Consider the following 57,671-nt stretch of genomic DNA (forward strand, 5'->3'; position numbering starts at 1 on the left):
GATGAATGACGACGGACACCCGAGCAAGCGTGCAGACCCGACTGCGGTCCGCAGGTCTACGAGTGACCGGACCTCGTGTCGCCGTGCTCCACGAGCTCGAGTCTCTGTCGCATGCCGATGTCGACTCGATCGCGAGCGCCGTCCGCGAGCGGCACCACACGGTGTCGACCCAGGCCGTCTACGACGTCCTTCGCGTCCTGACCCAGCACGGCCTGACCCGCCGGATCGAGCCCTCTGGCTCCCCCGCCCGTTTCGAGAACCGCGTCGGCGACAACCACCACCACGTCGTCTGCCGCGCGTGCGGCGCGATCGGCGACGTCGACTGCGTCGTCGGCGAGGCACCCTGCCTGGAGCCCAGCGACACCCATGGCTTCGTCGTCGAAGAGGCCGAGGTCGTCTTCTGGGGCATCTGCTCCGACTGCCGGTCCGTAGCCGGCGACCGTACGCATACCGAGGTCGAGACCGAGCACCTTGTCAACCCGAGAACGTCCGAGAACCCCGAGGAGAACTGATGACGGACACCACGGTCCGCAGCGAGTCAATCCAGACCGCACCCAGCACGGAAGCCGAGCTCGGCTCCACCACCGACACCGGGGCGCCCGCGGTCAGCGACCGCAACTCGCTCACCCTCGGCGCCGACGGGCCGATCCTGCTGCACGACGTGCACTTCCTCAACCAGATGGCGCACTTCAACCGCGAGCGGATCCCGGAGCGCAACGTGCACGCCAAGGGATCCGGTGCGTTCGGCACCTTCGCGACGACCGAGGACGTGTCGGCGTACACCAAGGCCGCGCTCTTCCAGCAGGGCGTGACCACCGAGATGCTCGCCCGGTTCAGCACCGTCGCGGGTGAGCAGGGCTCCCCCGATACCTGGCGCGACCCACGCGGCTTCGCGCTGAAGTTCTACACGACCGAGGGCAACTACGACCTGGTCGGCAACAACACCCCGGTCTTCTTCATCCGCGACACCATGAAGTTCCCCCACTTCATCCGCAGCCAGAAGCGTCTCGGCGGCTCCGGTCTGCGCGACAACCACATGCAGTGGGACTTCTGGTCCCTCAACCCCGAGTCGGCCCACCAGGTGACCTACCTGATGGGTGACCGGGGGATCCCGAAAACCTTCCGGCACATGAACGGCTATGGCTCGCACACCTTCCTCTGGGTCAACGAGTCCGGTCAGAAGCACTGGGTCAAGTACCACTTCCACAGCAACCAGGGCGTCGAGGGGCTGACGGGCGCCGAGGCGATGCGGATCGCCGGTGAGGACGCTGACCACCACCGCCGCGACCTCCACGACGCCATCGACGCGGGCGACTTCCCGACCTGGACGCTGTCCATCCAGGTGATGCCCTACGAGGACGCGAAAACCTACCGCTACAACCCCTTCGACGTGACGAAGATCTGGTCGCACAGCGACTACCCGCTCATCAAGGTCGGGACGATGACCTTGAACAAGAACCCGGACAACTTCTTTGCCCAGATCGAGCAGGCGGCGTTCGAACCATCGGCGGTCGTTCCCGGGATCGGGTTCTCCCCCGACAAGATGCTCTTGGGGCGGGCGTTCGCCTACTCGGACACCCACCGCTACCGGATCGGCACCAACTACCTGCAGCTGCCGGTCAACCGACCCCGCGTGGAGCTGAACACCTATACGCAAGACGGCCCGATGGCCTTCGACCACAACGGCAACGAGCCGGTGTATGCGCCGAACAGCCAGGGCCGCGGCTACGCCGACATCGTCGGTGAGGTTGAGGACGGCTGGGAGGCCGACGGCTCGATGGTGCGCCAGGCATACACGCTGCGTGCCGAGGACGACGACTTCGGCCAGGCCGGTCTGCTGGTGCGCGAGGTGTGGGACGACGCGCAGCGGGAGATGTTCGTCGAGAACGTCGCCGGACATCTGCTCGGCGGCGTCAAGAGCCCGGTCTTGGAGCGGGCCTTCGACTACTGGAAGAGCGTCGACCCGGACACCGGCAAGGCGATCGAGGAAATGGTTCGCGTCGGGCTCGGCGGAGCCAACCCCGGAGGCGAGGCCGACGACGCGAAGGTGATCCACGACCCGATCGTCGAGACGGTGACGAACGCAGCCCACTGACGCTCAGGTGACGAGCACGACCACGGCGTGGATGATAAGCCCGACCAGACCGCCGACGATCGTGCCGTTGATCCGGATGAACTGCAGGTCGCGGCCCACGAAGAGCTCGATTCGCTCGGCGGTCTCGTCGCCGTCCCAGCGGTTGATCGTGGAGCCGATGACCGCGGTCAGCTCCTGCCCGTAACGGTCGACGGCGAACGCGGCCAGGTCTGCGACGTAGCCGTCCAGGCGACCGCGCAGCTCCGGCTCCTGCCGGACCCGGGTGGCAAACCGCTCGAGCTCGGTCTGGATCCGGATCCGTAGCGGCCCGTCACCGTCCCCGAGGGCCTCGACGAGCGCGGTGCGGAAGGCCCGCCACAGTGAGACGACGCTGGTCAGCAGCTGCGGGTGGTCGAGGATGCGCACTTTGAGGCGCTCGGCACGCTCCATGGTCGCCTCGTCGTGGAGCAGGTCCTCGGCCAGGTCGGTCAGGAAGTCGTCGAGCGCCAGCCGCGCGGAGTGGTTCGGCGTGTCCCTGATTTCCTGCAGCCAACGCACCGACTCGACGTGCAACCGGGCAATGACCACCTCGTTGACGCGGGTGGGCGCCCACCACGGGGCGCGCTCACCGACGACCCGCATGAACGTCTCGCCGTTCTCGCTGAGCCATCGGTGTACCTCGCCGAGCGCCAGGTCGACCAGTCCATGATGGGCCTTGTCGCGGACGACCTCCCCGAGGAGACTGCCGGCGATGGGGCTGATCGGCTCTTCGCGCAGCCGTGGGATCACGGAGTCCTGGACGACTTCGGCGACGGTCTCGTCGCGCAGGCGCTCGAGACCGATCGTGACGACGTGGGACGCCTCGTCGACCACCCGGCGGGCGTTGGCGGGCTCGAGGACCCAGCCCGCGACCCGGTTGCTCACCTCGGCCGTCAGGACCCGCTCGCGGATGATGTCCTCGCGCAGGAAGTTCTCGCCGATGAAGTCCTGCAGGCTCTGGGCCAGCATGTCCTTGCGCCGCGGGATCAACGCCGTGTGGGGGACGGGTATGCCGAGCGGGTGCCGGAACAGCGCGGTGACCGCGAACCAGTCCGCCATCGCGCCCACCATCGAGGCCTCGGCCCCCGCGTGGACGAACCCCCAGAACGGGTGGTCCGCAACGCGCAGGGTGGCGAGGAAGACCGCGGCGGCCAGCACCAGCAAGGACAGGGCGACGAGACGCATCTGGCGCAACCCACGCCGACGCTCGGCGTCGAGAGCGGGGTCCGCCGCGAGGGACAAGCCGGGCGCTGACTGCGACACCTGGTCCCCTCTCGTCCTCACCGGCAGTGGGCGATGGTGGCCTGCGCTGCGTGCGGGCTCGACCCTAACCCGCCCCTGCTGAACGCCGGACAGCACCGGCCGGGTTCCGGGTGCTGGCTCTCACGCGTACAGGACCCGAACACGACCTTGACCGTCTCGACACCCCACGTGCATCGGGCGGTCGTAGAGTCGCCCGGTGATGCCGGACTCGAGCCGACCGCTGGTCATGGTCGTGGAGGACGACCCGTCGATCGCCCAGATGATCAGCCTGCAGCTGGAGCTGTCCGGCTACCGGACCCACGTCGAACGAGACGGGCGTGGTGGCCTCGCGGCCGTCCGACGGGACCGTCCGGACGTCGTCCTGCTCGACATCGGGCTGCCGGGACTCGACGGCATCCAGGTGTGCCGGGCGTTGCGCGCGGAGCAGGACTGGACGCCGATCCTGTTCGTCACGGCGCGCGACGACGAGGTCGACCGGGTCGTCGGGCTGGAGCTCGGCGCCGACGACTACGTGACCAAGCCGTTCTCGCCGCGCGAAGTGATCGCCCGGATCAACAGCGTCCTTCGCCGGGCCCGGGTCACCGAGGCGGCGGACTCGTCCGGTGCGGCTCGAAGCCTGGTGTGCGGGGACGTGCGGCTACTGCCCGACGAGCGACGCGTCTTCGCCGGGGACGACGAGGTTGCCTTCACCGCAACGGAGTTCGACCTCCTCGCACACCTGATGGCAGCACCCGGTCGGGTTTACACCCGGGACCAGCTGATGCGGGACGTGTGGGGATATGACACCTCGGCCGGCCAGCGGACGGTCGACGTCCACGTCGCACAGGTCCGGGCCAAGCTCGGCGAGCACGACGTCATCCGCACCGTCCGTGGCGTCGGGTACTCCGCCCAGCAGCCGGCCGCCGGCCGCCGTGGCTGAGGCTCAGGCGGGGTGGTTCAGGCGGCGGTTCGATCGCCGGCTCCGGTGGCGTCGGTCCTCCCTCGCGGCGCGGATCGCGGTCCTGACCGCCTCCATCGCCATCCTCACCTGTGTCGCAGCCGGGATCATCGGGGTCAACCTGGTCCAGCGAGCCAGTGAGGAGACGGCCCGCTCGGCGCTCGTGGCTCTCGCCGACCAGGCCCAGGCGACGGTTCAGACCGGGACCAGCCCGGACTCGGCGCAGGCCAGGGCCCGCAAGGCGCTGCAGTCGATCAGCGTCCAGATCGCGGTGGTGCGGACACGTGGCGACGGCCCCACCTTGGTCGGCGACCTGCTGGCCAAGAACGCCCTTACCAACGAGCAGGTACGCCAGCTGGCCGCCGGTCAGTCGCTGTCGCTGCGGCTGCCTCGCGACGACGGCGCGGTGCTCGTCGAGGCCCGTCCGACGCCGGCCGGGGGGATCGTGCTGGCCCAGCGGCGGGGGGATGCCGTGGCCCTGACCCAGCAGGCCCTCCGTCAGATCAGCTGGCTGCTCGTGCTGACCGCGCTGGCCGCCGTGGTCATCGGCCTGCTCGTCGCCTGGCGGCTGTCGCTGCCGCTGCGGCGCACTGCCGCAGCCACCACGGCCCTCGCCACGGGGTCGCGCGACGTCGCGATCCCCGAAACCGGTCCGCGGGAGGTCGCCGAGGTCGCCGCCTCCGTCAACCGTCTCGCGGGCGCGCTCTCTCACTCCGAGGCCCGGCAGCGCGAGTTCCTCCTCTCCGTCTCGCACGACCTGAGGACTCCGCTCACGGCCATCACCGGCTACGCCGAGTCGCTCGCCGACGGCGTGGTCCCGGCCGACCGTCTCGCCGGAGTCGGTGTCGTCATCGGCGACGAGGCGCGGCGTCTCGAGAGGCTCGTTGCCGACCTGCTCGACCTCGCTCGCCTGGACGGCGCGGAGATGTCGATGCATCCCACTCGGGTGGACCTCGTCGACCTCGTCACCGTGGCCGGCGAAACCTGGTCACGCCGCTGCGCGCCGATGGACGTGCCATTCTCGGTCGAGACCGACCGGATCCCGGTGCCCGTGGTGGCTGACCCCCAGCGGTTGCGGCAGGCCCTCGACGGGCTGCTCGAGAACGCGCTGCGCGTCACGCCGGCAGGCGCCCCGATCATCGTCGCCACGCATACCGAGGTGGTTTCGGCGGCGGCCTTCGGAGTGCTCGAGATCCGGGACGGAGGCCCCGGACTGACCGACGACGACCTGCCGGTGGCGTTCGAACGGTCGGTCCTCTACGAGCGGTACCGCGGGGTTCGGCAGGTCGGCACCGGGCTCGGACTGGCGATCGTCCAACGCCTCGTCGGGCGGCTCGGCGGCACGGTCGAGGCCGGGCACGCCGCCGAGGGTGGGGCCAGGTTCACGATCCGCCTGCCGCTCGCGGGGGCGCCGACCACCGCCGAGCCGACCGTCCCGCCGACGAGCCACCCGACGAGTCACCCGACGAGCCACCTGCCTGGCCCCCAGCCCGCTCAGTCGGCGGAGCCGGACCGAATGCGCACCCAGCCCTGACATTGCTCGAATGTCCGAGGTGCACCCTGAGGTCATGAGCACCTCAGAAACCTGGGCCGAGGCCGCGCACCTCGTGCGTAGCGTGGGCTTCGGCGCCTCCGGAGCGCTGGTCGACGCGGTGGCGGCCGCGGGGCCGGCGGCATGGCTGGACGCGGCCCTGGCTGCGCAGGTGGCCGCTGACCCAGGCGTCGCAGCCACGCCGACGCCGTCGTTCGAGGTGGTGCCGCCGCTCGGCAAGGACGCCTCGATGACCGACCGGCAGAAGCGGCGGCAACAGGAGAAGGACCAGATCAGCCAGGTGGTCGGGTGGTGGGTCACCCGGATGGTCACCGCGCAGAACCCGCTCGTCGAGAAGCTGACCTTCGGCTGGCACAACCACTTCGCCACCTCGGCGACGAAGGTCAAGTCCGCGCCCATGCTGCTCGCCCAGAACCAGAGCTTGCGCTCCCTGGGTCGTGGCAGCTTCTCGGATCTCGCGCAGGCCATGATCGTCGACCCGGCGATGCTCTACTGGCTCGATGCGCAGCAGAACACGCTGAAAGCGCCGAACGAGAACCTGTCGCGCGAGTTCATGGAGCTGTTCACCCTCGGCCATGGTGGCGGGTACACCGAGCAGGACGTACGCGAAGGCGCCCGGTCGCTTACCGGCTGGACGATCTCGCGACAGAACGACACCGCAAGCTTCGTGGCCAAACGGCATGACACCCAGCCGAAGACCGTCCTCGGCACCACGGCGAACCTCGACGCACCCGGATTCGTCCGCGTGGTGCTGGACCAGAAAGCCTCCGCTGCCTTCGTCGCGACTCGCTGGTGGCAGCTGCTGGTGAGTCCCGATGCGCCGACCGCGGACACCCTCGCCAGGATCGTGGCGGCATACGGGTCCTCGCGTGACCTCTCGAGGATGTTCCGGGCCATGTTGACCGACCCGACGTATGCCGCCACGGCTGGTTCGCGGGTCGCCTCACCCGTCGAGTGGGTGGTGGGTGCGATGCGTTCGCTCGCCGTGCCGACCGACGACGCCACCGTGAAGAAGATGACGGCAGCCATGCGCGACCTCGGCCAGCTGCCGCTCTACCCACCCAACGTGAGCGGTTGGCCGTCCGGGCAGGCGTGGCTCTCCACAGCGTCGGCGACTACCCGGGTCCAGACCGCCAACCTGCTGGCCGCCGCGGGCGACCTGCACGCCGTGGCGGACGTAGGCCCCGCCGCACGCGTCGACGCGGTGGCGCACCTACTCGGCATACCGGCTCTCTCGGCGCGCACGTCGGCCGCCCTCACCCCCCTCACGAACGACCCGAAGCGGCTGGTCTCGGCTGCCCTCGTCTGCCCAGAGAACTTGGTGATCTGATGACGAACCTCCCGCCCCTCGACCCGAAGAAGCCCATGGACGGGCTGACCCGCCGCAGCTTCCTGCGCGCCTCCGGCGTGACCGGTGCCGTCGCGCTGTTGGCCGGTGCCGGCGGTGTCACGCTCGAACGAGTCTTGGCCCGTGGCCACGAGACTCCGCTCGCGTCGAACACGCCGATCCTGGTCCTGCTGACCATGTACGGCGGCAACGACGGCCTCAACACGGTGATCCCGTTTGCCGACCCGGCCTACCACGACTCGCGGCCAGACCTCGCGTACAAGCCGGAGGAGGTGCTGCACCTCGACGGCGCGCTGGGCCTCAACCCAGGGCTGAAGGGGATGTCTGACCTGTGGACCCAGAAGAAGCTGGCCATCGTTCGCGGCGTGGGGTACCCGAAGCCGGACCACAGCCACTTCCGGTCGATGGACATCTGGCAGACCGCGTCCCCCGAGGCACCGGTGCCAAGCGGCTGGATCGGGCGCTGGCTCGACACCGCGGGCGACGACCCGCTGCTGGCGTTGAACATCGGTGAGGTGCTGCCGCCGCTGGCGGTCGGGACCAAGGCCACCGCCGCCGCGTTGGCGGTCAGCGGGAGCTCGAGCAAAGCCGCCATGGCGACGTCCACCCTCAAGGCCTTCTCGTCGGCCGACGTGCGCGATGGGCCGGCCGCGAAGCTGGTCGTCGCGTCCTACGCGGCGCAGCAGCGGTGTCAGCAGACGTTCGGCGACATCGTGGCCCAGTCGGGTGACGAGGCGGGTGGTGACGCCGCCGGCAACGGCAACCGGGCCGGCCTGGCTGCCCAGCTCGACGTGGTCTCGCGATGCATCAAGGCCAACGTGCCGACCCGGGTCTACGCCGTGTCGGTGTCCGGATTCGACACCCACGCCGACGAGAAGGTGGCGCAGACCTCGCAGCTGACCCAGATGGACAAGGCGATCACGGCGTTCCGGGCCTCGCTCGCCGGGCAGGCCCGTGAGAAGGATGTGGTGATGATGGCGTACTCGGAGTTCGGGCGCCGGGTCAAGGCGAACGCCTCCGAAGGCACCGACCACGGCACGGCAGGACCGGTCTTCCTGATCGGCGACGCGGTGGCGCCGGGGTTCCACGGCGACGAGCCGTCGCTCACCGACCTCGACAACGGTGACCTCAAGACGACCACGGACTTCCGGGCCGTCTACGGCGAGGTCCTCGACAAGGTGCTGGGAGCCGACCCCACGAAGGTGCTGGACAAGACGCCTGACGCGCTAGGCCTGATCGCCTGACTCGTCGCCGTCAGCCGCCAGGTCAGGCGATCGGGGCGGCCTCGATCGTGAAGGTGAGCTCGTCCACGCGGGCGCGGAACTCCCCGTCGGTGGCCAGCTGCTCGGCGACCCGGGTGGCGACCTGTTCGACCTGGGTCGCATCCAGCCCGGGGCGCAGGCCCAGGACGAGTCGCAGGATGCCGGACCCGACGGGTTCGCCCTCCTCGACGCGGTGCGAGCCGATGTCCGCTTCGTCGGACGCGGCACGCGAGACAGCCTGTGCAACAATGGGATCCAGATGAGCAGGCTGCCATTCACCGCCTTGGGCGAGCGCCCAGACCATACTGGGCCGCAGCTCCGTCACCTCGTCTGCGGCGACGTCGACCACGACCACCTGGCAGCCCTCGGCCACGGCTGCCTGCGCCATCCGGTCGGCAGACACCGGCACCGGCCGAGCGGCGGGGTCCCAGGCCGCGAGCGACTGGACGGAGGTGAACGCCGGCAGGGCTCGACGGCCGTCCGGTCCGGTCAAGGTCACCACGGCCATGTCGACGGACTTCTCGACACGAAGGCCGTGACCCGACCCGTCGCGGGGGGCCTCACCCATCTCGCCCAGCATCGCGACGACCGGCACCAGCCACCGGGCCGTGCGGACCGCCCGGAACAGCGTGCCGTCCGCCTCCGCAGAGGGGCATGCCGCCCGCGCCCGCACGGCGGCGACGAGCACCGGGTCGGCCGTGCCGGCATCGTTCTCGAACCCTGTCGAGCCGAGCGCCCTGCCGGCCCACGGTATTCCGGCGCTGTCGGCGCGAGGGTGGTCGCTCACGCCGAGGTGTCCTGTGCCAGCACCGCGTCGACCTCGATCTCCACACGCATGTCGGGATGGAGCAGCCCCGACACGATGACCATCGTGGCGACGGGAGGGGTGGCCCCGAAGTACTCGGCATGCACCCGACCGACCGCGTCACAGTCGCGCCGGTGGGTGACGTACATCCGGGTCCGTACGACGTCGTCGGGGCCAGCGCCGAGCGCGGCCAACGCGTCGAGTACCGTCTCGATCGCGACCCTCAGCTGGGCCGCGGGATCGGAAGGGTAGTGCACTCGACCGTCGACCATGGAGGTGCAGCCGGCGACCAATACCTGGCGGCCGACCCGGATGGCGCGGGAGTAGCCGTACTCCTGCTCCCAGAGCCCGCCGGACGAATGGCGTTCGCGGTAGGCACGACCACCGATGGTCCCGGAGTCGCTCATCGGGGCGGGCGTCCCGCCGCCTCGAGCGCCTCCGACAGGGTGAACGCCGCACGGTAAAGCGCCGAGCCGACGATCACCCCCTCGACGCCGGCGGGGACGAGCGTCCGCAACGCCGCGACGTCCTGAAGTGTCGACACGCCCCCTGAGGCCACGACCGGCCGGTCCGTGCGGTCACAGACCTGCCGCAGCAGGTCGATGTTCGGGCCGGCCAGCATGCCGTCCTTGTTGACGTCCGTGACGACGTAACGCGCGCACCCTTCTCGGTCCAGCCGTTCCAACGTCGCCCAGAGGTCGCCGCCGTCCCTGGTCCACCCACGCGCCGCGAGTGTCGTCCCGCGTACGTCGAGCCCGACGGCCACGCGGTCACCGTGCTCGGCGATCACCTGGGCCGTCCACTGCGGATGCTCCAGGGCCGCGGTGCCGAGGTTGACCCGGCGACAACCCGTCGCGAGCGCAGCCGCCAACGAGTCGTCGTCGCGGATGCCACCGGACAGCTCGACCCGGATGTCCAGGCGACCGACGATCCTCTCGACGACTTCCCGGTTGCTTCCCCGTCCGAACGCCGCGTCGAGGTCGACGAGGTGCAGCCACTCGGCGCCCTGCTCCTGCCAGGCGAGCGCCGCCTCCCAGGGGTCGCCGAACTCACCCCCCGAACCCGCTACCCCTTGGACGAGCTGGACCGCCCGCCCACCCGCGATGTCGACGGCGGGAAGCAGCTCGAGTCGCTCTGGGCGCCCTGCCTCGTTCACAGCGAGCCCACCCAGCTCTCCAGCAGGTGAGCGCCCGCGTCGCCGGACTTCTCCGGGTGTAACTGGGTCGCCGACAACGGCCCGTTCTCGACCGCGGCGACGAACTCGTTCCCATGCGTCGCCCACGTGACGACGGGTGCAACCACGGCGAACGACCCTTCGGGGTGGAGGGTCCAGCGTTGAGCGGCGTAGGAGTGGACGAAGTAGAACCGCTCGTCCTCCACCCCTGAGAACAGTGAAGATCCCTCTCCGACAACGACTTTGGACCACCCCATGTGTGGCACGACGTCGGCGACGAGCCGGTCGACCGTGCCGGGCCACTCTCCCAGCCCCTCCACCGGGAGACCCGTCGAGGGTTCACTGGAGCCCTCGAAGAGCACCTGCATGCCGACACAGACCCCGAGGACCGGTCGGCCTCCGGCGAGCCGACGGTCGATGATGCGCGGACCGTCGGCCTCGCGCAACCCGCGCATACAGGCATGGAAGTTGCCCACACCCGGCACGAACAACCCGTCGCAGCCGAGGGCCTCGGTGGCGTCGCTGGTCAGTGACACCTGGGCGCCCACGCGCTCGAGTGCGCGCAGAGCCGAGTGGACGTTTCCACTTCCGTAGTCGAGGACCACCACACGGGCGCTCATCGTCCGGAGCCCTCCATCTCGTCGCGCCACATCACGTTCTCGCGGGTGGCCTTAGCGAAGCGGCGGACCGCAACCGCGCCCGGCTGCACGACCGTCGCACCGGGCAGCCGTCCCACCGCCGGTCCGCCGTCGAGCAGGGCGGCGCCCGGGAGGTCGAGTGCCACCAGCACGTCAGCGACCATCAGGCGGGCGTCGCCCGCCGGATCGTGCAGCACGTCGGCCAGACCGCCCACCGCCGAAGGGTCGGCGACGCCGGCGGCGCGAACGAGGTCGGCCAGCCGGGCCACAGCGAGGCCGCCCGGGTGCACGACACCCCTTCCGGGTTGCCAGACCAGCCACCGGCGCACCGCGCGCCAGCCCGCCGGCGTGACGCAGACCACGCCCCGACGCCCGACGACCCCGAGCCCGATCGCGGGGCGCAGCCGATGCGGGAGCGAGCGGTTGAGCAGCAGCGGCAGGGCGTCCTCGTAGGGCGCCCCGACGGCGCTGACCCCAGTCGTCGGTACGACACCGACCCAGCCGCGCTCGAGCGGCACCACCGTCAGCCCGACGACGCCGGACTCAGCCCAGCGCTCGACAGTGGCGATGGGCCCGGGTGCAGAGCTCGGCCCTCCGGCGTGCACGAGAAGCAGGCCTCGCGAGGTCTCGCGGGACTGCGCAGCGCCCCTCACCATGTCGTGCCGTGCCGATCCATGCCGGTCCACGCCTAAAGGCTGCCCTTGGCACTCGGGATGCCCGTCACGCGCGGGTCGAACGCGACTGCGGCGCGTAGCGCGCGGGCGACCGCCTTGAACTGGGCCTCGACGATGTGGTGCGGGTCGCGGCCGGACAGGACCCGGACGTGCAGCGCGATCCCGGCGTGGTAGGCGAGGGTCTCCAGGACGTGCCGGGTGAGGGAGCCGGTGTAGGTGCCACCGATGACGACGTACTCCTGGCCCGCGGGCTCCCCGGTGTGCACGACATAGGGGCGGCCCGCGACGTCGACGACAGCCTGGACGAGCGCCTCGTCCAGGGGCACGGTCGCGTCGCCGAACCGCGAGATGCCTGACTTGTCGCCCAGCGCCTCGCGCAGCGCGTCCCCGAGGACGATCGCGACGTCCTCGACGGTATGGTGCGCGTCGACGTCGACGTCGCCCTCGGCGACGACCGTGAGGTCGATCAGGGAGTGCTTCGCGAACGAGGCGAGCATGTGGTCGTAGAACCGCACCCCGGTCGCGACGTCGGACTCTCCGGTGCCGTCGAGGTCGAGGGTCAGCTCGACCTTGGACTCGCTGGTGGCCCTGGTCAGGTGCGCGCGACGGTGCGGGGCAACCGTCGTGCTGCTCGTGTCGCTCATGCCGGTGCTCCCTCCCGCGCCTGCTCGTTCCCGGCCGGTGCCGGGAGCTGACGGTGTGAGTCTGGCAGATCGCCCAGCGCGAGCAGGAACGCCTCGCTCTCGTCAGGGGTACCGGCAGTCACGCGCAGGTGGTGCCGGATCCCGACGTCGCGCACGAGCACCCCGCGCTCGAGCAGGGCCTGCCAGGTGGTCCGTTCGTCGGCCAACCCGCCGAACAGCACAAAGTTCGCGTCGCTCGGCACCGGCGGGAATCCCAGTGCACCGAGCTTGTCGACGAGGTCGTCGCGTTGCCGCTTGACTGCCTCGACGGTGGCGAGCAGGCTCGCGTCATGCCGGATCGCGGCCAGGGCGACCGCCTGAGTGGGGTCGCTCAGGTGGTAGGGCATGCGCACGAGGCGCAGCGCGTCCACGAGGTCGGGGTCCGCCGCGAGGTAGCCCACCCGGGCGCCGGCGAGGGCGAACGCCTTGCTCATCGTGCGGGTGACGACGAGCAGGGGGTGGCCGGCCAGCAGGGTCATCGCGCTGGGTGTGCCGGGACGGGCGAACTCGGCGTATGCCTCGTCGACGACGACCAAGGACTCCGGAGCCTGCTGCAGGACTGCGCGGACGACGTCGAGGTCGAGCGCCGTGCCCGTCGGGTTGTTCGGCGAGCAGAGGAAGATGATCTGCGGTCGGTGCCGCCGCACCTGGGCTACCGCAAGGTCTGAGTCGAGGTCGAACACGCCTGTCGGGGTGCCCCGCAGTCCGTCGACCCACGTCGTGCCGGTGGTGCGCGTGATGATCGGGTGCATCGAGTACGCGGGGGTAAAGCCGAGCGCTGTGCGACCGACGCCGCCGAACGCCTGGACCAGGTGCAGCAGCACCTCGTTGGAACCGTTGCCCGCCCAGACCTGGTCCGCCTCGACGGCGACACCGGTCTGTGCCCGCAGGTATGCCGCGAGCGCCTCACGCAGCGTGGTGAACTCGCGGTCGGGGTAGCGGTTCAGGTGGGCGGCCACCGCGCGCACCTCTTCGACGATCGCCGCGACGACGTCCTCGGGGACGGCATACGAGTTCTCGTTGGTGTTGAGGCGGACCGGGACATCGAGCTGGGGCGCGCCGTAGGGCTGCCGTCCCCGCAGGTCCTCGCGGAGCAGGCCGGCGATCTCGGGCCTCATCGTGGCGCTTCGGTGTCGGTATCGATATCGGCGTGGCGCGGCTCGGGGACGGCGTCGCCGAAGCGGGCGGTGACCGCCTCACCATGGGCGGGGAGGTTCTCCGACTCCGCCAAGGTCACGACGTGGTGCGCGACGTCACGCAGCGCGGGCTCGTCATACGTGACGACGTGGATCCCCCGCAGGAACGACTGCACCGACAGTCCACTGCTGTGGCACGCGCACCCGGCTGTGGGTAGGACATGGTTGGAGCCCGCGGCGTAGTCGCCGAGGCTCACCGGCGCCCAGGGCCCGACGAACACGGCTCCGGCGTTGCGGACCCCAGCCGCGACAGCCGCCGCGTCGCGGGTCTGTATCTCGAGGTGCTCGGCGGCGTAGGCGTTGCAGACCGCCAGGCCCGTTGCGACGTCGTCCACGAGGACGATGCGCGACTGCGTGCCGGACAGCGCGGTGGCGATGCGCTCACCATGCTTGGTTCCCGCGACCCGCCGGGTCAGGGCCGCACCGACGGACGCGGCCAGCGCCGGGCTGTCCGTGACGAGCACGGCCGCGGCGAGCGGGTCGTGCTCGGCCTGGCTGACCAGGTCGGCCGCCACGTGCTCGGCGTCAGCGGAGTCGTCGGCGAGGACGGCGATCTCGGTGGGACCGGCCTCGGCGTCGATGCCGATGAGACCCTTCAGCAGCCGCTTCGCCGCGACGACCCAGATGTTGCCCGGGCCGGTGACCAGTGAGACCGGGTCGCAGACGACCGGGTCAGACGCGAGCTTGCCGCCGACCTCGCTGACCTCGCCGAGCTCGTCGGGTGTGTCACGGAAGCCGAACGCAAACATGGCGACCGCCTGGGCGCCCCCGACGGCATACACCTCGTCGACGCCGAGCAGGGCGCACGTCGCGAGGATCGTGGGGTTGGGATATCCCGTGAACACGCCCGTGTTCTCGCGCTGCGGCGGGCTGGAGACCGCCAGGGACGCCACCCCGGCCAGCTGGGCGGGGACGACGTTCATCACGACGCTGCTGGGGTAGACGGCCAGACCCCCGGGGACGTAGAGGCCGACCCGGTCGACGGGCACCCACCGCTGCGTGACCGTCCCGCCGGGGACGACCTGCGTGGTGACATCGGTGCGTCGCTGGTCGGCGTGCACGAGCCGGGCTCGCCGGATCGACTCCTCGAGGGCGGCGCGCAACGACGGCTCGAGCTGGTCGAGGGCGGCGGCAAGGACCTCGGCGGGAACGCGCAGCCGGGTGGGCCGCACCCCGTCGAACCGCTCACCGAGGTCTCGCAGTGCCGCCGCGCCGCGGTGTCGGACGTCCTCGACGATCGGCCGGACCTCGTGCAGGGCCGCCTCGACGTCGAACTCGGCCCGCGGCAGTGCAGCGCGCAGGGCCAGCACCTCGAGCGGGCGACCCCGCAGGTCGAGCGTGGACATCATGAGGACGATTTTAGGCTCCGGATGCCTGACACTCCCGCCCGTCTCACGGGCGCCCCCGGCAAGCGTGAAAGTTCTGTCCCCTCCTGGGGGGCCCCTTGTTTCACGAAACAGTCCAGGACCGTCAGGACCGTGAGGGCAGGCGCGGGGCGAGGAGGTGGAGCAGGACGGCCAGCTCCCACGCGGTTTCGTGCCAGGCGTCGTAGCGACCGGAGCTGCCGAGGTGGCCGCCACGCATCTCGGTGCGGAACAGGATCGGCGCCGTCGCGGGGTCGTTGGTCGCGAGATCTCGCAACCGGGCCACCCACTTGGCCGGTTCGGTGACATAAACGCGCGTGTCGTTGATGTTCGTCGTGACGAGGATGGCGGGGTAGTCGCGAGCCGCGATGTTGTCGTACGGCGCGTACGCCTTCATCCACTGGTATGCCTGAGCGCTGCCGACCGGGTCGCCCCACTCCTCCCACTCCCCCGCCGTCAGAGGGAGGGTCTCGTCGAGCATCGTGGTCAGCGAGTCGACGAACGGGACCTGCAGGTGTAACGCCCGGAACAGCTCAGGGGCCTGGTTGGCGACCGCTCCGATGAGGAGGCCTCCCGCCGAACCTCCTTTGCCGGCAAGACGGTCCGGGTCTACGAACCCGACTGCACCAAGATGCCGTGCGCAGGTCACGAAGTCGTCGAAGGTGTGCTGCTTGCGCTCGAGCTTGCCGTCGTCGTACCAGGCGCGACCCAGCTCCGACCCGCCACGGACCAAGGCCTCGGCGAAGACAACACCGCGCTGCAGCCACGACAGTCGGGCCACCGAGAAGGACGGGTCCAGCGGGATGCCGTAGGAGCCGTAGGCGTAGAGCACCCCGGGCGCGGTCGCGTCGAGCGGGGTGGACTGATGGCGGACCACGGCGATCGGAATGCGGGTGCCGTCCTCGGCCGCAGCCCACTCGAGGCTCTCGACGTAGTCGCCCGGCTCGTACCCTCCGAGGACCTCGCGCTGTTTGAGCAAGGTCAGCTCCCGGGTGTCGACGTCGAAGTCGTAGACCGTCGGGGGCGTGACCATCGACGTCAGATGCACCTGCAGGGTGCCCGTCGCCGGGTCGGGGTTGTCGCCGACATAGACGGTCCGGACCTCCTGGTCGAACCCGACGTCCCAGGACGTGCCGATCCCGTTGTCCGAGAACGGGTCCAGCGGCACGATGCGTACGCCCGTCTGGCCGCCAGATCGCAGTGAGAGGGCGAGGAACCCGTCGAACGCGTCGACGCCGGTGAGGTACTCGTCGGGGGCCGTGACGTCGAGAAGCTGCCACTCACCCGTCTCGCCACCGGCGACCAGGGCGCGGGCCAGCTCGAAGTTGACACGGCCGCGGTTGTGGACGAGATAGGCCCAATGACCGTGGATCTCGAGCTCGTACTCGACGTCCCGCTGACGCGGGGAGACGACGCGCGCTGGGCCGGTGGGCTCGTGCGCGTCAATGAGGTGGTACTCGGAGCTGGTTTTCGACCCGATGCCGACGATCACCCAGTTGTCGTCCCGCGAGCTCCCGACGCCGAGCGAGAACCGTTCGTCCTCCTCACGCAGAACGAGCACGTCATCCTCCGAGGGCCGCCCGACCTCGTGCCGCCACACCTCGAACGGGCGCCAGGCCTGGTCGACCCGCGTATAGAACAGGTAGTCCCCGGCCAGGGACCAAGCGATCCCGGCGCCGATCTGTCGCACCGAGTCGTCGACCACCTCGCCGGTTGTGACGACCCGGACCCGTAGGTCGAACCGCTCGTCGCCCGCGAGGTCCACAGCGTAGGCGAGCAGCAGCCCGTCCGGGGAGACGTCGCTCGCACCGAGCCCGAAGAACTCGTGACCGGCGGCCTCGGCGTTCTCGTCGAGCAGGACCTGCTCGAACGCCGGCGGCCCATCGGCCTCGAGGACCGGACGGGTGGGGCTCTCGTGCACGCTCACTCGCGCCTGCACGGAGTACTGCTCGCCCTCGATCGTCCGCGAGTAGTACCACCAGTCCTGGTGCCGGACGGGAACGCTCAGATCCGTCTCTTTGGTCCGGGCCTTGATCTCACCAAAGATCTCGGCTTCGAGCGGCTGGACGTCGGCGGTCATCGCCCCGGCGTAGGCATTCTCGGCCTCGAGGTAGCGACGCAGCCGCGGGTCCTCCCGATCGGCCATCCAGGCGTACTCGTCGGTCACCGCGTCGCCGTGCAGCGTTCGTACGACGGGTTCGCGCGGTGCGTGCGGAGGTGGGGGCACGGGGGAAGGCACCTCAGCACCCTATGCACGAGCGGCCCCGCACGCTCACTCGTCGAACCTCACCTCTACCTCCCGCCCGACAAAGCGCCCGTATGCCGCGCCGGCGCGCTTGACCTCACCGCGCCGAGTCGCGCTCATCGTGGCGAACGGCAGGATCGTCAGGACCAGGCGACGCGTGCCCGGCTGCCGCCGCCAGAGCCCGACGACGATGCCGCCGACCACGACGGTGGACAGGAACATGCCGTTCTTGCCGGGGACCACCAGGAGCTCCTCGTCGGGAGTGAGCATCGCCGACCGGTCCTTGTAGCCGAGCAGGAGCTCGTCGAAACCGGGCAGCAGGCATACCCGGGCGCGTGAGGGCACCTCGTGCCGGGTCGTCGACACCAGGTAGGTCACCCCACCGATCTCCTGCGTGGTCAGCGCATCCCCGGCGAGCGCGACGGCCTCACGCGTGAACGTCAGCCCCTGCCCGCTCCAGCCGGCCAGGTCCCGGACGGTGACCGGCCCATGGCTGGCGACGTAGCGGCTGGCGAGCGCCGCCATGGCCTCCTCACGTCCGGGGTCCCAGGAGGACGGGACCCAGTCGTCGAGCAGCACGAACGTCGGCTGCCGCCCGGCGGCCGGCCCCTGGCAGAGCAGACCCTCCTGACAGAACCGGCCGAGCAGGTGGTAGCCACGCTGATCGGTGGTGTCGATGCCGGCGCGGCCCAGGACCGTCATGGCATCCGGCCGGCTCAGGATGCCCACGTCCGAGAGCGCGGCGACGAGCAGGTCGCGGGCGGTTCCGACGATCGTCTCGGTCAGCCCGGAGCGTTCGAAGACCAGCCGTCGGGCCGCCACGATCGCGGGGTTGAGCAGGCGGCACATCCAGCGCACGTCCCGGGTCGCCATCAGGTGCAGGGTGCCGCGCATCGGCCAGGACCGGGTGATCCTGCGGTCGGCGATCGCCGCCTCGACGTCGGTCAGTGTTGCGCCCGCCGCGCCTGCCGCGCCCGTCCGGACGCCGACCGACCACATCCCGCCCGCGGCGTCCTGCGCCTGCATCGCCAGGTGGTGGGCGACCGTGCGCTCGATGAGGTCGCCCATCGGTTCGGCGCCACCGCCCGGACCGGTCCGCCGGGACGCCGGGGGGTCGAGCCACATGGCCGCGAACCGCTCGCCCGCGATCCGCCGCCGGTCACCTGCGCGCATCAGGCCAGGCAGGCCGGACCGAGGAGCGCCTTGAGATCGCCGAACAGCGACGGTGACGCGGTGACGCGAAGTCCGTCGTCCACTCGCAGGAGCACCGAGCGTCCCGGCTGGGTCAGCTTGAGGTGCACCTCTGTCACGCCGGGGTGCTCGCCCAGGACCTTCTTGATCTCCTGCGCGACCGCATCGGTCGCCCGAGCCAGCGGCAGGGTCAGGACGATCGGTCCGCGCGGCCCCTCCTTGACGTCGGGCAGCGTCAGCTCCTGGGCGAAGACCGAGACCGCGTCGTCGCGGCTGCTGACCCGGCCCTTCACCACGCAGACGACGTCGGTGCGCAGCAGCGGTCCGACACTCTGGTAGGCGCTGGGGAAGAACAGGCACTCGATGGCGCCTTCGAGGTCCTCGACGGTGGCGATCGCCCAGAGGTCGCCCTTCTTGGTCCGTTTGATCTGCAGGCCGGTGATCAGTCCGGCGATGGTCACCGGAGTGCCGTCGGGCTTCGGCTCGTCGCCCGTGAGGGAGGCGATCGAGGTGTCGGCGTGCTGGGTCAGGACATGCTCGATCCCGAAGAGCGGGTGGTCGGAGACGTAGAGACCGAGCATCTCCCGCTCGAAGGTGAGCAGCGTCTGCTTGTCCCACTCCTGCCGCGGCACCGGCGGCAGGCCGTCGAACGCGTCGCCACCCCCTGGAATACCGGCCTCGTCTCCTGCTCCGCCGGCGTCTCCGAACCCGCCGAAGGAGCCGAACAGGCTGTCCTGGCCGATCGCCTCCTGTCGCTTGACGTCGGCGAGCGCGTCGACGAACAGCACGTGCACCTCGAGCATGCCGCGCCGGCTCTCCCCGAGGGAGTCGAAGGCGCCGGCCTTGATGAGGGACTCGATGGTGCGCTTGTTGCAGACGACAGCCGGGACCTTGCCCAGGAAGTCCTTGAACGAGGAGAACGCGCCCTTCTCCGCGCGGGTGCGCACGACCGCCTCGACGACGTTATGGCCGACGTTGCGGATCGCCGCCATGCCGAACCGGATGTCGGTGCCGACCGCTGCGAAGCCCGCGACCGACTCGTTGACGTCGGGCGGCAACACCTTGATGCCCATCCGGCGGCACTCGTTGAGATAGAGCGCCGACTTGTCCTTGTCGTCGCGCACGCTCGTGAGCAGGGCGGCCATGTACTCGGCGGGGTAGTTGCCCTTGAGGTAGGCCGTCCAGTAGGAGATCAGCGCGTAGGCCTTGGCGTGCGCCTTGTTGAAGCCGTAGTCCGCGAACGGCATGAGGGCGTCCCACAGCGTCGTGATGGCCCCGGCGCTGTAGCCCTGCTCCTGCATCCCCGCCTGGAAGCCCGCGAACTCAGCGTCGAGGACCTCCTTCTTCTTCTTGCCCATCGCCTTGCGCAGCAGGTCGGCCCGGCCGAGGGTGTAGCCCGCGACCTTCTGGGCGATCTGGATGACGTGCTCCTGGTAGACGATCAACCCGTAGGTCGCGTCGAGGACCTCGGCGAGCGGCTCGGCCAGCTCGGGGTGGATGGGCGTGCTCGGCTGCCGGCCGTTCTTGCGCATCGCGTAGTTGGTGTGGCTGTTGATGGCCATCGGCCCTGGACGGTAGAGCGCGATGGTCGCCGAGATGTCCTCGAAGCGGGTGGGCTGCATCTGGCGCAGCAGGGTGCGGGTGCCGCCGCCGTCGAGCTGGAAGACCCCGAGGGTGTCTCCGCGCTGGAGGAGCTTGTAGGCCTCCGGGTCGGTCATGTCCTTGGACAGGACGTCGAGGTCGACCTCCTCGCCGCGGTTGGCGCGCACGTTCTCGATGGCGTCGTCGAGGATGGTGAGGTTGCGCAGGCCGAGGAAGTCCATCTTGACCAGCCCGAGCGTCTCGCAGCTGGGGTAGTCGAACTGGGTGATGATCTGGCCGTCCTGCTCGCGGCGCATGATCGGGATGAGGTCGATGAGCGGCTCGCTGCTCATGATGACCCCGGCGGCGTGGACGCCCCACTGCCGCTTCAGGCCTTCGAGACCGAGTGCAGTCACGACGACCTCCTTGGCCTGCGGGTCCTCATCCGCGATCGCCCGGAAGTCCGAACCTTCGTGGTAACGCGGGTGCGCCTGGTCGAACACGCCGGTGAGCGGCATGTCCTTACCCATGACCGGCGGCGGCATCGTCTTGGTGAGCTTCTCCCCCATCGCGAAGGGGTGACCGAGGACCCGGGCGGCGTCCTTGACGGCCTGCTTGGCCTTGATGGTGCCGTAGGTGACGATCTGCGCGACCCGCTCCTCGCCATATTTGTGCGTGACGTAGCGGATCACCTCGCCGCGACGACGCTCGTCGAAGTCGACGTCGAAGTCGGGCATCGACGGACGTTCGGGGTTGAGGAACCGTTCGAATACGAGGTCGTGCTCGACCGGGTCGAGGTCGGTGATCCGCAGCGCGTAGGCGCACATGGAACCCGCACCCGAACCGCGGCCCGGACCGACCCGGATGCCGTTGTCCTTGGCCCAGTTGATGAAGTCGGCGACGACGAGGAAGTAACCGGCATAGCCCTTGCCGAGGATGATCCCGGTCTCGTAGTGCGCCCGCTTCGTGGCGTAGTCGGGCACCCCGTCGGGGTAGCGCAGCCGAAGCCCGCGTTCGACCTCCTTGATGAACCAGGACTCCTCGTTCTCGCCCTCGGGGCAGTGGAACTCGGGCATGTAGCGGCCCTCCCCCTCGACGAAGGAGACGTCGCATCGCTCGGCGACGAGCAAGGTGTTGTCGCACGCCTCGGGCAGCTCGCGCCACAGGTGACGCATCTGCTCGGGGCTCTTGAGGTAGAACTCCTCGGCATCGAACTTGAGCCGGTTGGGGTCCATCATCGTCGAGCCGGACTGCACGCAGAGCAACGCCGCGTGCGCCTTGGCGTCGGCGGCGTTGGTGTAGTGCAGGTCGTTGGTAGCGAGCAGCGGCAGCTGCAGGTCCTTGGCCAGCCGGATCAGCTCGCGCTGGGTCTGCCGCTCGATCGGGATGCCGTGGTCCATCACCTCGGCGTAGAAGTTCTCCTTGCCGAAGATGTCCTGGAACTCGCCCGCCGCGGCGCGGGCCTTGTCGTACTGGCCGACCCGCAACCGGGTCTGGATCTCGCCGCCGACGCAGCCCGTGGTCGCGATGAGACCGGTGCCGTGGCGGGACAGCAGCTCGCGGTCGATCCGCGGCTTGAAGTACTGCCCCTCGAGCGAGGACAGCGAGCTCAGCCGGAACAGGTTGTGCATGCCCTGCGTCGTCTGCGCGAGCAGCGTCATGTGGGTGTATGCGCCGCCACCCCCGACGTCGTCGCGTGAGGTCGAGTCCGACCCGAACTTCACCCGGGTCTTGTCCCCGCGGTGGGTGCCGGGCGTGAGGTATGCCTCGACGCCGATAATCGGCTTGATGCCGTACTTGCGGGCTTTTGACCAGAACTCGTAAGCCCCGAAGACGTAACCGTGGTCGGTCGTGGCGATGGCCGGCATACCCATCTCCGCCGCGGACTGGAGCAGCTCGTCGATCCGGGCCGCACCGTCGAGCATGGAGTACTCGGTGTGCACGTGCAGGTGAACGAAGCTCGCGTCGCGGGCGGCTGGCTGCTGGGTCGGCGGCGGGCGGGTCGGAGTCGGACTCAGGGAGGCGGTCTGGTCGGGCATCGGGGACGAGTCTAGGTCGGCCGGACGACACCCCTCGGCGTGTCGGGAGCGCATGTCGCCGGATGTCGGCGGGATGCCTTGGGCCGGCCGGTGATGACGTCGACAGCGGTGCGGGACGTGCCGACCGATACGGCCGGGAACGCCACGGTCAGGGCGCTGAGGGGTCGGGCGGTCGAACGGGCGGGGACACCGGGGAGCCGGGGGCGCGAGACGGCATACCGACCAGGCGTTCAGCCGGCGGAGACGACGTCGAGGGCGTGCTGCAGGTCCGGGGGAAACGGGCTGGAGTAGGTGACCCACGCGCCGGTGCCCGGGTGGTCGAAGCCCAGCCCGCTCGCGTGCAGCCACTGCCGCTCCAGACCCAGGCGGGCGGCCAGCCGCGGGTCGGCGCCATAGGTGAGGTCACCGCAGCACGGATGGTGCAGGGCGGCGAAGTGCACCCGGATCTGGTGGGTACGGCCGGTCTCCAGGTGGATCTGCAGGAGAGAGGCGTGGCGGAACGCCTCGACCACCTCGTAGTGGGTGACCGCGTGCTTTCCGGACTCCTTCACCGCGAACTTGTAGTCGTGGCCGGGGTGCCGCCCGATGGGGGCGTCGACCGTCCCGACCAGCGGGTCCGGGAGCCCTTGCACGAGGGCGTGGTAGGTCTTGTCCACCGTGCGCGCCTTGAAGGCCCGTTTGAGCAGGGAGTAGGCACGTTCGCTCTTGCAGACGACCATCAGGCCGGACGTGCCCACGTCGAGCCGGCTGACGATGCCCTGCCGCTCGCTGGCCCCCGACGTCGAGATCCGGTAGCCGGCCGCGGCGAGGCCCCCGAGCACCGTGGGTCCCGTCCAGCCGACGCTCGGGTGGGCGGCCACTCCTACCGGCTTGTCGACCACGACGATATCGTCGTCGTCGTGCACGATCGCCATGCCGGGGACGGGTTCGGCGACGATCGCGAGGGTCGCGCTGGCCGCTGGGTCCGGCAGCGTGACCTCGAGGAGGTCACCCGCGCTGACCCGGTCCGACTTGCCCGCTGCCTTGTGGTTGAGACTCACCTCGCCACCGGCCGCGAGGTCAGCCGCGCGGGTCCGGGACAGCCCGAACAGCCGGGCGATGGCGGCGTCGACCCGTTCGCCTTCCAGCCCCTGCGGAACCAGGAGGGTACGTGTGTCAGTCATCGGCTGCCTGCGCGGCGCCCTGACGGCCGCCATCCCGGGTCCCGTCGACGCCACGGCCGGTCACGGCCAGCAGCCCGATGAGGACTGCCGCACTCACGATGGCGATGTCGGCGACGTTGCCGATGAACAGCCCGGTGTAGTTGATGAAGTCGACGACGTGGCCCTGCCCGAAACCGGGGTCACGCACGAGCCGGTCGGTCAGGTTGCCCAGGGCTCCACCCAGCAGCAGCCCCAGAGCCCAGGCCCAGCCTGCGGACCCGAGGCGACGGCTGGTGCGGATGACGACGACGAGCACGACCAGGGCGATGAGCGTGAGGACCCAGGTGTTGCCGGTGCCGAGCGAGAACGCGGCGCCGGCGTTGCGGACGAGCTCCAGGCGCAGGAAGGAGCCCACGAGGTCGGTCGGCGGCTGGTCGGTCAGGGTGCGGACGGCCCACGCCTTGCTGAGCTGGTCGGCGACGTAGCAGACGACGGCGACCACACCGAGCAGGACGAACAACCGCCGCCGGCGAGCCGGTGGTGCGGGAACCGGGTCAGAGATCAGCGATGCTCCTGCCGGGTCTTGCAGGTCAGGCAGAGCGTGGCCCGGGGGGCGGCCTGCAGCCGGATCTTGCCGATGGGGTTGCCGCAGGACTCGCAGACACCGTAGCTGCCGTCGTCGAGCCGCTCGAGGGCGTGCTCGATCTGGTTCAGCTTGTCGCGGGAGTTGGCGGCGAGGGTCATCTCGTACTCCCGACCGAAGATGCTCGCGCCCGCATCGGCCTGGTCGTCGCCGGTGCCCTCCCCCGCGTCGCGGAGCAGACCCTGCAGGTCCGCCTCGGTGATCTCGAGGTCGGCCATGGCTCGAGCCCGCTCGCTCTGGAGCTCGTCGCGGATCTCCCGCAGCTCGGTGGCAGTCCACGGGGCGTCGGTGCTGGCCACGCGCAGCACCGTGGTGGTCGTGGTGGTCGCGGTGGTCGCAGCTGCCGTCGAGGCGGCCGCCTTGGTGGTGTGTGCGGAACGAACCGGAGTATGCGTGGCGGTGGCCCGCTTGGTCGGTGCAGCCTTGGTCGGTGCAGCCTTCGCCGGTGCAGCCTTGGTCTCCGCGGGCGCAGCCTTTGTCCGGGCCGCAGCCTTCGTCCCGGTCACAGCCTTCGTCCCGGTCACAGCCTTCGTCCCGGCCGCAGCCTTTGTCCCGGCCGCAGCCTTCGTCCCGGCCGCAGCCTTGGAAGTCGCCGTCGCGGCCTTGGTGGTCGCGGCCTTGGTGGTCGCGCGCTTCGTTGCTGGTGGAGCCTTGGTGGTCGTGGCCTTCGTTGCTGGTGGAGCCTTGGAGGTCGTGGCCTTGGTGGCCGCTTTCGTCGCGGGTGCCGCCTTGGCCGCCTTCGTCGCGGGTGCCGCCTTGACCGTGGTCTTCTTCGGCGCGGACTTCGTCACCACCGTCTTTTGCGCCGCGGCCTTGCTGACGCGCGGCGCGGTTTTCGTAGACCGGGGGGACGCGGTTCGTCCAGTCCCGCTCGGTGTAACCCTCGTGCCTGCCATGACGTTCCGGCCCCTCCTGCTGGGTTGACCACCCCTGAAGTCTCCGGGTCTGGGGTGGCGAGTGGGGTGAGGATATGGCCCGCGGGAGGCCGGCTCCAAACCGGCTCACCGGGATACCGGTGCGTTGTCGGTCGCCAGAGCGCCGATGGGGTGCAGACCCGTCGGTCCGCACCCCATCCACGGTCGAGACGGCGTTGGCCGCCGCCATCCGGGCAACGCGGCTGCGGGCTTCGCGCGCCCTCGCCCACGCCCGTCTAGGTCGCGTCTAGGTCGTGTCTAGGTCGTGTCTAGGTCTCGTCTAGGTCGTGGTCTGGCCCGCGTCGGCGGGCTCGGTGTCCGCGGCGGTCGCCTCTTGCGGCGCCGAGTCTGCGCCAGTGTGGTCGAGGTCGTCGAGCTGGCCCTGCAGGTAGGACTTGAGCTGACCGCGGTAGGTGCGCTCGAATCCGCGCAGCTGGTCGATCTTCTGCTCCAGCAAGCCCTTCTCCTCCTCGAGCTCGCCGAGGACCTCGGCCTTTTTGTTCTGTGCCTCGGCCACCATCCCGGTCGACCGCTCGCGCCCTTCGGTGATCATCTGGTCGTGGCGGTCCGTCGCCTCGGCGATGAGGGTGTCGTGTTGGGCCTGAGCGGTCGAGAGCAGCTCGTCGTGGCGTGACTGGCCGGTGATGAGCAGCTCGTCGTGCTTGGCCTGCGCCGTGCCTATCAGCTCGTCGTGGGTTGCCTGCGCGGCGCCGACCAGCTCGTCGTGCTTGCTCTGGCCGGTGTTCACCAGGTCGTCGTGGGTGGCCTGACCGGTGGAGATCAGCTCGTCGCGCTGCGCTGCACCCTTGCCCACGTGCTCGTCGTGCAACCGCTGTGCCAGCTCGATGAGCGCCGCTGCACTCGCACCACCGGCGGCACCCCCCGCGACCGCACGCATGACGCCGGTGTTGGTGTCGGCAGACTGGCCCTCGGTGGGCGCCATGGCCGGAGCCTCCGTGACGGCTGTCTGGTCGGCGCGCTCCTGCGCCTCCTGGGCGCGCTGCTCGGCGGCCTGCACCTTCTCGTGCGCCTCGGCTGCGGCTGCGGAGGAGGCTTCCGCGCGCTGCTCGGCGGCCTGCACCTTCTCCTGCGCCTCGGCAGCAGACTGCTGGGCTAGCTGCAGCTCGCCTTCCAGCTGGCTCACGCGCTGCTCGGCGGCAGCCCTGGCCTCACTCGCCTCGCGGGCCCGGGTCTCGGCGGCGTCCAGACGCTCCTGCACGGAGGCGTCGATGGCCCCTTGGCGGTCACGCACCTGTGCCTCCGCCGCGGCGACGTCGGCCTGCGCCTTGGAGAGACGCTTGCCGACCTCCTTCTCCTTCGACTCCGCCTCGGAGATGCGCGCGCGCAGCCCGGCGAGCTGGGACTCGTCGACCTCACCCGCGTGGCCGTCAGAGCCGTTCTGTGAGCCTCGACCGGACTGGACCTCGTCCAGCTGGTGCTTGAGGTCGTCGCGCTGACCCACAAGGGCGCGCATCTCCGCGACGACGTCGTCGAGGAAGTCGTCGACGTCTCGCTCGTCGTAGCCCTTGCGGAACTGCGTCGTCTGGAAGTGCTTGTTGAGGATCTGTTCGGGCGTCAGCGCCATAAGTTCCACCTCGGTCGTCGTGCCGGTTCGGGGGCAACGTTAGCGCCCGGAGAAACCACGTCCAACCCGACTCTGCGCGGGATGGGAGTTCTGACTCTGCGCGCAGGCGCGAGGGACCCGGGGCGTGGCCGGCCGCGAAAGGCGTGGCACGCGTGGCGCGAGGGTCAGGCGATGCGGACGTTCATGAGGATCGAGGTGATCACCATGAGCACAAGAAAGGCGATGTCGATGCGCATACCGCCGAGGTTGATCGACGGGATGACCCGACGGAGCAGCCGCAACGGCGGGTCGGTGACCGAGTAGACGGCCTCCGCCACGACGAGGATCGCCCCACGCGGGCGCCACTCTCGAGACAGCACCTGGACCCAGTCGAAGATCAGTCTCCCGATCAGCGTGAGAAAGAACAGGAAGACCACCGTCGAGAAGAGGGATCCCACGAGGCGCATGAGACCAGTGTCGCTGATGGTTGCTGTCAATCCACACAGCGGTTGCTGTGGAACGCCCGAGGACGCCCCGTCAGGACTGGTTGAAGAAGCCCCGGGTGGCCGGAGCCGCCTCGGGCTCCTCGGCAGCCACCTCGACGTGCTCAGGAGAGAGCAGGAAGACCTTGGACGTCACCCGCTCGATGGTCCCGTGCAGACCGAACACGAGGCCGGCCGCGAAGTCCACCAGCCGCTTGGCGTCGGCGTCGCTCATGTCCGAGAGGTTCATGATCACCGGGGTGCCCTCGCGGAACGCCTCGCCGATGGTCTTGGCCTCGTTATAAGTCCGCGGGTGGATCGTCGTGATCCGGTTGAGGGGACCCACCTCGGGCTCGCGCACCAAGGTGGCCACCTGCGTCCGGCGTGGCAGTGACGTCACGGCAGCCCCGCGCTCGGGTCGGTCGGGATGAGCCGACCGGTCGGGCCGCTCCGAACGGTCGGCGCGGGCGTACTCGTCGTCACGGGAGTCGCGCAGCTCGCTGTCGTAGCCGTCGTAGCGCTCGTCCTCCTCGGCGAGCCCGAGGTAGACCATCGTCTTGCGAAGCGCCCCAGCCATCGTGGAACTCCCTTTTCCTTGTGAGCTGCGTGATACGAAACCTGTTGCTGCAGTGACGTTAGCGAAGCGGCGGCCGCGAGCCGAGGATTGCGCTCCCGACACGCAGGTGAGTCGCTCCATGGCGCACCGCCGCCTCGAGGTCTCCGCTCATGCCCGCCGAGACCCAGGTGGCGTCGGGGTGCGACGCCTGTATGCGTGTCGCCACCTCGGCCAACCGCGCGAAGGCCTCGCCGGGGTCGGCGTCCGCCGGGGCCACCGCCATCACTCCGCCGAGATCGAGTGCGGCACTACCGGCGATGAGGTCGGCCAGTCCTTCGGCGTGGCCGACAGCGATGCCTCCGCGGGAGGTGTGGGCCGCATCGGACGGAGCACGCGGGTCGGGGCCGGGATCGAGACTGGGATCGAGGCGGGGATCGAGGTTGACCTGGACCAGGACCCGTGGCCGCCGCCCCTCCCGTTCGGCCGCAGTCGCGAGTGCGCGAACAAGCTTCGGGCGGTCGGCGGTGTGGACGACGTCGGCATAGGAGACGACCGAAGCCGCCTTGTTGGTCTGCAGCTGGCCGATGAAGTGCCAAGTCAGGTCCACGCCCTCGAGTGCGACATCCTCGCTCTTGGACCGCGCCTCCTGGTCGCGGCTCTCGCCGAACTGGCTCACGCCGAGGTCGGCCAACAGGCGCACGTCGGACGCGGGGAAGAACTTCGTCACCACGACCAGGTTGATCTCCGCGGGGTTGCGACCCGCCTCGTCGCAGGCGACGGTGACCCGCCGGCGTACCGTCTGCAGGTTGTCGGCTAGCTGCCTGCCGCGTTCCTGCGGCCGCACGCTCATCCCTTCGTCACGACGGCAGTAAGCGGACGACGCCGGCGAACCGGCCGGTGGTGCCGTCCCGACGGTAGGAGTAGAGGTCGGCGTCCTCGCGGGTGCAGCCGGGCACCCACGTGACGTCGACCCCGAGACCGGTGAGCTGGTCGACGACGCCGGCCGCCACGTCGATGGCGGGGGTGCCCGTCCACGAGAGCGTGGCGCTGACCGGACTGACGTCCGCCGCCACGTCGCGCATCGAGGCCGGGACCTCGTAGCACCGCCCGCAGACCGACGGTCCGACAACGGCCACCAGGTCGTCGACTCCGGCGCCCTCGTCGACCATCCGCTCGACGGCCCGCAGGGCAACACCCGCGACCATCCCGGGTCGGCCGGCATGGACCGCCCCGACGACGCCGGCGACCGGGTCGGCGAGCAGGACGGGTACGCAGTCGGCCGAGAGAGCGGCCAGCGCAAGGTCGTCCCTGGTGGTGACCACGGCGTCGAGGGCGGGCGGTTCGGCGCCCCACGGCCCGTCGACCGTGGTGACGTCGGCGCTGTGGCATTGCCGCATGAGGATGAGATGGTCGCGCGAGACACCAAACGCTTTCGCGAGGTCACGCCGGTTCGACTCGACCGCCTCCGGGTCGTCGCCGCTGCCACCGCCGAGGTTGAGGCCGGACCAGGGACCGACGCTGGCGCCTCCGGTTCGCGAGGTCACCGCGAACCGCACCCCATGGCGGCCGGCGCCGGGCTCGAGCTCGCAAGTCCAGAAGAACACCTCCCGATCCTCGCAGAACCGGGGTGCTCGACTCCTCGTTGTCCTACCTTCCTCGTTCTCCTACTTTCCTCGTTCTCCTACTTTCCTCGTTCTCCTACTTGAGGAAGTCCGGCACGTCGAGGTCGTCTCCGTCGTCGAAGGTCACAGTCCGCGGCGGTGTCTGCGAACCACCTGTCGCACCGACCGGAGCGGGCGTGGGAGCCGGAGTGGACGAGGTCGAACCCGACTCGCCGTTGCTGCCCGAGCCTCCGTCGCGCGACGGAGCAGGCAGACCCGACGAGCTGGTGGGCCGTGACGGTGCGGGCGGCTGCGGATGCTGACCACCGCGGCTGTCGCCGGAACGCTCAGCCGAGGCGAGCGCCCGCTCGTCGCGCAGCTTGGTCGGGCCACCACCGTCGAACCCGGCCGCAATGACCGTCACGCGGACCTCGTCGCCGAGGGCGTCGTCGATGACGGCGCCGAAGATGATGTTGGCCTCGGGGTGCGCGGCCTCCTGCACCAGTCGAGCAGCCTCGTTGATCTCGAACAGCCCGAGGTCGGAGCCACCCGAGATGGAGAGCAGCACCCCGTGCGCGCCGTCGATGCTCGCTTCCAGAAGGGGAGACGAGATGGCCAGCTCGGCAGCCTGGACCGCCCGGTCCTCGCCGCGGGAGGAGCCGATGCCCATCAGGGCCGAACCGGCGCCCTGCATGATCGACTTGACGTCGGCGAAGTCGAGGTTGATCAGCCCTGGGGTGGTGATCAGGTCGGTGATGCCCTGGACGCCGGAGAGCAGTACCTGGTCGGCGCTGCGGAACGCGTCCATCATCGAGACGCTGCGGTCGCTGATCGACAACAACCGGTCGTTGGGGATGACGATGAGGGTGTCGACCTCCTCACGCAGCCCCGCGATGCCGGACTCCGCCTGGTTGGCGCGGCGGCGGCCTTCGAAGGTGAACGGGCGGGTCACGACCCCGATGGTCAGGGCGCCGAGGTCGCGGGCGATCTTGGCCACGACCGGCGCACCGCCGGTGCCGGTGCCACCGCCCTCCCCGGCGGTCACGAAGACCATGTCGGCGCCCTTGAGCACCTCCTCGATCTCCTCCGCGTGGTCCTCCGCGGCCTTGCGACCCACCTCGGGGTCGGCGCCCGCGCCGAGACCGCGGGTCAGCTCACGGCCCACGTCGAGCTTGACGTCGGCGTCGCTCATGAGCAAGGCCTGCGCGTCGGTGTTGATGGCGATGAACTCGACACCCTTGAGGCCGACCTCGATCATCCGGTTGATCGCGTTGACGCCTCCGCCGCCGATGCCGACGACCTTGATGACGGCCAGGTAGTTGTGCGGGTCTGCAGCCACGGGAAGGGCCTTCCTGAAGTTACTGGTGCGGGTACGTGTGCCTACTCGGCGTGTCCAGCGAGGCTCAACGTCTACCTGACGGTTATATTCCGGTCAGCCTCGCCTGGGCGAGACGCTATGCCGCTGCCCCGGCCCGATCAACACGCCGCGCGGCGTGTCCCTCGACCTTCCGCGGAGATTCACGCCCGGCGGGCACCCGATCGGGACGCGAGAGCCTTATGGGGCCTCTGGGACGGGAGTGACGACCAGCCCTACCCGGTGTCGGTCAGCGCGTGACGGGGGTGTCCGGCGCGCTCACGTCGATGACGGCCGGGTTGGTCCGCAGCAGCGCGTTGAGCACGGCGAGCTTCTTGGCCCCGTCGTCGCTGCCACCCCAGACCACGCTCACGGCGCCGAGCTGCAGGGTCACCAGGTCGGCGCTCGTGACCGTGAGGGCCGAGACGGTGCTGCGCTGGGTGGGGCTGAGGACCTGCAGGACCTCGATGGCGGCCCGCAGTCCTGCCGGGTCCGGCGCACTGGAGGTGGCGTTGACCTGCGCGATCCCCGGGGGTAGTGCGCTGACCGCCTCGAACGGGATGCCTCGCGCATCCACAACCTGTAGCTGACCTTGAGGGTTCTGGACGCCCAGGACGGCAACTTTCCGCTCCACCTGCACCGTCACCGTCGAGGGCCAGGACCGCGTCACGGTCACGGACGCCACGGTGGGGATCTTCGCAACCCGGGCGGCTGCACCCGAGGTGTCGATCTTGACCAACGGCACCCCCAACGGGATGGCCGCTGCGGCGGCTACGGCCTGCGTCTCCGCCGGGTTGGACAACCCGTTCACCGCGACCTCGCGGGCCGTCAGCACCGGGCTCCAGGCAACCAGCCAGACCACCGCCGTCACCAGGAGGACGATCGCGACACCCACGGTCAGGAGCAACCGCGGCCAGGTACGGGCCCGCCGGGCCCGGCGGGCCCGCTCGTCGAACCGGTCGTGGGTGGACCGGACCTGCGACTTCAGGGTTGCGGTGGGCCGAACCAGGGTCGACGGCTCCTGTGTCGTCTTCGACCTTGCCGCCTCGGCCAGCCAGCGCGGCCGCGTACTCATGAGCCCGCCCCCGACTCGTCAACTGATCCGTCAGCAGATCCGTCAGCAGATCCTCCAGCCGACTCCCCAGCCGACTGCCCGGCCGATCCCTCAGCGCGGCCTGCCTCACGCAGTCGCAGCAGGATCTCTGGTCCGATCATCGTCACGTCGCCGGCACCGACCGTGAGCACGAGGTCACCCGGAGCGACCAGATCCACAACGGCGTCGGCGACGGCCGCCCAGGACGGGACATAGACAACCCGCGCCCCGGTTCCCTCGGCACCCGGGACGGAGGCAAGGGCGCTCACCGCGTCGGCCACCAGCCGGCCCGAGACACCCGGCAGCGGGTCCTCGCGGGCGGCATAGACGTCCATCACGACGACGACGTCGGCGCGAGCGAGCCCCGCCCCGAGCTCCTGCGCGAAGTCCCTGGTCCGCGAGTAGAGGTGCGGCTGGAACACCACGACCAACCGACCCGCACCAGCGTCGTCGAGCAGCTGCCGGGCGGTGTCGACGACCGCGGCGACCTTGCCGGGGTTGTGGGCATAGTCGTCGACGATCTGGACACCCGCCTCGCGCCCCTTGGGCTCGAACCGGCGGCGCGTGCCTGTGAAGCCGGCCAGGCCCGCGACCACCTCGTCGGCCGGCTGCCCCAGTCCGACGGTGGCGGCCGCCAGTGCTGCAGTGGCGTTGAGGAGGTTGTGCTCGCCCGGCACCAGCAGGCGCAGGCGATGCTGCGCGCCCGACAGCGTGACCGTGGCCGCCCAGGCGAGTCCGCGATGCTCCACGTCCTGCACCCGCACGTCGGCATCCTCGGCTAGCCCGTAGGTCAGGACCCTCAGCTCCGGGTCGCCATCGTCTCGCCTCGTGCGCGCCCAGTCGGCCAGCCGTCGTGCTCCCTCGTCGTCGACCCCGACGACGAGCAGCCCGCCGGGCTCGATCGTCCCGACGAGCTCCCGGTATGCCTCCTCGACCGTCTCGAGGTCGCCGTAGAAGTCGAGGTGGTCGGGTTGCACGCTCGTGACGACGGCGACATGGGGCCGGTAGACCAGAAACGAGCCGTCGCTCTCGTCCGCCTCGACGACGAACACGTCCCCGGTGCCCAGATGGGCGTTCGTGCCGTGCCGGGCGAGCTCGCCGCCCACCGCGAACGACGGGTCGACGCCGCACGCCTGCAGCGCCACAGTGAGGAGCGAGGTGGTCGTGGTCTTGCCGTTCGCGCCGGCGACGGCCACCCGACGGCGCCCGCGCATCGTCGAGGCGAGAGCCTGGGCGCGGTGCAGGACACGACGGCCGCCGGAGCGAGCCGCGACGAGCTCGGGGTTGGACTCGCGGATCGCCGAGGAGATGACAACGGTGTCGGCCGTAGCGACGTGCGCGGGGTCGTGCCCGACGACGACCGTCGCGCCCTCGGCCGCCAGGGTCTGCAGCAGCGAGGATTCCTTCGCGTCGCACCCGCTCACCTCGAGGCCCTGGGCGAGCATCACCCGGGCGACACCGGACATGCCCGCCCCGCCGATCGCCACGAAGTGCACCCGACCGAGGTCGGCGGCGGCAGGAACCTCGGCGAGGAAGTCGAACCGGGTCGTCGGGAGGCTCACGAACCCACCCCCGGGGTGACCGGGGTCCCGGTGGGCCCCGCGGCATACGCCGCGTGCACGAGGTCGACGAGGTGCTCGTCCGCGTCACGCTGCCCGACGGACGCGGCAGCATCGCCCATCGTGTCGAGACGCGCGCCGTCGGTGGCCAGCGCAAGGACATGCTCGGACAGCCACCGCGGGGTGAACCTGGCGTCTTCGACCAGGATCCCCCCGCCGGCGGCCACCACGTCGGCTGCGTTCCGTCGTTGTTCGCCGTTGCCGATCGGCAACGGGACGTAGACCGCTGGCAGCCCCACCGCCGTCAGCTCACAGACCGTGTTGGCACCCGAGCGGCACACCACGAGATCGGCTGCGGCGTAGGCCAGCTCCATCCGGTCGGCATACGACACGACGACGTATGGCGCGCCCACGGGCGGTAGGTCAGGCGTGAAGTCCTTGCCGGCCCCAGTGACGTGCAGCACCTGGATCCCGGCTGCGCTCAGCTCGAGGCTGCGGGCGGCGAACGTCTCGTTCAGCCGCTGCGCGCCGAGCGACCCGCCGGTCACGAGCAGCGTGGGCCACTGCGGATCGAGACCGAACGCCGCCATTCCCTCGGCACGCCGAACGCCGCGGTCGAGCTGCGAGACCTCGCGACGCAACGGCATACCGACCAGCGTCGCGTGGGCCAGGGCGGTTCCCCTGAACGTGGTCCCGACGAACCGGGTGAACCTGGCGCCCAACCGGTTTGCGACTCCCGGGGTGGCGTTCTGCTCGTGGACGACGATTGGCAGTCGGCGTCGGCGAGCAGCCAGGTATGCCGGGGTCGAGACGTAGCCACCGAAACCCACCACGACCTCGGCGCCGGTCTCGTCGATGGCCCGGCCCGCCGCCGTCACAGCCTTGCGCAGCGCACTAGGGAGTCGCATGAGTGCGGGATCCAGCTTGCGCGGCAACGGAACTCGCGGAACGAAGCGCAGGTCGTAGCCGCGGGCGGGGACCAGGCGCGCCTCCAGCCCGGTCTCGGTACCCAAAGCGGTCACCGTTACGTCGGGGTCGCGCCGACGAAGGGCGTCGGCCAGAGCGAGGAGCGGCGAGACGTGTCCCGCCGACCCTCCGCCGGCCAGCAGCACCGAGGAGGGACGGGCAGCGGTCTCCATCAGCGAACCGGCACCGCTGCGTTTGCACCCGTCACCGCTGCCTGCGCCGGGGAAGCACCGCGAGAGAGCGCCGGACCACACTCGGTCGTGCGGCGAGGATGTCCCGGGCGCCGGGCTCGTTGCGAGCGAACGAAAGCAGCATTCCCAGAGCGAGCAGGGTCGTGACAAGGGCCGAGCCACCGGCCGAGACAAGCGGGAGCGGGACGCCGATAACGGGGAGCAGACCGATCACCGCGCCGATGTTGATCATCGTCTGCAGGAGGATCCAGGCCATCACCCCAGCCGTGGCGACCCGGACGAACTGGTCGCGCGAACGCTGGACGAGCCGGTAGCAGCCCCACGCCAGCAGAGTGAACAGCGCCAGGATGACCAGGGTCCCGGGCAGCCCGAGCTCCTCGCCGATGATCGCAAAGATGAAGTCGTTGTGAGCCTCGGGCAGCCAGCTCCACTTCTCCTTGCTGGCGCCGAGCCCGACGCCCCACCACCCCCCGTCGGCCAGCGCGTAGAGACCGTGGACGGACTGGCCGCAGGTGCCGTCGGGGTCGGTGCAGCTGTTGCTCAGCCACTGGGTGATCCGGTCCATCCGGTTCTGGCTCGTGATGACGAGCACTGCGGTGACGGCCCCGAACGCCGTGGCCGCGAGGATGAAGAACCGGGCGGGAACGCCGGAGACGAACAGCAGGGCGCCGACGATTCCGATGAGGATCAGGCCGGTGCCCAAGTCGCGTCCGGCGAGCACTAGCCCGACCGTGACCAGGACGATGGGGACGAGGAACGGCACGATCACGTGTCGCAACCGGTCGAGCAGCTTGCGCTTCTTGGCCAGGACCGCGGCTCCGATGAGGATCAACGCGAGCTTGAGCACCTCGGACGGCTGGATCTGCACCCCGAGCCGGACCCAGTTGCGGTTGCCGTTGACCGAGACGCCGAGCCGGGTGAAGACAAGCGCCTCCAGAGCCAGTGCTCCGATCAGGGCGGGCAGCGCCAGCTTGCGGTACCAGTGCACCGGAACGCGGGAGGCGGCGGCCGCCAGGACGATGCCGATCGCCGCGAACTTGGCCTGGTCGAGGAAGACCGTGAACGACGACCCGTCCTCGCGGTAGGAGGTGATCATCGACGCCGACAACACCATTACCAGGCCGATGACGACGAGGATCGCGGTGGTACTCAACAGCACGTAGTAAGTGGTCACCGGTGACTCGAGCCGTTCGAGGAACGGCAGGGCGCGGTGGAGCAGGCCGTGGTCCTGTTCGGCGTCGCGCTGCTCGGCCTGCTGACCCTGCGGTGCCCGTTGGCGTGGCCCCGAGGGCGCACCGGGTGTGCGCGCCCTGGCCCGCGGCGTCACTGTGCTGGTCATCGGCTGGTCATCGGCTGGTCATGTCGGTCGCGCCGCCGTCAATGCGACTCGGCGTACCGGCGTACGGCTGCCTCGAACGCGTCGCCGCGCGCGGCGTAGTTGGCGAACATGTCCATCGAGGCCGCAGCGGGTGCAAGCAGAACGACGTCACCGTCCTGGGCGAGCGAGACGGCCCGCTCGACCACAAGGTCCATCACGTCGAGTGCGGCCATGGGCCCAGTCTGGGGCGGTTCGAGGTCGACGACCGGGACCTCGGGCGCGTGTCGGGCCAGCGCATCGGCGAGGCGGGCGCGGTCGGCACCGATGAGCACGACGCCGCGCAGCCGGTCCGAGACCGCCGTCACCAGGTCGGCGAGCTGCTGCTCGTCCGCCCCCTTGAGCAGGCCACCGGCCACCCAGACGACCCGCTCGAAGGAACGGAGGGAGGCCAGGGCGGCGTGCGGGTTGGTCGCCTTGGAGTCGTTGACGAACCTGACTCCGTCGACGGTCGCGACGTCGGCGATTCGGTGGGGGCCCTGGCGGAAGGTCCGCAGGCCGTCGCGCACCGACAGCGGTCCCACTCCGTAGGCCCGCGCGAGGGCCGCTGCGGCGAGGGCGTTGGCGACGTAGTGCGGCGGGAGGCTCGGGGCGTCGCCCTGCAGGTCGAGCAGGGTGCCGAGCTCGGCGGCGGAGTTCTGCCGCTGCTCGACGAAGGCACGGTCGGCGAGCACCTCGTCGACCAGACCCAGCATCGACGGCGCCGGCACCCCCAGGGTGAAGCCGATCGCCCGACACCCCTCGACGACCTCGGCCTCCATGACGAGCTGTTCGGTGAGCGGGTCGGCGACGTTGTAGACGCACGCGATGTGGGTGTGCTGGTAGATCCGGCCCTTGGCGCGCAGGTACTCCTCGAACGAGCCGTGCCAGTCGAGGTGGTCGGGGGCGACGTTGAGGCAGGCCGACGCCACCGCCGACACCGAACGTTGCCAGTGCAGCTGGAAGCTGGACAGCTCAACGGCGATGACGTCGAACGGCTCGGGATGGAGCACCGCCTCGAGGATCGGGGTGCCGACGTTGCCGGCGCTCGTGGCGCGCAGCCCGGCTGCCCGCAGGATCGCGGCCAGCATGTTGACGGTCGTCGTCTTGCCGTTGGTGCCGGTGACGGTCAGCCAGGGAGCGGCACCGGTGGATGCCCGCATCCGCCAGGCGAGCTCGACCTCCCCCCAGACCGGTATGCCTCGCGCGGCCGCCTCGAGCAGCACCGGCTGGTCGGGTCGCCACCCCGGCGAGGTCACGACGAGGTCGATGAGCTGACCAGCCTCGAGAGGCATACCGGCCGTGTGTTCGGGACCTTGGCGCACCTCGACGCCGAGGATGTCGAGGATGCCCGCCCGCTCGTCGTTGGCCGTGACCTCGCCGTGCGGTCGCCCGTCGATGACCGTGACGACCGCCCCACGCTCGGACAGGGCGTCGGCGGCGGCGAACCCGCTCAGCCCGAGCCCGGCGACCAGGACGCGTAGGCCGGACCAGTCCGCGTCGCGGTGGGTCAGCCCGGGCCGGGGCTCGTAGGGGTCGGCGAACTTGTCCAGGCTGTCGTCCGTCACGAGGTCCCCACCACCCACTCGGCGTAGAAGATGCCCAGTCCCAGCGCGACGAAGAGTCCCGCGATGATCCAGAACCGGATGACCACGGTGATCTCGTTCCACCCGATCAGCTCGAAGTGGTGATGCAAGGGCGCCATCCGAAGTACCCGTTTACCCGTGATCTTGAACGAGCCGACCTGGGCCATCACCGAGAGCACCTCCAGGACGAACAATCCGGCCAGGATGATGACGAGCAGCTCGGTCCGTGTCGTGATCGCGAGCCCCGCGAGCGCACCGCCCAGGGCCAGGGAGCCGGTGTCGCCCATGAAGATCTTGGCCGGGGAGGCATTCCACCACAGGAACCCGAAGCACGCCCCCATGCCCGCCGCGGCGACCATGGCCAGGTCGAGACTGTCGCGCACCTCGTAGCACTTGATGCCGGGGTTGGTCTGGCAGTTCTGGTTCGAGGTCCAGATGCTGATCAGGACGTAGGCGCCGAACACCATCGTCGACGCCCCGGTGGCGAGCCCGTCGAGCCCGTCGGTGAGGTTCACGCCGTTCGAGGTGCCGGCGATCATCAGGTTGGCCCAGAGGACGAAGAGCAGGACCCCGCCGACCGTCCCGGCGAACGCGAGGTTCACGTGCGTGTCGCGCACGACCGAGATGAACGGTGACGCAGGAGTGCGGCGCTGGTCGTTGGGGAAGTTCAGCGCGAGGACCGCGAAGATCACCCCGACGAGTGCCTGGCCGGCGAGCTTCTGCCCCGACCGCAGCCCGAGGGAACGCTGTTTGGAGATTTTGATGAAGTCGTCCAGCCACCCGATCAGGCCGAGACCGGTCATCAAGAACAGCACGAGCAGCCCGCTCATCGACGGGGGGGTGAGGGTGAACAGGTGCGCGACAAAATAGGCGACGAGCACCGCGCCGAGGATGACGGCCCCCCCCATCGTCGGGGTGCCGCGCTTGGTGTGGTGCGACGTCGGTCCGTCGTCGCGGATGAACTGACCGTAACCGCGCCTGCCCAGGAACCGGATGTACATCGGCGTCCCGAGCAGCGCGGCCAGCAGTGAGACGGCGGCCGCCCCGAGCACGCCCTTCACTGCGGCACCTCCAGCCCGACCAGACGGTCCCCGAGCCACCGTAGCCCGGCGTCGCGGCTGGACTTGAGCAACACCACGTCACCGGGGGCGAGCTCACGTCGCAGCAGCTCGTATGCCGCGTCGACGTCCGGCACCCAGCGGCCGGACCCGCTGGCCGGGCCAGTCGAGCCAATTGAGCCAGTCGAGCCTGCTTCGACGATGGGTCTGGCCCCGGCGCCCACGGCGAGGACCTGGTCGACGCGCAGGGCGACGGCCCGGCGACCGAGCTGCTCGTGCTCGGCCCGGGAGTCGGCTCCCAGCTCGAGCATCTCCCCGAGAACCGCCCAAGACCGCCGGGCGGGCGTGGTGGCCGTGGAGATGGCGTGCAAGGCGTCGAGGGCGGCGCGCATCGAGTCGGGGTTCGCGTTGTAGGCATCGTTGACGACGGTCACTCCGTCCGTGCGCTCGACGACCTCCATCCGCCACCGGCTGACGGCGGCGGCCTCCCCCAGGACCTTGACCGTGAGGTCGAGGTCGAGACCGCACTCTCGCGCGACTGCGACCACCGCGAGCGCGTTGCCGACCTGGTGGGCGCCGGCGACACGCAACCGGACGGGGCGCTCGCCCTGTGCGGTGACCAGCACGAAGGTGGCTCGTCCCGCGTCGTCCAGACGGACCTCCCGAGCGCTGATGTCCGCCGGCTCGCGGACACCGGTCGTGACCACTCGAGCCGAGGTGCGGGCCGCCATCGCGGCGACAGCCGGGTCGTCGGCGTTGAGGACGGCCAGGCCGTCGGGTGTGAGGGCCTCGACGAGCTCACCCTTGGCCACGGCGATGTTCTCGCGGCTGCCGAACTCCCCGACGTGGGCGGACCCGACGTTGAGCACCACGGCGACGTCGGGCGGGGCGATGCCTGTCAGGTAACGCAGGTGACCGATGCGTCGGGCCCCCATCTCCGCGACGAGGAACCGGGTCGAGCTCGTGACCCGGCAGACGGTCAGCGGGACGCCGATCTCCCCGTTGAGCGAGTCGACGGGTGCCACCGTCTCACCCGCCACGCAGAGCACCTGCGCGAGCAGGTCCTTGGTGCTCGTCTTGCCCGACGAGCCGGTCACCGCCACGACGGTCAGGTTCGGCGCCCGGTCGACGACCCCGCGCGCCACCCGGCCGAACGCGACCTCGACGTCGTCGACGACCAACGACGGCAGGACGTCGACGGGCCGACTGGTCAGGGCGGCGACGGCACCGGCCTCGCGCGCCGACTCGACGTAGTCGTGCCCGTCGGCATACTCGCCGACGCGCGCGACGTAGAGGCTGCCGGGACGGCACTGGCGCGAGTCCGTGGTCACCGGTCCGTCGACCACCAGGTCGCCGAGCATCGCCGTGTGCTGAACCGTCTGGGGCCCGTTGGTCGGCCCGTTGGTCGGCCGGTTGCACAGCCCGGGGTGAAGGGAGCCACCCGTGAGCACAGCGAGATCCCGCAGGGTCGTCGGGATCATCAGGTCGCTTCCGGTCGGTAGTCGAGGCCGTCCAAGGCTGCCCGCAAGGCGTCCCGGTCGTCAAAAGGATGCACGACCCCGGCAATCTCCTGCCCCGTCTCGTGGCCCTTACCGAGGACAACCACGGTGTTGTCGCCGGCCACACCCTCACGGCGCGCCGCCAGGACCGCGTTCGCGATGTGGGCGGCGCGCCCGGCGGAGGAGGACTGGGACCAGCGCGGACCGCGCCTCCCCGAGGCGATGTCGGCGTCATAGGGCAGCACGTCGCGCATCCCCTCGATGATCTCGGAGCGGATCGCCGCAGGGTCCTCGGACCGGGGGTTGTCGTCGGTCACGATGACGTCGTCGGCCCACCTGCGGGCGGCCGCACCCATCCCGGCCCGCTTGCCGCGGTCCCGGTCGCCGCCCGCACCGAGCACCACGACGAGCCGCCCTGGTGTCGAGGATCGGAGTGCACGCAGGGCGGCCTCGACAGCATCGGGGGTATGCGCGTAGTCGACGATGCCGCGAGGGTCCCGCCGCGGGTCGGGGTGGGTCGCGGTGACCAGCTCCATCCGCCCCGGCACGACCGGTTCCCTACCCATCGCCGGAGCAACATTCGAGAGCGGGTAGCCCGCCTCGACCAGGGCAACCGCTGCCATCGCCGTGTTGACGATGTTGAACTCCCCGGGCAGGTGGCACTGCAGGGTCACCGAGCCGTGCCGTCCGGTGAGGACGAGCTCCGGCCAGGTCCGGGGTCGCACGGACCAGTCCGCTACCGCGCCCAGGTGGGACCCCAGCGTCACGACGGGGACCGTGGACTGAGCGGCGAGCCGCACGCCCCAGGAGTCGTCGACGCAGACGACGCCGCGCCGTGAGTGCTCCGGCGTGAACAGCCGCGCCTTCGCTGCGAAGTAGTCCTCCATCGAGCCATGGAAGTCCAGGTGGTCCTGCGAGAGGTTGGTGAACAGGGCCACGTCGAACACCGCCCCGTCGACCCGGTGCTGGGCGAGGGCGTGGCTGGAGACCTCCATCACCACGTCAGTGGCCCCCCGCTCGCGCATCAGCGCCAGCACCGCGTGCAGCTCGGTCGCCTCGGGCGTGGTCCGGCTCGACTTCAGGCGCTCGTCACCGATCCGGGTCTCGACGGTGCCCATCAGACCGGTGCGGACGCCCATCGCGCGCAGGGCTGCCTCGATCAGGTAGGCCGTGGTCGTCTTGCCGTTGGTCCCCGTCACGCCGATCAGCCGCAAGGCGTCGGCCGGCCTCCCGTAGACCACCGCTGCGACGTCGCCGAGGACGGCGCGCGGCTCGCTGATGACGAGCACGGGCACGTGTGTCACACCCGCAGCCGTGAGCAGCGCGTCGCCGGCCGGGTCGGTGAGCACGGCGACCGCCCCGCTCGCGACCGCCTCAGCCGCGAACGACGCCCCGTGCGTGGCAAAGCCCGGGAGCGCCGCATACAGGTCGCCGGGCTGCACAGTGCGGGAGTCGAGACTGACGCCACGGACCGCCACCGGGCCGTGGGGGCCACCGCTGCTGAGGGTGGCCCCCACGAGGCTCACCAACTCTCCCAGCGGCACCTCGGGAACCGAGGTGGGACGGGGGGCGGGCACTCCTCGAAGGCTACCCTTTGCGTTTCTCACCGTTGAGCACGGCGGGATCGTTGGGATCCCACGCCGAGTCCTGCGAGTTGAGCGGGATCACTGGCCCGACGGTGCCGGTCGGGGCGATCTGGGCCCGCTGCAGCGCGTACGTCATCACGTCCTTGAAGACCGGGGCGCCGAGCAGCCCCCCGAAGTGCCCCTGGACGGGCTGCTGCAGGGTGACGGCGACGACGTACTTCGGGTTGTCCGCCGGGGCATAGCCGATGAACGAGGCGGTGTATCCGCTGTATGCGCCGACCGTCTCGTCGTAGCGGTTCGCGGTGCCGGTCTTGCCGGCGACCCGGTAGCCGTCGATCCTCGCCTTGGGAGCCGTCCCGTGCGGGCCGACCGCCTCCTCGAGCATCTGGCTCACCTTCGTGGCGGTGTCCGTCGCGACGACGCGGATGCCCTGCGGCTGCGGGGCGAGGTTGACCTTGCCGGCCGAGTCGGTGGTGCTCTCGACGAGGCTGGGCGGGATCCGGACCCCGCCGTTGGCCAGGGTCTGGTAGACCCCGGCCGCCTGGATCGCGTTGAGCGAGTAGCCCTGACCGAACAGCACGGTGTAACGCTGCGACCCGCTCCAGTCCGCGGCTTTGGCGAGGATGCCCGCGGACTCGCCGGGGTAGCCGATGCCTGAGGCTGACCCCATCCCGAACTTGCGGAAGTAGTCGTACATCGTGGCTCGGGGGACGTTCTCCGTCGCGAGGATGGTCCCCATGTTGCTCGACATGGCCAGAGCTCCCGCGACGGTCAGATTGAGCGTGCCGTGCTCGACGTCGTCCTTGAACACCGTGTCCGACCGCGGCAGCCGGTTCGGGACGATGAGCTGGCTGGTGGGCTGGACCAGGCCCTCTTGGAGCGCGGCGGCCACAGACATGACCTTGCCTGTCGAACCGGGCTCGTAGACGTCCTGGAACGCGTGGTTGACCAGCCCGGCCGGGGTCGACTGACCGACGGCGCTCGGGTCGAAGGTCGGGTAGGAGGCCACGGCGCGCAGCTTGCCGGTCTTGACCTCCTGCACGACGACGTAGCCCGACGAGGCCTGGCTCTGCGTGACCATGTTGGCGATCTGGTTCTGCGCGAACCACTGCAGGTCGGCGTCGATGGTCAGCTTGACGTCGTCGCCGTTCGCGGCAGGGGTGCTCTCCTGGACCGCCCAGGGGATCTCGGTGCCATCCTGCGCGCGCTGGTAGATCTGCTTGCCCGGCGTGCCCTTGAGCGCGGAGTTCTCCATCACCTCCAGGCCGCCACCGGCCGTCCCGTCGGCCTGGACGAAGCCGACCAGGGGCGCCGAGGTCATCCCCGCGGGGTAGATCCGCTCGGCCGTCGCCTCGCTATAGATGCCCGGGATGCCGAGGGCGGTCAACGACCGGTATGCCAGCGGCGTCACCTCCTTGGCGACGACGACGTACTTGGTTCCCATGAGCAGCGGGATCAGGGCGTCCGCCGTCGTGCCGAGGATCGGGGCCATGTCCTGCGCGGCGCCGACCACGCCCACGGTGGTGGTGGTGCCGTTGACCTTCCTGGCGTAGGTCGCGATGGCCTTCTGGTCGACGTAGACGGTCTTGCGTTCGACGCTCGAGGCGAGTACCACCCCGTTGGTGTCGGTGATCTCGCCGCGCAGCGCCCGGTCGACCTTGGTCACCAGGCGCTTGTCCAGGGCGGCTTCCTGGACGCGGGAGGCGTCGAAGGCCTGGACGCGCAGCAGCTGGGCGGCGAAGACCGTGAAGACGAACATCGCGGTGACGAGCATGAACCGGACGCGGCGGTGCGGGTTCGCGACGCCCGCCCGCGGGCGCCGGCGTGACGGGCCGCGAGGTGGCCCCCCGCGGGGCTCCGGACGGGGGGATGGACGGGGGGATGGACGGGGGGATGGGCGAGGGGACGACTGCGCACGGGCGGGGTCGGGTCGTCCGCCGGACTGCCTGCGCGGCGCCTGCTGCCTCACGTGCCGGGTCACCTCTGGGTCTCGTCTCGATCTTGCGCGCGGGCGGTGGGGAGCGGGGTCACCCCGCGGGCGCTGCGGGAGTGGCGGGTGCGGGCGTTGCGGGTGCGGGCGTGGCAGGTGCGGGCGCTGCTGGTGCTGCGAGTGTGGCCACGGGTGCAGCTGGGGCGACCGGTGCCGGTGGGGCGGGCGTGGGGCTGGTGACGACGTTAAGTCGCTGCTGTGCCTTGGCGGGCTGCGCCACGCCGATCAAGGCCCCGTCGGACAGTCGGATGAAGGCCATGCTCGTCGCGGGCACCATGCCGAGCGCCTGAGCCTTGCCCGCCAACGAGCTGGGGGAACGCAGGTCGTCGACCCCCTGGGTCAGCTGTTCCTGGGTGTCCGTCAACGTTCCGGACGTGCTCTGCAGGTCGCGCAGCTGGAAGGTTCCTTGCGCCAGCGCGGTGTTGAAGATGAGCAGCGCGACCAGGCCGGCCGCGAGCAGCACGAGGCACAGGGCGGCGAACAGCCCGCTGCCGGTCTGGCGGATGGCTGCGGGCACGACGCGCAGGGGCGCCAGCGGTCGTCCGGTGGGCCTGGCGGCCTCGCGCGACCACCGGGGGTGCGCGACGGCATTTGTCTGGCTCTGGCTCATCCTCGGCGTCCTTTCGTCCTTGCTGCGCTGCTGCTGCGACGGGCTCGTGCTGGGGGCGCTGCGCGCGGTGAGCGCCTCGGCCCGGCGGCGACGCGTTCCGCGGCACGCAACCGTGCCGAGGCGGCGCGCGGGTTCGCGGCGACCTCCGCCTCGGGCGGCTCCTCGGCTCCGCGAGTGAGCAGCCGCAGGTATGCCGCGTGCTCGGCCGGCTCAACCGGCAGGTCGGGAGGCGCGCTCGAGGTCGAACCGGATGCGAGCGCGCGTTTGGTGATCCGGTCCTCGAGCGAGTGGTAGCTGAGGACGGCGATCCGGCCACCAACCGCCAGCGCGTCGACGGCGGCAGGCAGAGCGTCCTCCCAGGCCGCCAGCTCGGCGTTGACCTCGATGCGCAGCGCCTGGAAGGTCCGCTTCCCCGGGTGTCCCCCGCTGCGTTGCGATGCCTGCGGAATGGTCGAGCGCAGCAGCTCGACGAGGCGGCCCGAGGTGGTGAACGGCTCCTTCTCACGCTCCCGGACTACGGCACCGGTGATCTTGCGGGCGAACCTCTCCTCGCCGTAGTCACGCAGGATCCTCGTCAGCTCCCGCGGCTCGTAGCTGTTGAGCACGTCGGCGGCCGTGATGCCGGCGCTCTGGTCCATGCGCATGTCCAGCGGCGCGTCGACCCGGTAGGCGAACCCGCGGTCCTGCTCGTCCAGCTGGAGTGAGGAGACACCCAGGTCGAACAGCGCGGCGTCGATCGTGGCCAGCCCGAGGGAGGCGATGATCGACGAGAACTCGTCGTAGACGGCGTGGACCAGGGTGAGCCGGTCGGCATACCGACCGAGCCGGGCCCCGGCGAGGTCGAGAGCGTCCTGGTCGCGGTCGATGCCGACGACCCGCGCAGTGGGGCAGGCCTGCAGGATGGCCTCGGCGTGGCCACCCATGCCGAGCGTGCCGTCGACGTAGACCGCCCCGGGGGCGATCAGTGCCGGCCGCAGCAGCTCCACGACCCGGTCCCGCAGCACGGGGACGTGCCGGGGGGCAGCAGGTTCACCGCCCTCTGCCCCGGCTGTCCCGGTTGTCGTCATCACCCGGCTGTCCTTATCGTCAAAGGTCCTCGTGCTGGTGGCGGTCGGTGCTGGTGGCGGTCGGTGCTGGCGGTCGGTGCTGGTGAGCGGCGGTGGCTCGAGAGGTGGTGGTCGGATCTGCGACCTGGTCCCCATCCGCTGCGGGTTGTCTCTCCCGGTGCCCGGGACGGGGGAAGTCGTCTCGGGAGGGTCAGCGGCTGGAGGCCAGGGCTCAGATCAGGTAGGTCAGTTGGGGTCAGAGTGGGTCAGAGGGGGCTAGAACAGGCCGGGTACCACCTCCTCGGACTGCTCGGCGTAGGCCTGCTCGCTCGCGGCGAGATAGGTCTCCCACGCACTGGCGTCCCAGACCTCGATCCGGTCGCCGGCCCCGATGACGGCGCAGTCGCGCGTCAGCCCGGCGTACTGCCGTAGCGCGGGCGGCACGGTCAGACGGCCCTGCCGGTCCGGGACCTCGTCGTGCGCTCCGGCGAGGAAGACGCGGATGTAGTCCCGCACGGCCTTGGACGAGGTGGGGCCCTTCTGCATGGCGCCCGCAATCTCGACGAACGTGTCGGCCGGGTAGACGAACAGGCAGCGCTCCTGCCCCTTGGTCACGACCAGGCCCTCGGAGAGGCGGTCCCGGAACTTGGCGGGCAGGAAGAGACGGCCCTTCTCGTCTAGTCGGGGTGTGTGCGTCCCGAGAAACACGCGCCACCCCCTCAATCCGTCTGCGCCGGAACACCATGCTCCTTGTTGCCCCACCATACTCCACTTCGCACCACATCTGCCTAGAAACAGGCCCAAGTAGGGGTGCGTTGCTGCTGTTTTCGCAGTTCAGAACCCGTGGGGGGAAGTGGGGCGGGCCACACTCCCGGCGGCGGCACCCGGCGGCACCCGGCGGCACCCGGCGGCACCCGGCTGGCGGCCTACCGACTGGTGAACCGCGTGAACCGACCGGCCGTCCTGCGCGAGGTTTCGGTTCTGGGTGAACTTCTAGGCAAGTGGAGCGTTGTGGGGGAAGATCAGACCAGCCATCGGGGGCGGGAGATCGACCTGCCCGCACCCAGCCCCCAGCGCTCCACCAGCGCCCACCAGCAGGCCCGACCCGGGCCCCCGACACCACCAACGACGGCCGGAGGACACGTGACCAACGTGACGGACCAGACCGACCGGAGCCCGCAGGGTCCCCCACCAGCCCGCCCCGAAGCCACCGGCCCGCGCACCACGACGGACGCCCTCGCCGAGGTGCGCGCGGTGGTCCGCTCGATGTCGGAGGCCATGACCTCGGTGATCGAGGGCAAGTCCGAAGTCGTCACGACGGCGATCACCGTGCTGCTCGCCGAGGGTCACTTGCTACTCGAGGACGTGCCGGGCGTCGGCAAGACGATGCTCGCCAAGACGCTCGCCAAGACCATCGACTGCACAGTGCGCCGGATCCAGTTCACGCCCGACCTGCTGCCCAGTGACATCACCGGGGTCAGCGTCTTCAACCAGGACGTGCGGGACTTCGAGTTCCGTCCCGGCGCGATCTTCGCCAACGTCGTGGTCGGCGACGAGATTAACCGTGCCTCGCCCAAGACCCAGTCGGCGCTCCTGGAGAGCATGGAGGAGGGCCAGGTCACCGTCGACGGGCGGACGTACGGGTTGCACAAGCCGTTCATCGTCATGGCGACCCAGAACCCCATCGAGATGGAGGGCACCTACCCCCTCCCGGAGGCGCAGCGCGACCGGTTCATGGCCCGGATCTCGATGGGCTACCCCTCGCCGGCCGCCGAGGTCGCGATGCTGGAGACCCACGGCGGTACGCCTCCGCTCGAGCGTCTGCAGTCGGTGACCGACGGCGACACCATCGCCCGGCTCATCGACGTCGTGCGCGACGTCTGGGCCAGCCCCGCCATCCGCCAGTACGTCGTCGACATCAGTACCGCCACCAGAACAAGCAGCGCGCTGCGACTGGGGGCGTCGCCGCGTGCGACCCTGCACCTGCTGCGCGCCTCGCGCGCCGTCGCCGCCCTCGAGGGCCGCGACCATGTGCTGCCCGACGACGTCCAGAGCATCGTGGTCCCCGTGCTCGCCCACCGGCTCATCCTGTCCGGAGAGGCGCAGCTCGCTCGCCGCACTGCGGAGGACGTCCTGCACGAGATCGTCCGACGCGTCCCCGTCGCGCCCTTCAACCGGTGACCGGCCGCCCCTCCTCGCGCTGACGCCGCTGACAGGAACGACATCCACATGGCTCGACTACGTGACGTCCTGACCGGGCGGGGCCGGGCCTTTGTCGCGTCCGGCGCCACCTTGACGGCCGCGGGCTGGGGGCTGGGGTTCCCCGACATCAGCCGCGTCGGCATCCTGCTGCTCGCCCTCCCGCTCGTCACGGGGCTGGTCTCGCGTCGTCAGCGGGCCTCGATCCGGGTCGACCGGACGACGAACCCGCCCCGGGTCAGCGTCGACGAAACCGCGACCGTGACTGTGCTGATGACGAATACCGGCACGCGGCGTACCCCGTTGATGCTCGCCGAGGAACGGCTCAACCTCTCGCTCGGCGACCGCCCCCGGTTCCTGCTCGGCCGGATGGCTCCTGCCGAACTACGTCAGATCCAGTATGCCGTCCGCTCCCACCTGCGGGGACGGATGCCACTGGGACCGCTCAGCGTGCTGCTGCGAGACCCGTTCGGCCTGACCAACCGGCTCGCGGAGATCGGTACAACCGGCAGTGTCGTCGTGCTCCCCCGGACCGAGCCGCTGTCCGGAGGGCGGCCTCCAGGCAACGGCGTCGGTTCCGAGGGCGAGATCCCGCACATGGTGGCGCTGCACGGCGAGGACGACCAGTCGATCCGTGAGTACCGCGACGGGGACGACCTGCGGCGGATCCACTGGCCGGCCACCGCCCGGACCGGCGACCTCATGGTCCGCCAGGAGGACCGGCCAGCACGACGACGGGCAATCGTCCTGCTCGACCCGCGGTCCGACGCGCACCGCGGCCAGGGCGTGTCGAGCTCGTTCGAGTGGGCCGTCTCGGCCACCGCGTCACTCGTCGCGCACCTGTCCGGCCTGGGCTACGCCGTGCACCTCGTGTGCTCTGAGACCGTGCACGACGGGCAGGCCGCGCTGACCACCGAACCCGACCAGGCGCTGGACGTCCTGGCGGAGGTGGACACCGGCCCCCCGCACGAGCTCGCCGAGCTCGTGCATGCCGCGCACCCCGTCACCGCCTCGGGGGGCCTGGTGATTGCCCTCGTCGCGGACCGCGACGAGGAGGTCCTGCGCCAGGTGGCCTCGCTGCGCCAGCCGGGGGGCAGCGGGATGGCGTTGGTCCTCGACACTGCGACCTTCGGTAGCAGCGGCCGGGGTCGTGGTCGGCAGGGCGCCCCTCGCGAGTCGGCGACCGACGCCTACGCCGAGGTCCTGCATACTGCCGGCTGGTCCGTGGCGACGGTCCGTGTCGGCGACTCGATCTCAGACGTCTGGGCCGCCCTGACCGCGAAGCGGGTGCTCGTCCGATGACCCGTTATCGGCCCAGCGACGCCTTTGTCGCCGCCCTCGCCACCGTTGCCGCGGTTCTCGGCCTGACGACGCTCACGGAGAACGCGTCGTGGGTAGCCCCGTCCCTGTGGGTCGTCCTGATCATCGTCGTCGTCGGGGTGGTCGGCCGGCGGCTCACCAGCAGCGGACTGCTTGTCCTGGGCGCGCAGCTGGTGTTGGGCACCTGGACTGTCCTGCTGATCTCGACCCCGGACCAACTGTGGTTCGGGCTGCCCGGGCCGCAGGCGTGGGCCCGAATCGGCGAGCTCGGCCGCGATGTCGCCGAGGTGATGCAACGGTATGCCGCCCCGATCCCCCTCACCGAAGGCGTGCAGCTGCTCTTCGTGGCGGTGGTCGGGATCCTGGCGCTGGTCGTCGACTACGTCGCCGTGACGCGCTCGTCACCCGCGGTCGCGGGGCTGCCGCTGCTGGCCACCTTCCTCACCGCTGCCGCGAACAGCGGATCGTCCTTGGCCCCGTGGTACTTCGTCGTCGCGGCGGCCGCGTGGCTGCTGCTGGTCTCGCGGCAGGGCAGCTGGGCCGTCCGCAGGTGGTCCACGACCGTCGCGGCGCCCCGCACACCCAGCTCGGAACAGGACGTCGAGTCCGAGGCGTTGGGCGGCTACGGGTCGGTCGCCCGTCAGCTGGCCTTCGCCGCCCTGGTCCTGGCGGTCGTGCTACCGGCCGTCGTCCCGCACCTGCCGACCCGCTACGTCCTCGACGGGCTCGGTCGGGCGGACAACAGCGTGGGCCGCGGCGGGCGGGTCGGGTTCAACTCCACTCTGGACCTGACGCGGAGCCTGGAGAGCGGGTCCGAGAACGTCGTGATGACCTACCGCACCTCGGCGACGTCTCCACCGCCGCTGCGGGTCGCCGTCGCCCCGTCCTACAGCGGCGGGGAGTGGCGCAGTCGCCCTCGCGACGTGGCCCAGCCGTCCCAGGCCTTCCAGGAGGCCAGCCAGATCGCGCCCTCGGTGCGGGTGAGCGACAAGCAGGTCGCAGTCGAGTCCAACGGCCTCGCCGCGCCCAACGTCGCCGCTCCCCAGCCCGTGGTCTCGGCGGATCTCGGCGACACCGTCTGGGGCTCCGATCCCCTCACGGACGACATCTTCGCGGCCGCCCGACCCGACTCGTACTCCCTCGTCTACCGCGAGGTCGACGTCACCGGGCTCCAGCTGCAGACGGGAGTCACCGGAGGCGCCTCGGGACGAGGCGATCCGGAGATCGCATCGTCTCTGGTCGTGGACCCCGAGTCGGCGGGCGTCATCCAGCAGCTCCTCCCGAATGTCACCGCCGGGAAGTCGACGACCTACGACAAAGCCGTCGCGATCCAGGACTGGCTGCGGACCGGCGGCGGGTTCACCTACTCGCTGCAGCTGGCGGACATTTCGACGAACCCTGCCCTGTCGAGAGCCGACCCGATCACGGCGTTCCTGCTGACCAAGCAGGGGTACTGCGTCCAGTTCGCCTCGACGATGATCATGATGGCGCGCGCGGAGGGGATTCCCGCACGGATGTCGATCGGCTTCCTCCCGGGGCAGCTCCAGAACGGTCTCTACACGGTCCGGTCCGCGGACGCGCACGCGTGGCCGGAGCTGTACTTCCCCGGCGCCGGCTGGTTGCGGTTCGAGCCGACCCCCGCCTCCCGGACGGGGGCCGCTCCGAGCTACACCAGCCTGCCCAGCAACGCCGCCACGGGCAATGGCGCGGGGAGCGCGCTCGACCCCGCGGCAGGGACCGCCGCGGCCACGTCCGCGCCGCGTGAGGTCGGCGCACCGGAGAGCAACGACGTCGCGGCCGGAACGTCGATCTCGTGGACCCAGCGGGTCCAGACCTGGTTGGCCGACCCCCGCAACCTCGTCCTGCTGGCCGTGCTGCTCGGGCTGCTGGGCACCCTCGTCCTGCCCGTCACGGCCCGGATCGTGGCCCGGCGACGCCGGTCCCGAGCGGCCAACCAGGCCGAGCTGGCCGAGGCGCAGTGGGACGAGCTGGTGTCGCGGCTCGGCGACCTCGGGGTGCCACCGCCTCTCGACGGGGGGACGTTGCGCCAGTGGCGCCACCACTATGTGCGCGAGGCTTACCTGGACGAGCCCGCCGACGCGGCGATGGGTCACGTGGTGGCGACGCTCGAACGCTCGCGTTACGCGCGACCGAACGCGGCCCAGGTCGAGCTGGGCGACGACATCAAGGTGGTCACGAAGTCGGCGGCCGCCAGTCGACCGCCGCTCGAGCGGGTACGCGCGTTCTTCCTCCCCGCGCAAGGCGTGCGGTGGTGGACGCGGGGACTCGCCAAGGTCACCGACGCACCCGGTCGGTGGATCGACGCCCTCGCGGACCGGCTACCACGCCGCCGGCCACGCTGACCCCCCGGCCAGCACCCAGCAAGGCCCACCTGGGCTACCCCCCAGTTGGGCTACCCCTCAGTCGAGGTAGTCGCGCAGAACCTGTGACCGCGACGGGTGGCGCAGCTTGCTCATCGTCTTGGACTCGATCTGGCGGATCCGCTCGCGCGTGACGCCGTAGACCTTGCCGATCTCGTCCAGCGTCTTGGGCTGGCCGTCGGTGAGGCCGAACCGCATCGAGACGACACCGGCCTCTCGCTCGGAAAGCGTGTCGAGCACCGAGTGCAGCTGCTCCTGGAGCAGGGTGAAGCTGACCGCGTCGGCCGGGACAACCGCCTCGGAGTCCTCGATCAGGTCGCCGAACTCGCTGTCGCCGTCCTCACCGAGCGGGGTGTGCAGGGAGATCGGCTCGCGTCCGTACTTCTGGACCTCGACGACCTTCTCGGGCGTCATGTCGAGCTCCTTGGCGAGCTCCTCCGGAGTGGGCTCACGTCCGAGGTCCTGCAGCATCTGCCGCTGGACGCGGGCCAGCTTGTTGATGACCTCGACCATGTGGACCGGGATGCGGATGGTACGCGCCTGGTCGGCCATGGCCCGGGTGATCGCCTGGCGGATCCACCAGGTGGCGTACGTCGAGAACTTGTAGCCCTTGGTGTAGTCGAACTTCTCGACCGCACGGATCAGACCGAGGTTGCCTTCCTGGATCAGGTCGAGGAACAGCATTCCGCGACCTGTGTAGCGCTTGGCGAGCGAGACGACGAGGCGCAGGTTCGCCTCCAGAAGGTGGTTCTTGGCCTTCTTACCGTCCTGGGCGATCCACCACAGCTCACGCTTGAGCTTCATCTCGATCTTGTCGCCCGAGTTGATCCGCTCCTCCGCGAACAGGCCGGCCTCGATCCGCTTGGCGAGCTCGACCTCCTGCTCTGCGTTGAGGAGGGCGACCTTCCCGATCTGCTTGAGGTAGTCCTTGACGGGGTCTGCAGTCGCGCCGGCCGTCACGACCTGCTGCGCGGGAGCGTCCTCCTCGTCGTCGTCGCGGATGACGAAGCCCGCGTCCTCTGACTCCTCCTCCTTGGCCACCGGGCGGCGGACCTTGGGGTTGCCGTCCTCGTCTTCCTCGTCGCCGTCGTCGGAGTCGTCCACGTCCTCGGCAGCGTCAGCAGTATTGCTGACGGGCGCCACGGCCGCGGCCGTCTCCGACTTGACCTCGACGACGTCCTTGGTCTCCTCCGGCACCTCGTCTGGCTCTCCGGAACCTCCGGCAGCCTTGGCGGCCGCGCTCTTGGCGGCACCCTTCTTGGCGGCACCCTTCTTGGCGGGAGCCGTGCTGGCAGGAGCCTTGCTGGCGGGAGCCGCCTTCTTCGCCGGGGCGGCGGCGGCAGCGGCCTTCCTTGCCGGTGCGGCCTTGACGGCGCTGCCGTTCGCTGCAGGGGCTGCCTTGGTGGTCGGCGCCGCCTTCTTCGCCGTCGCGCTGACCGTGGTGGTCCGGGCTGCGACCGCCGCGAGGGACTGGCGGCGGACCGGGGCGACCGTCCCGGTGTCGACGGTGCGGACCTCCTCGGGCGACTGCCCTGGGGCTGGGGCGAGATTCCCCACGACCGAACGGGAGACCTGTGAGACAGACTTCGACAAGAGACCGACTACCTTTCACCAGACATGCGAGATCGACGCCCATCGAGCTCGCGATGGGGTCAATGCAAAGAGCTCGGAAAACATTCCAGGACGACATCAGACCAACAGGTGCAGAGCTGCTGTGAAGGGTGCGAACAGGTCATGCCCGCCTGCGCTCGTCCGTGCTGATCACCATTATAAAACGTTCTGGACGTGCCACGCGCCACGCATGGCGGAGTCACTCCTCGTCGGCCCCGGCCTTCACCGCCAGCACCGGGCACGACGCGTCGAGAAGGATGCGCTGCGAGCTCGACCCGAGGATGAGCTTGCCGACCGGTGTCCGACGGCGCAGGCCGATGACGATCATCTCTGCCTCGCGCTCCTCGGCGACCGCGATGAGCTCCTCCGCGGCGTCCGCACCACCGTCGCGCCGACGCACCTCGATCCCCAGGCCGGCCGCCTCCAGCCGAACCCGGGTGCGGTCGAGCTCGCCCTCGAAGCTACGCATCGTGTCTGCGTCGAAGGTGCGGCCCGCTGCCTGGGTGTGCACGACGACGAGGGTGCTGCGTCGGGTCTCGCACTCGGTGGTCGCCCGGCGCAGCGCTGCCCGACCCTCGCGCGTCGGGATGTAGCCCACCACGATCGACACCGGTTCCGAACCTCCTAGCGGCGATGCAACAAGGTCCCCGTGCCGCGACCGTACCGGATCGTGACACTCCGCAGACCCATGAGCCGCAGACCGAGCCGCTGGTTCACAAGGCTGGCACACACGAATGGTTCAACCGAGGGCGTCGCGGACGATAACCCCGACCTGGTCGACCTCGATGAGGAAGCCGTCGTGTCCGTTGCGCGAGGCGATCGTGTGCAGCGTGGCCCTGGGAGCTGCGTCGGCGATCTCTCGGCTGAGCCGGATGGGATAGAGCCGGTCCGAGTCCACGGCGACAACCGAGGTCTGCGCACTGACCGTCGCGAGCGCCGCGGCGACCCCGCCCCGACCACGGCCGACGTCATGGGAACTCATCGCCTCGGTGAGCACCAGGTAGGAGTTGGCGTCGAAGCGTCGCGAGAGCTTGGCGGCATGGTGGTCGAGATAGCTCTCGACGGCATACCGACCCCCCGAGCCCAGCGGCTGCTCGTGCTCCTGGGCGTCCCGTCCGAAGCGCTGGTCGAGATCACTGCCGCTGCGGTAGGTGACATGGGCGATCCGGCGCGCGATGCCCATCCCCTGCTCCGGGCCCGCGCCGCGCCCGTAGTAGTCACCCGCGTGGAACTGCGCGTCGGAACGGATGGCGAGCAGCTGAGGCTGAGCCCAGGCGATCTGGTCGGCCGTAGCGGCAGCGGTACTGGCGAGGACGACGGCCCGGCGGACCCGGTCCGGATGGCTGACCGCCCACTCCAGCACGCGCATGCCGCCCATCGACCCGCCGATCGCGGCCGCCCAGGTGTCGATACCGAGGTGGTCACCGAGGCAAGCCTCGACCTCGACCTGGTCGCGGACCGTCACGAATGGGAAGCGGCTCCCCCAGGGGCGGCCGTCTCGCGCTCTCGACGACGGTCCGGTGGTCCCCTGACACCCGCCGAGGACGTTGCCGGCGACGACGAACCAGCGGTTGGTGTCCAGCGGCTTGCCGGGTCCGACCATGCCGTCCCACCAGCCGGGAGAGGCGTGCCCGGGCCCGACCGGACCGACCACGTGGCTGTCCCCGGTGAGGGCGTGCTCGACCAGGACGGCGTTGTCGCGGGCGTCGTTGAGGCGACCCCACGTCTCGTAGGCAACGCGGACGTCGGGCAGCCGACCACCGCGTTCGAGCCGCACCTCGCCGACGTCGACGAACAGCCGCCGGCCGACGGGGTCGCCCTCGGACCAGGCGCTGGTCTGCAGCGCGGGTCGTGACATGACGGTCACGTCCTGCGACTCGTCGGTGATGGTCATCGGGTGCTCCTGGTCCTCGCGCTTGCCCGGACCAGATGGCCGAGCCGTGTCATCACCCGGGGCACCCCGCCGCAGGGAAGGAGGGTTGCCGCCCAGCAAGCCGGGGCTGTGCGCTGGAACTCATGACCTGGCTCGACTATACGGCGACCCACCCATCTCCTCGAAGCCTCGCGTCCACGGGTTGGACCGTTCTTGTCGGTGCTCAGGCGGTGCGTTCGGGACGCATCGCGAAGTCGATCATCGGCTCCACGAGCAGGGCGAGCCGGTAGGCGGGGTCGACCGCCAGCGCCTCCTCCACCGCGATCCGGGCCAGCGCCCCGTCTCCGTGCCACCACGCCGCCTGGGCCAGCAGTGTCAGGGGCCCCGCTGCGAGCTCGCGCGGTGCCCGTCGGCACAGCTGCTCGAGGCGGGCGAGCACGCCGTCGTGCACGATGGTCTCCTCGTCGCGAGCGCCGCGGGTGTCCGGCCCTGCGGGGAGGCACTCTCCCGCCTGCCGGAGCAAAGCCGGTGAGAACACCTCCAGATCGAGAGTGCCGGGGCAGAGCCAGGCGACGAGGAGGTCTCGGACCGGGATGTCCAGCATCGACACGCACGCCCAGGACCAGGACTCGGCCGGGACCTGGGTGGTCGGCGGCTCGCTCAGCACCCGACCCCAGTGCCGTAGCGCGTCGCGGCGGAACCGGCTCAGCGTCCGTTTGCTACGGCCCGACTCGTCGAGGTGGCGGATCAACGCGGCGCACCGGGTGTCGTCGAGCGGGTCGCGCGCTGAGACCCGGCCGGACACTCTCTCGACCAGGCCCTCCCGGTCTCGCGCCGGGTCCCGGCCCATCACGATGTACTGCGCGATCGCCGGCACCTCCTCGGGGGCCGGCAGCGGCAGGCCGTCGGGAGGGCAGCACAACCCGTCGCGTTCGAGGCTCCACCAGCGTCCGGCCCGGACCAGCAGTCGGTTCGCCACAGTCACGCCGGACCGGGCGAGCTCGTCCCGAACGACGCTGCTGACGACCTCGGACGTGCCGGCCGTCATCGCGTCGTCCTCGAAGCACACGATGGAGACGAGGTCGGGATGCTCGCGCAGGACCGGTGGCAGCAGCTCGTCGACGAGCGCACCGGGGTCGAGGTCGGGTGGTGGCAGGTCCATCCGCGCGACCATGACCAGACGAGAGCCCCGCAGACAGACGAGCAGGATCGAGTCGGTCGGCTGGTAGCCGAGGTGGTAGGGCAGCACGCTGATGATGTCCGCTGGTCCGCGGAGCCGGATGGTCGTCGTCATGACGAGCATGGTCGAGCGGGCGAACGCTACGGCGTCAGGGGCAACCGCCAGCCTGTGGACGGTGGGACGGGGCAGTCAGGGGGTGTGGACGAGTCAGAAAACCCGTGTGCAACCTGACAGCAGAGGTCAGCTCACGACCTGGGAGGTGACCGTCTCCCGGCGGTACTCGTGCGGGGGGGCGTCCTGAGGTCCACCACTTCCTGGGGCCGCGCGACCGGCGTCGCCCTCCGCGGGGGCCCCGCGAGACATGGTGCGCTCCCAGTCCAGGAACGCCTCCGTGTCGTTGATCAGGGCGGCGGCCAGCAGCCCGGCGACGACCGCGTCGTCGCCCAGCCCGAACACGGTGAACACACCCTCGGGAACCAGGTCCAAGGGCGAGACAATGTAGGCGACCGCCGCTGCGAGCAGGCCGAGGTGGCCCCAGCTGACACCGCAGTAGTCCCCAGTCAACCGTGCGGACATCATCCGGGGAATGGCCGAAGCGCGCTCACCGATCCCAGGGGAACCGGGACGCACAGCCGACCGGACGGAGGACGCGACCATGGCGACCAGTCCGAGGCGTGACTTCTGACGTGACATGACGTGTCCTTCCCTGTGGACCAGCGGGGGTCCCCGCGGTTCCTGGCGCTAGTAGAACGAGCAGCCGGTCCCGGGGATTCCGAGACGGGCACGTGGACACCCCCTGCTGCTACGAGGACGTGATCTCCCCCGCCGCCCGCTGCGGGAACTCCGCACGCGTGTGGTGGGCGATCCGTTTGAGCATGTAAGTGTCCAGACCGGCGCTGACCGCACCGCCGGCGAACGGGAGCGCTCGTCCGAGCCTGGTGAACGTCTGCCGACCGACCGTGGAGACCAGCTTGAACGCGACGGCCTTGTTCACAACCATCAACGCCGGACCGGGGAGGCGCTGGGCGGCCAGGTCCGTCAGCTTGCCGGTGGGCGTCACCACCCCTGCCTTGCGCAGCAGGTCGTCGGCGTCAGCGCCGACCAGGGCGAGCAGTACCGCGGTGCGGATCTGCGGCTGTGTGAGGTCATAACCCCGCAGCGCTGCGATCGCAGCCGTCATCCTCGTCGCCACCAGGTAGAACTCGACGACGTTGACCGGCAGTGCCAGCGGGAGCGTGACGAACCCGCCGAGCCCCGTGAGGAAACCCCCCGACCCGGCGAGGGCGAGGTGCGTACGCACCACCCGGTCGACGGCCTCCTCGAGGGTTCCACTCTTGAGCCGGGCGGCATCGGCGACCTTCTGCGCCGACGGCAGCGGGCCCTTGCCGTCGATGCCCACGTCCAGCAACGGCTGGATGAGGTTGACCACGAGCCCGGAGACACCGGTCTGCTTCTGCTCGGCACGCTCGAGAGCCTTGCCGGGGGCGGTCTTGTCGTCCTTCTGGTCGTCCCCGTCGCCAAACCCGAAGATCCCCACGTCGTCACCTCTCGTCGCAGCCCCGCGGCTCCCTCCGGAGCTCCGTCGGGTCGCACTCGGCGCCCGGCCATCCTCGCGGTCGGCCTGAGCGGCCGCAACCGAGCAACGTCAGGTCCGCCGCCCGCGTTCCTCGGTTGTCTCACCCACGGGGTTGGATGGCGCTGTGATCCCGATCGTCATCGTCGGCAACCGCGCCGCCGTCGGCGACCCGGAGGCGCCCGGCGATACCTGGGTGGGCGACCTCGAAGGGCTGGTACGCGTCGTCGCCCGGCTCGAGGCGGCCACCCACCCCCGGTGGCTCGTCTCTTCGTCCCGCGAGGCGTTGGAGCCACTGGTCGACGTGGGGGTCCGAGTGCAGCGGTGCTGGGACATCACCGAGGTCCATCGGATCCTGCACGGAGGGTGGGCGGCTGACCTCGGTCGGGCGTGGGCCGGTGCGCACGGACTCGACCTGGCGACGCTGCCGACGCCGAGGCGCGACGACCTGTTTGACCACGGTGCCGCCGATCTGCCCACGGCCGGGCTGACGCAGCCGGACGGGCACCTGAGACCGGACCTGTTCGACGGCTCGGCGACCGATGATCAGCTGCGCGCCCTGACCACGGTGCTGAGCCGGACCGCTGCGCTCCAGGAACAACAGGCTGGTCGGCTCGGTCCTCGGACGGTCGCCGCAGCGCACTCCGAGTCAGCCGCCGCCATGCTGTGCGTCGA

Annotated in this window: 50 protein-coding genes and 1 riboswitch (1 of these 51 running past the window's edge); of the genes, 11 read left to right on the forward strand and 39 right to left on the reverse strand. The window is 70.4% G+C overall.

The annotated features are described in order from the left end of the window. Window positions 1-62: 62 nt before the first annotated feature. Both ABI385_RS15760 and ABI385_RS15765 read left to right on the forward strand, forming a co-directional pair. Window positions 63-512: a transcriptional repressor gene (locus tag ABI385_RS15760; RefSeq protein WP_348104712.1), complete on the forward strand. Its 450-nt coding sequence runs from the start codon at window positions 63-65 to the stop codon at window positions 510-512. Then, window positions 512-2,095 (forward strand): catalase, encoded by a 1,584-nt coding sequence (locus ABI385_RS15765; RefSeq protein ID WP_348104713.1) that lies wholly within the window; start codon window positions 512-514, stop codon window positions 2,093-2,095. The genes ABI385_RS15760 and ABI385_RS15765 overlap by 1 nt, the downstream gene beginning before the upstream one ends. A gap of 3 nt (window positions 2,096-2,098) precedes the next feature. Here the strand turns inward: ABI385_RS15765 and ABI385_RS15770 are convergent, their stop codons facing one another. Then, window positions 2,099-3,376, reverse strand: coding sequence for a DUF445 domain-containing protein (locus ABI385_RS15770; RefSeq protein ID WP_348104714.1), 1,278 nt, complete (start codon window positions 3,374-3,376; stop codon window positions 2,099-2,101). A 199-nt stretch (window positions 3,377-3,575) separates the two neighbouring features. Between ABI385_RS15770 and ABI385_RS15775 the strand changes: the two genes are divergently transcribed. The 4 genes from ABI385_RS15775 to ABI385_RS15790 are packed head-to-tail and all read left to right on the forward strand — an operon-like array spanning window position 3,576 to window position 8,457. Next, complete coding sequence (locus ABI385_RS15775) at window positions 3,576-4,295, forward strand: response regulator transcription factor (RefSeq protein WP_348104777.1); 720 nt, start codon at window positions 3,576-3,578, stop codon at window positions 4,293-4,295. Then, complete coding sequence (locus tag ABI385_RS15780) at window positions 4,288-5,847, forward strand: HAMP domain-containing sensor histidine kinase (RefSeq protein WP_348104715.1); 1,560 nt, start codon at window positions 4,288-4,290, stop codon at window positions 5,845-5,847. The genes ABI385_RS15775 and ABI385_RS15780 overlap by 8 nt, the downstream gene beginning before the upstream one ends. A 34-nt stretch (window positions 5,848-5,881) precedes the next feature. Further along, entirely contained in the window at window positions 5,882-7,195 is a 1,314-nt protein-coding gene (locus tag ABI385_RS15785) for a DUF1800 domain-containing protein (RefSeq protein WP_348104716.1), read from the forward strand. Further along, window positions 7,195-8,457 (forward strand): DUF1501 domain-containing protein, encoded by a 1,263-nt coding sequence (locus tag ABI385_RS15790; RefSeq protein ID WP_348104717.1) that lies wholly within the window; start codon window positions 7,195-7,197, stop codon window positions 8,455-8,457. Before ABI385_RS15785 ends, ABI385_RS15790 begins: the two co-directional genes overlap by 1 nt. Window positions 8,458-8,479: 22 nt before the next feature. Here the strand turns inward: ABI385_RS15790 and ABI385_RS15795 are convergent, their stop codons facing one another. The 14 genes from ABI385_RS15795 to ABI385_RS15860 form a co-directional block, all read right to left on the reverse strand. Continuing rightward, window positions 8,480-9,262 (reverse strand): SseB family protein, encoded by a 783-nt coding sequence (locus ABI385_RS15795; protein WP_348104718.1) that lies wholly within the window; start codon window positions 9,260-9,262, stop codon window positions 8,480-8,482. After that, a complete protein-coding gene (locus ABI385_RS15800) occupies window positions 9,259-9,687 on the reverse strand; it encodes a RidA family protein (RefSeq protein ID WP_348104719.1) in 429 nt (142 codons plus the stop codon). Before ABI385_RS15800 ends, ABI385_RS15795 begins: the two co-directional genes overlap by 4 nt. Next, window positions 9,684-10,436, reverse strand: coding sequence for a bifunctional 1-(5-phosphoribosyl)-5-((5-phosphoribosylamino)methylideneamino)imidazole-4-carboxamide isomerase/phosphoribosylanthranilate isomerase PriA (priA, locus tag ABI385_RS15805; RefSeq protein WP_348104720.1), 753 nt, complete (start codon window positions 10,434-10,436; stop codon window positions 9,684-9,686). The genes ABI385_RS15800 and priA overlap by 4 nt, the downstream gene beginning before the upstream one ends. Then, window positions 10,433-11,074, reverse strand: coding sequence for an imidazole glycerol phosphate synthase subunit HisH (hisH, locus tag ABI385_RS15810; protein ID WP_348104721.1), 642 nt, complete (start codon window positions 11,072-11,074; stop codon window positions 10,433-10,435). Before hisH ends, priA begins: the two co-directional genes overlap by 4 nt. After that, on the reverse strand, window positions 11,071-11,778 hold the full coding sequence (locus ABI385_RS15815) for a hypothetical protein (RefSeq protein ID WP_348104722.1): 708 nt from the start codon (window positions 11,776-11,778) through the stop codon (window positions 11,071-11,073). Before ABI385_RS15815 ends, hisH begins: the two co-directional genes overlap by 4 nt. Before the next feature lie 2 nt (window positions 11,779-11,780). Further along, window positions 11,781-12,410: an imidazoleglycerol-phosphate dehydratase HisB gene (hisB, locus tag ABI385_RS15820; RefSeq protein ID WP_348104723.1), complete on the reverse strand. Its 630-nt coding sequence runs from the start codon at window positions 12,408-12,410 to the stop codon at window positions 11,781-11,783. Beyond that, window positions 12,407-13,567 carry a histidinol-phosphate transaminase gene (locus tag ABI385_RS15825; protein ID WP_348104724.1) on the reverse strand — a complete coding sequence of 387 codons (1,161 nt, stop codon included), beginning with the start codon at window positions 13,565-13,567 and terminating at the stop codon, window positions 12,407-12,409. Before ABI385_RS15825 ends, hisB begins: the two co-directional genes overlap by 4 nt. Continuing rightward, on the reverse strand, window positions 13,564-14,994 hold the full coding sequence (hisD, locus tag ABI385_RS15830) for a histidinol dehydrogenase (protein ID WP_348104725.1): 1,431 nt from the start codon (window positions 14,992-14,994) through the stop codon (window positions 13,564-13,566). The genes ABI385_RS15825 and hisD overlap by 4 nt, the downstream gene beginning before the upstream one ends. Before the next feature lie 121 nt (window positions 14,995-15,115). After that, window positions 15,116-17,248, reverse strand: a complete 2,133-nt coding sequence (locus tag ABI385_RS15835; RefSeq protein WP_348104726.1) for a S9 family peptidase — start codon at window positions 17,246-17,248, stop codon at window positions 15,116-15,118. A gap of 33 nt (window positions 17,249-17,281) precedes the next feature. Next, window positions 17,282-18,427: a winged helix DNA-binding domain-containing protein gene (locus tag ABI385_RS15840; protein WP_348104727.1), complete on the reverse strand. Its 1,146-nt coding sequence runs from the start codon at window positions 18,425-18,427 to the stop codon at window positions 17,282-17,284. Beyond that, window positions 18,427-22,065 (reverse strand): DNA polymerase III subunit alpha, encoded by a 3,639-nt coding sequence (gene dnaE / locus ABI385_RS15845; RefSeq protein ID WP_348104728.1) that lies wholly within the window; start codon window positions 22,063-22,065, stop codon window positions 18,427-18,429. The genes ABI385_RS15840 and dnaE overlap by 1 nt, the downstream gene beginning before the upstream one ends. 230 nt (window positions 22,066-22,295) lie before the next feature. Beyond that, complete coding sequence (locus ABI385_RS15850; RefSeq protein ID WP_348104729.1) at window positions 22,296-23,228, reverse strand: RluA family pseudouridine synthase; 933 nt, start codon at window positions 23,226-23,228, stop codon at window positions 22,296-22,298. Then, window positions 23,221-23,727, reverse strand: coding sequence for a signal peptidase II (gene lspA / locus ABI385_RS15855; RefSeq protein ID WP_348104730.1), 507 nt, complete (start codon window positions 23,725-23,727; stop codon window positions 23,221-23,223). The genes ABI385_RS15850 and lspA overlap by 8 nt, the downstream gene beginning before the upstream one ends. A gap of 41 nt (window positions 23,728-23,768) precedes the next feature. Then, complete coding sequence (locus ABI385_RS15860) at window positions 23,769-24,149, reverse strand: TraR/DksA C4-type zinc finger protein (protein ID WP_348104731.1); 381 nt, start codon at window positions 24,147-24,149, stop codon at window positions 23,769-23,771. On the opposite strand from ABI385_RS15860, the gene ABI385_RS15865 reads away from it, so the two are divergent. Beyond that, entirely contained in the window at window positions 24,139-24,774 is a 636-nt protein-coding gene (locus ABI385_RS15865) for a hypothetical protein (protein ID WP_348104732.1), read from the forward strand. The two genes, ABI385_RS15860 and ABI385_RS15865, sit on opposite strands and share 11 nt — an antisense overlap. 270 nt (window positions 24,775-25,044) lie before the next feature. Here ABI385_RS15865 and ABI385_RS15870 read toward each other — a convergent pair whose 3' ends face one another. The 18 genes from ABI385_RS15870 to mraZ all read right to left on the reverse strand — a co-directional run bounded on the left by ABI385_RS15870 (window position 25,045) and on the right by mraZ (window position 45,567). Beyond that, window positions 25,045-26,349, reverse strand: a complete 1,305-nt coding sequence (locus ABI385_RS15870) for a DivIVA domain-containing protein (protein ID WP_348104733.1) — start codon at window positions 26,347-26,349, stop codon at window positions 25,045-25,047. A 164-nt stretch (window positions 26,350-26,513) separates the two neighbouring features. Further along, window positions 26,514-26,795, reverse strand: a complete 282-nt coding sequence (locus ABI385_RS15875; RefSeq protein ID WP_348104734.1) for a YggT family protein — start codon at window positions 26,793-26,795, stop codon at window positions 26,514-26,516. Between the two features lie 70 nt (window positions 26,796-26,865). Beyond that, window positions 26,866-27,387, reverse strand: coding sequence for a cell division protein SepF (locus tag ABI385_RS15880; protein WP_348104735.1), 522 nt, complete (start codon window positions 27,385-27,387; stop codon window positions 26,866-26,868). A 58-nt stretch (window positions 27,388-27,445) separates the two neighbouring features. After that, window positions 27,446-28,216, reverse strand: a complete 771-nt coding sequence (locus ABI385_RS15885) for a YggS family pyridoxal phosphate enzyme (RefSeq protein ID WP_348104736.1) — start codon at window positions 28,214-28,216, stop codon at window positions 27,446-27,448. Between the two features lie 7 nt (window positions 28,217-28,223). Next, window positions 28,224-28,970 carry a peptidoglycan editing factor PgeF gene (gene pgeF, locus ABI385_RS15890; RefSeq protein ID WP_348104737.1) on the reverse strand — a complete coding sequence of 249 codons (747 nt, stop codon included), beginning with the start codon at window positions 28,968-28,970 and terminating at the stop codon, window positions 28,224-28,226. A 94-nt stretch (window positions 28,971-29,064) separates the two neighbouring features. Further along, window positions 29,065-30,306, reverse strand: coding sequence for a cell division protein FtsZ (ftsZ, locus tag ABI385_RS15895; protein WP_348104738.1), 1,242 nt, complete (start codon window positions 30,304-30,306; stop codon window positions 29,065-29,067). Window positions 30,307-30,571: 265 nt separating this feature from the next. Continuing rightward, entirely contained in the window at window positions 30,572-31,396 is an 825-nt protein-coding gene (locus ABI385_RS15900) for an FtsQ-type POTRA domain-containing protein (protein ID WP_348104739.1), read from the reverse strand. Then, a complete protein-coding gene (murC, locus tag ABI385_RS15905) occupies window positions 31,393-32,976 on the reverse strand; it encodes a UDP-N-acetylmuramate--L-alanine ligase (protein WP_348104740.1) in 1,584 nt (527 codons plus the stop codon). The genes ABI385_RS15900 and murC overlap by 4 nt, the downstream gene beginning before the upstream one ends. After that, the gene (gene murG, locus ABI385_RS15910) at window positions 32,973-34,112 is read right to left on the reverse strand and encodes an undecaprenyldiphospho-muramoylpentapeptide beta-N-acetylglucosaminyltransferase (protein WP_348104741.1); all 1,140 of its coding nucleotides are present in this window, start codon (window positions 34,110-34,112) and stop codon (window positions 32,973-32,975) included. Before murG ends, murC begins: the two co-directional genes overlap by 4 nt. A gap of 31 nt (window positions 34,113-34,143) precedes the next feature. After that, window positions 34,144-35,469 carry a putative lipid II flippase FtsW gene (ftsW, locus tag ABI385_RS15915; RefSeq protein WP_348104742.1) on the reverse strand — a complete coding sequence of 442 codons (1,326 nt, stop codon included), beginning with the start codon at window positions 35,467-35,469 and terminating at the stop codon, window positions 34,144-34,146. A 38-nt stretch (window positions 35,470-35,507) separates the two neighbouring features. Beyond that, window positions 35,508-37,052, reverse strand: coding sequence for a UDP-N-acetylmuramoyl-L-alanine--D-glutamate ligase (gene murD, locus ABI385_RS15920; RefSeq protein WP_348104743.1), 1,545 nt, complete (start codon window positions 37,050-37,052; stop codon window positions 35,508-35,510). Then, window positions 37,049-38,131 carry a phospho-N-acetylmuramoyl-pentapeptide-transferase gene (gene mraY / locus ABI385_RS15925; protein ID WP_348104744.1) on the reverse strand — a complete coding sequence of 361 codons (1,083 nt, stop codon included), beginning with the start codon at window positions 38,129-38,131 and terminating at the stop codon, window positions 37,049-37,051. The genes murD and mraY overlap by 4 nt, the downstream gene beginning before the upstream one ends. Next, window positions 38,128-39,609, reverse strand: coding sequence for a UDP-N-acetylmuramoyl-tripeptide--D-alanyl-D-alanine ligase (gene murF, locus ABI385_RS15930; RefSeq protein WP_348104745.1), 1,482 nt, complete (start codon window positions 39,607-39,609; stop codon window positions 38,128-38,130). Before murF ends, mraY begins: the two co-directional genes overlap by 4 nt. After that, window positions 39,609-41,204 carry a UDP-N-acetylmuramoyl-L-alanyl-D-glutamate--2,6-diaminopimelate ligase gene (locus ABI385_RS15935; RefSeq protein WP_348104746.1) on the reverse strand — a complete coding sequence of 532 codons (1,596 nt, stop codon included), beginning with the start codon at window positions 41,202-41,204 and terminating at the stop codon, window positions 39,609-39,611. The genes murF and ABI385_RS15935 overlap by 1 nt, the downstream gene beginning before the upstream one ends. A 10-nt stretch (window positions 41,205-41,214) precedes the next feature. Next, a complete protein-coding gene (locus tag ABI385_RS15940; RefSeq protein ID WP_348104747.1) occupies window positions 41,215-42,987 on the reverse strand; it encodes a penicillin-binding protein 2 in 1,773 nt (590 codons plus the stop codon). A 253-nt stretch (window positions 42,988-43,240) separates the two neighbouring features. Further along, a complete protein-coding gene (locus ABI385_RS15945) occupies window positions 43,241-43,813 on the reverse strand; it encodes a hypothetical protein (protein ID WP_348104748.1) in 573 nt (190 codons plus the stop codon). Then, window positions 43,810-44,880, reverse strand: coding sequence for a 16S rRNA (cytosine(1402)-N(4))-methyltransferase RsmH (gene rsmH / locus ABI385_RS15950; protein WP_348104778.1), 1,071 nt, complete (start codon window positions 44,878-44,880; stop codon window positions 43,810-43,812). Before rsmH ends, ABI385_RS15945 begins: the two co-directional genes overlap by 4 nt. Before the next feature lie 255 nt (window positions 44,881-45,135). After that, window positions 45,136-45,567: a division/cell wall cluster transcriptional repressor MraZ gene (mraZ, locus tag ABI385_RS15955; RefSeq protein WP_348104749.1), complete on the reverse strand. Its 432-nt coding sequence runs from the start codon at window positions 45,565-45,567 to the stop codon at window positions 45,136-45,138. 444 nt (window positions 45,568-46,011) lie between these two features. Between mraZ and ABI385_RS15960 the strand changes: the two genes are divergently transcribed. The 3 genes from ABI385_RS15960 to ABI385_RS15970 are packed head-to-tail and all read left to right on the forward strand — an operon-like array spanning window position 46,012 to window position 50,741. Further along, a complete protein-coding gene (locus tag ABI385_RS15960; RefSeq protein ID WP_407068294.1) occupies window positions 46,012-47,040 on the forward strand; it encodes an AAA family ATPase in 1,029 nt (342 codons plus the stop codon). 48 nt (window positions 47,041-47,088) lie between these two features. After that, complete coding sequence (locus tag ABI385_RS15965) at window positions 47,089-48,360, forward strand: DUF58 domain-containing protein (protein WP_348104750.1); 1,272 nt, start codon at window positions 47,089-47,091, stop codon at window positions 48,358-48,360. Further along, entirely contained in the window at window positions 48,357-50,741 is a 2,385-nt protein-coding gene (locus tag ABI385_RS15970; RefSeq protein ID WP_348104751.1) for a DUF3488 and transglutaminase-like domain-containing protein, read from the forward strand. Before ABI385_RS15965 ends, ABI385_RS15970 begins: the two co-directional genes overlap by 4 nt. 57 nt (window positions 50,742-50,798) lie before the next feature. On the opposite strand, the gene ABI385_RS15975 is transcribed toward ABI385_RS15970, so the two are convergent. The 6 genes from ABI385_RS15975 to ABI385_RS16000 form a co-directional block, all read right to left on the reverse strand. Beyond that, on the reverse strand, window positions 50,799-52,316 hold the full coding sequence (locus tag ABI385_RS15975) for an RNA polymerase sigma factor (RefSeq protein ID WP_348104752.1): 1,518 nt from the start codon (window positions 52,314-52,316) through the stop codon (window positions 50,799-50,801). A 253-nt stretch (window positions 52,317-52,569) separates the two neighbouring features. Then, window positions 52,570-52,980, reverse strand: a complete 411-nt coding sequence (locus ABI385_RS15980) for a universal stress protein (protein WP_348104753.1) — start codon at window positions 52,978-52,980, stop codon at window positions 52,570-52,572. Between the two features lie 129 nt (window positions 52,981-53,109). Continuing rightward, window positions 53,110-54,264, reverse strand: coding sequence for a homoserine O-acetyltransferase (locus ABI385_RS15985; protein WP_348104754.1), 1,155 nt, complete (start codon window positions 54,262-54,264; stop codon window positions 53,110-53,112). Window positions 54,265-54,277: 13 nt separating this feature from the next. After that, window positions 54,278-54,392, reverse strand: a riboswitch (SAM riboswitch). Between the two features lie 74 nt (window positions 54,393-54,466). Then, window positions 54,467-55,537, reverse strand: a complete 1,071-nt coding sequence (locus tag ABI385_RS15990; protein ID WP_348104755.1) for a DUF4192 domain-containing protein — start codon at window positions 55,535-55,537, stop codon at window positions 54,467-54,469. A 126-nt stretch (window positions 55,538-55,663) separates the two neighbouring features. Further along, complete coding sequence (locus ABI385_RS15995) at window positions 55,664-56,116, reverse strand: YkvA family protein (protein ID WP_348104756.1); 453 nt, start codon at window positions 56,114-56,116, stop codon at window positions 55,664-55,666. Between the two features lie 109 nt (window positions 56,117-56,225). Continuing rightward, window positions 56,226-56,960 carry an EcsC family protein gene (locus ABI385_RS16000; protein ID WP_348104757.1) on the reverse strand — a complete coding sequence of 245 codons (735 nt, stop codon included), beginning with the start codon at window positions 56,958-56,960 and terminating at the stop codon, window positions 56,226-56,228. A gap of 163 nt (window positions 56,961-57,123) precedes the next feature. Between ABI385_RS16000 and ABI385_RS16005 the strand changes: the two genes are divergently transcribed. Beyond that, on the forward strand, window positions 57,124-57,671 hold the beginning of the coding sequence (locus ABI385_RS16005) for a DNA polymerase (protein ID WP_348104758.1). 1,132 nt of this gene lie beyond the right edge of the window; 548 of the gene's 1,680 nt are visible here — the first part of the coding sequence; the start codon lies at window positions 57,124-57,126; its stop codon lies off the right edge, out of view.

It is taken from the genome of Lapillicoccus sp. (genome assembly GCF_039935575.1).
Classification (GTDB): Bacteria; Actinomycetota; Actinomycetes; order Actinomycetales; family Dermatophilaceae; genus Lapillicoccus.

Bases quoted from the DNA above. Each gene is read 5' to 3' on its own strand.
- ABI385_RS15765 (WP_348104713.1), top strand. From the start codon at position 512: ATGACGGACACCACGGTCCGCAGCGAGTCAATCCAGACCGCACCCAGC.
- ABI385_RS15775 (WP_348104777.1), top strand. From the start codon at position 3,576: ATGCCGGACTCGAGCCGACCGCTGGTCATGGTCGTGGAGGACGACCCG.
- ABI385_RS15785 (WP_348104716.1), top strand. From the start codon at position 5,882: ATGAGCACCTCAGAAACCTGGGCCGAGGCCGCGCACCTCGTGCGTAGC.
- ABI385_RS15790 (WP_348104717.1), top strand. From the start codon at position 7,195: ATGACGAACCTCCCGCCCCTCGACCCGAAGAAGCCCATGGACGGGCTG.
- ABI385_RS15800 (WP_348104719.1), bottom strand. From the start codon at position 9,687: ATGAGCGACTCCGGGACCATCGGTGGTCGTGCCTACCGCGAACGCCAT.
- hisH (WP_348104721.1), bottom strand. From the start codon at position 11,074: ATGAGCGCCCGTGTGGTGGTCCTCGACTACGGAAGTGGAAACGTCCAC.
- hisB (WP_348104723.1), bottom strand. From the start codon at position 12,410: ATGAGCGACACGAGCAGCACGACGGTTGCCCCGCACCGTCGCGCGCAC.
- ABI385_RS15825 (WP_348104724.1), bottom strand. From the start codon at position 13,567: ATGAGGCCCGAGATCGCCGGCCTGCTCCGCGAGGACCTGCGGGGACGG.
- hisD (WP_348104725.1), bottom strand. From the start codon at position 14,994: ATGATGTCCACGCTCGACCTGCGGGGTCGCCCGCTCGAGGTGCTGGCC.
- ABI385_RS15840 (WP_348104727.1), bottom strand. From the start codon at position 18,427: ATGCGCGCAGGTGACCGGCGGCGGATCGCGGGCGAGCGGTTCGCGGCC.
- dnaE (WP_348104728.1), bottom strand. From the start codon at position 22,065: ATGCCCGACCAGACCGCCTCCCTGAGTCCGACTCCGACCCGCCCGCCG.
- ABI385_RS15850 (WP_348104729.1), bottom strand. From the start codon at position 23,228: ATGACTGACACACGTACCCTCCTGGTTCCGCAGGGGCTGGAAGGCGAA.
- ABI385_RS15870 (WP_348104733.1), bottom strand. From the start codon at position 26,349: ATGGCGCTGACGCCCGAACAGATCCTCAACAAGCACTTCCAGACGACG.
- ABI385_RS15875 (WP_348104734.1), bottom strand. From the start codon at position 26,795: ATGCGCCTCGTGGGATCCCTCTTCTCGACGGTGGTCTTCCTGTTCTTT.
- ABI385_RS15880 (WP_348104735.1), bottom strand. From the start codon at position 27,387: ATGGCTGGGGCGCTTCGCAAGACGATGGTCTACCTCGGGCTCGCCGAG.
- ABI385_RS15885 (WP_348104736.1), bottom strand. From the start codon at position 28,216: ATGAGCGTGCGGCCGCAGGAACGCGGCAGGCAGCTAGCCGACAACCTG.
- ABI385_RS15900 (WP_348104739.1), bottom strand. From the start codon at position 31,396: ATGAGTACGCGGCCGCGCTGGCTGGCCGAGGCGGCAAGGTCGAAGACG.
- murG (WP_348104741.1), bottom strand. From the start codon at position 34,112: ATGGAGACCGCTGCCCGTCCCTCCTCGGTGCTGCTGGCCGGCGGAGGG.
- ftsW (WP_348104742.1), bottom strand. From the start codon at position 35,469: ATGACCAGCACAGTGACGCCGCGGGCCAGGGCGCGCACACCCGGTGCG.
- murF (WP_348104745.1), bottom strand. From the start codon at position 39,609: ATGATCCCGACGACCCTGCGGGATCTCGCTGTGCTCACGGGTGGCTCC.
- ABI385_RS15940 (WP_348104747.1), bottom strand. From the start codon at position 42,987: ATGCTCGTCACCGCGATGTTCGTCTTCACGGTCTTCGCCGCCCAGCTG.
- ABI385_RS15945 (WP_348104748.1), bottom strand. From the start codon at position 43,813: ATGAGCCAGAGCCAGACAAATGCCGTCGCGCACCCCCGGTGGTCGCGC.
- rsmH (WP_348104778.1), bottom strand. From the start codon at position 44,880: ATGACGACAACCGGGACAGCCGGGGCAGAGGGCGGTGAACCTGCTGCC.
- ABI385_RS15965 (WP_348104750.1), top strand. From the start codon at position 47,089: ATGGCTCGACTACGTGACGTCCTGACCGGGCGGGGCCGGGCCTTTGTC.
- ABI385_RS15970 (WP_348104751.1), top strand. From the start codon at position 48,357: ATGACCCGTTATCGGCCCAGCGACGCCTTTGTCGCCGCCCTCGCCACC.
- ABI385_RS15985 (WP_348104754.1), bottom strand. From the start codon at position 54,264: ATGACCATCACCGACGAGTCGCAGGACGTGACCGTCATGTCACGACCC.
- ABI385_RS15990 (WP_348104755.1), bottom strand. From the start codon at position 55,537: ATGACGACGACCATCCGGCTCCGCGGACCAGCGGACATCATCAGCGTG.
- ABI385_RS15995 (WP_348104756.1), bottom strand. From the start codon at position 56,116: ATGTCACGTCAGAAGTCACGCCTCGGACTGGTCGCCATGGTCGCGTCC.